The sequence below is a fragment of the Nocardia sp. JMUB6875 genome (genome assembly GCF_041154655.1).
Classification (GTDB): domain Bacteria; phylum Actinomycetota; class Actinomycetes; order Mycobacteriales; family Mycobacteriaceae; genus Nocardia.
Genome location: NZ_BAAFGR010000062.1, coordinates 1 through 41,856, shown reverse-complemented (window position 1 = coordinate 41,856; position 41,856 = coordinate 1). Strand labels below are relative to the sequence as shown.

The 41,856-nt window shown below is 67.9% G+C and carries 46 protein-coding genes and 1 pseudogene; 22 read left to right on the top strand and 25 right to left on the bottom strand.

Features of this window, described 5'->3' with window-relative positions; translation table 11 throughout:
- Positions 1-138 precede the first annotated feature (138 nt).
- Positions 139-555, top strand: a complete 417-nt coding sequence (locus ACAM49_RS17990) for a DoxX family protein (RefSeq protein ID WP_369636677.1) — start codon at positions 139-141, stop codon at positions 553-555.
- 7 nt (positions 556-562) lie between these two features.
- On the opposite strand, the gene ACAM49_RS17985 is transcribed toward ACAM49_RS17990, so the two are convergent.
- From ACAM49_RS17985 to ACAM49_RS17970, 4 genes are read right to left on the bottom strand one after another with little or no spacing between them, the layout of a single operon-like run.
- Complete coding sequence (locus tag ACAM49_RS17985; protein ID WP_369636676.1) at positions 563-1,069, bottom strand: N-acetyltransferase family protein; 507 nt, start codon at positions 1,067-1,069, stop codon at positions 563-565.
- Positions 1,070-1,074: 5 nt separating this feature from the next.
- Positions 1,075-2,178 carry a methylmalonyl Co-A mutase-associated GTPase MeaB gene (meaB, locus tag ACAM49_RS17980; RefSeq protein WP_369636675.1) on the bottom strand — a complete coding sequence of 368 codons (1,104 nt, stop codon included), beginning with the start codon at positions 2,176-2,178 and terminating at the stop codon, positions 1,075-1,077.
- Positions 2,175-4,433 carry a methylmalonyl-CoA mutase gene (gene scpA / locus ACAM49_RS17975; protein WP_369636674.1) on the bottom strand — a complete coding sequence of 753 codons (2,259 nt, stop codon included), beginning with the start codon at positions 4,431-4,433 and terminating at the stop codon, positions 2,175-2,177. Before scpA ends, meaB begins: the two co-directional genes overlap by 4 nt.
- Positions 4,434-4,435: 2 nt before the next feature.
- On the bottom strand, positions 4,436-6,253 hold the full coding sequence (locus ACAM49_RS17970; protein WP_369636673.1) for a methylmalonyl-CoA mutase family protein: 1,818 nt from the start codon (positions 6,251-6,253) through the stop codon (positions 4,436-4,438).
- A gap of 168 nt (positions 6,254-6,421) precedes the next feature.
- On the opposite strand from ACAM49_RS17970, the gene ACAM49_RS17965 reads away from it, so the two are divergent.
- The 5 genes from ACAM49_RS17965 (at position 6,422) to ACAM49_RS17945 (ending at position 10,102) form a co-directional block, all read left to right on the top strand.
- A complete protein-coding gene (locus tag ACAM49_RS17965; protein ID WP_369636672.1) occupies positions 6,422-7,108 on the top strand; it encodes a TVP38/TMEM64 family protein in 687 nt (228 codons plus the stop codon).
- 105 nt (positions 7,109-7,213) lie between these two features.
- Positions 7,214-7,603, top strand: coding sequence for a hypothetical protein (locus ACAM49_RS17960; RefSeq protein WP_369636671.1), 390 nt, complete (start codon positions 7,214-7,216; stop codon positions 7,601-7,603).
- Between the two features lie 131 nt (positions 7,604-7,734).
- Positions 7,735-8,406 (top strand): response regulator, encoded by a 672-nt coding sequence (locus ACAM49_RS17955; RefSeq protein ID WP_369636670.1) that lies wholly within the window; start codon positions 7,735-7,737, stop codon positions 8,404-8,406.
- A 50-nt stretch (positions 8,407-8,456) separates the two neighbouring features.
- Positions 8,457-8,834 carry a response regulator transcription factor gene (locus ACAM49_RS17950; protein ID WP_369636669.1) on the top strand — a complete coding sequence of 126 codons (378 nt, stop codon included), beginning with the start codon at positions 8,457-8,459 and terminating at the stop codon, positions 8,832-8,834.
- Positions 8,831-10,102, top strand: a complete 1,272-nt coding sequence (locus ACAM49_RS17945; RefSeq protein WP_369636668.1) for a sensor histidine kinase — start codon at positions 8,831-8,833, stop codon at positions 10,100-10,102. Before ACAM49_RS17950 ends, ACAM49_RS17945 begins: the two co-directional genes overlap by 4 nt.
- On the opposite strand, the gene ACAM49_RS17940 is transcribed toward ACAM49_RS17945, so the two are convergent.
- Positions 10,066-10,884 carry an MBL fold metallo-hydrolase gene (locus ACAM49_RS17940; RefSeq protein WP_369636667.1) on the bottom strand — a complete coding sequence of 273 codons (819 nt, stop codon included), beginning with the start codon at positions 10,882-10,884 and terminating at the stop codon, positions 10,066-10,068. The genes ACAM49_RS17945 and ACAM49_RS17940 overlap by 37 nt on opposite strands.
- Before the next feature lie 82 nt (positions 10,885-10,966).
- Between ACAM49_RS17940 and ACAM49_RS17935 the strand changes: the two genes are divergently transcribed.
- The 4 genes from ACAM49_RS17935 to ACAM49_RS17920 all read left to right on the top strand — a co-directional run bounded on the left by ACAM49_RS17935 (position 10,967) and on the right by ACAM49_RS17920 (position 14,452).
- Positions 10,967-11,554: a helix-turn-helix domain-containing protein gene (locus tag ACAM49_RS17935; protein WP_369636666.1), complete on the top strand. Its 588-nt coding sequence runs from the start codon at positions 10,967-10,969 to the stop codon at positions 11,552-11,554.
- A gap of 176 nt (positions 11,555-11,730) precedes the next feature.
- A complete protein-coding gene (locus ACAM49_RS17930; protein WP_369636665.1) occupies positions 11,731-12,603 on the top strand; it encodes an ABC transporter permease in 873 nt (290 codons plus the stop codon).
- Positions 12,600-13,658: a glycine betaine ABC transporter substrate-binding protein gene (locus ACAM49_RS17925; protein WP_369636664.1), complete on the top strand. Its 1,059-nt coding sequence runs from the start codon at positions 12,600-12,602 to the stop codon at positions 13,656-13,658. Before ACAM49_RS17930 ends, ACAM49_RS17925 begins: the two co-directional genes overlap by 4 nt.
- On the top strand, positions 13,655-14,452 hold the full coding sequence (locus ACAM49_RS17920) for an ABC transporter ATP-binding protein (RefSeq protein WP_369636663.1): 798 nt from the start codon (positions 13,655-13,657) through the stop codon (positions 14,450-14,452). The genes ACAM49_RS17925 and ACAM49_RS17920 overlap by 4 nt, the downstream gene beginning before the upstream one ends.
- An 80-nt stretch (positions 14,453-14,532) precedes the next feature.
- Here ACAM49_RS17920 and ACAM49_RS17915 read toward each other — a convergent pair whose 3' ends face one another.
- On the bottom strand, positions 14,533-14,871 hold the full coding sequence (locus ACAM49_RS17915; RefSeq protein ID WP_369636662.1) for a transglycosylase family protein: 339 nt from the start codon (positions 14,869-14,871) through the stop codon (positions 14,533-14,535).
- Between the two features lie 434 nt (positions 14,872-15,305).
- On the opposite strand from ACAM49_RS17915, the gene ACAM49_RS17910 reads away from it, so the two are divergent.
- The 6 genes from ACAM49_RS17910 (at position 15,306) to ACAM49_RS17885 (ending at position 21,327) form a co-directional block, all read left to right on the top strand.
- Positions 15,306-16,046, top strand: a complete 741-nt coding sequence (locus ACAM49_RS17910; RefSeq protein ID WP_369636661.1) for an IclR family transcriptional regulator — start codon at positions 15,306-15,308, stop codon at positions 16,044-16,046.
- Positions 16,047-16,213: 167 nt separating this feature from the next.
- Complete coding sequence (locus tag ACAM49_RS17905; protein ID WP_369636660.1) at positions 16,214-17,293, top strand: ABC transporter substrate-binding protein; 1,080 nt, start codon at positions 16,214-16,216, stop codon at positions 17,291-17,293.
- Positions 17,290-18,126, top strand: coding sequence for an ABC transporter ATP-binding protein (locus ACAM49_RS17900; protein WP_369636659.1), 837 nt, complete (start codon positions 17,290-17,292; stop codon positions 18,124-18,126). The genes ACAM49_RS17905 and ACAM49_RS17900 overlap by 4 nt, the downstream gene beginning before the upstream one ends.
- Positions 18,119-19,006 (top strand): ABC transporter permease, encoded by an 888-nt coding sequence (locus tag ACAM49_RS17895; RefSeq protein WP_369636658.1) that lies wholly within the window; start codon positions 18,119-18,121, stop codon positions 19,004-19,006. Before ACAM49_RS17900 ends, ACAM49_RS17895 begins: the two co-directional genes overlap by 8 nt.
- A 26-nt stretch (positions 19,007-19,032) precedes the next feature.
- On the top strand, positions 19,033-20,373 hold the full coding sequence (locus ACAM49_RS17890; RefSeq protein ID WP_369636657.1) for an LLM class flavin-dependent oxidoreductase: 1,341 nt from the start codon (positions 19,033-19,035) through the stop codon (positions 20,371-20,373).
- A gap of 18 nt (positions 20,374-20,391) precedes the next feature.
- Positions 20,392-21,327, top strand: coding sequence for a TauD/TfdA dioxygenase family protein (locus ACAM49_RS17885; protein ID WP_369636656.1), 936 nt, complete (start codon positions 20,392-20,394; stop codon positions 21,325-21,327).
- A 77-nt stretch (positions 21,328-21,404) separates the two neighbouring features.
- Here ACAM49_RS17885 and ACAM49_RS17880 read toward each other — a convergent pair whose 3' ends face one another.
- Both ACAM49_RS17880 and ACAM49_RS17875 read right to left on the bottom strand, forming a co-directional pair.
- Positions 21,405-22,664 (bottom strand): SPFH domain-containing protein, encoded by a 1,260-nt coding sequence (locus tag ACAM49_RS17880; protein WP_369636655.1) that lies wholly within the window; start codon positions 22,662-22,664, stop codon positions 21,405-21,407.
- Positions 22,664-23,095, bottom strand: a complete 432-nt coding sequence (locus ACAM49_RS17875) for an NfeD family protein (protein WP_369636654.1) — start codon at positions 23,093-23,095, stop codon at positions 22,664-22,666. Before ACAM49_RS17875 ends, ACAM49_RS17880 begins: the two co-directional genes overlap by 1 nt.
- Before the next feature lie 192 nt (positions 23,096-23,287).
- Between ACAM49_RS17875 and ACAM49_RS17870 the strand changes: the two genes are divergently transcribed.
- The 3 genes from ACAM49_RS17870 to ACAM49_RS17860 are packed head-to-tail and all read left to right on the top strand — an operon-like array spanning position 23,288 to position 25,392.
- Entirely contained in the window at positions 23,288-24,112 is an 825-nt protein-coding gene (locus ACAM49_RS17870; protein WP_369636653.1) for a DUF3097 domain-containing protein, read from the top strand.
- Positions 24,113-24,134: 22 nt separating this feature from the next.
- Entirely contained in the window at positions 24,135-24,944 is an 810-nt protein-coding gene (locus ACAM49_RS17865) for a hypothetical protein (protein ID WP_369636652.1), read from the top strand.
- Positions 24,945-24,999: 55 nt separating this feature from the next.
- Positions 25,000-25,392 carry a VOC family protein gene (locus ACAM49_RS17860; protein WP_369636651.1) on the top strand — a complete coding sequence of 131 codons (393 nt, stop codon included), beginning with the start codon at positions 25,000-25,002 and terminating at the stop codon, positions 25,390-25,392.
- Positions 25,393-25,395: 3 nt separating this feature from the next.
- Here ACAM49_RS17860 and ACAM49_RS17855 read toward each other — a convergent pair whose 3' ends face one another.
- Both ACAM49_RS17855 and ACAM49_RS17850 read right to left on the bottom strand, forming a co-directional pair.
- Positions 25,396-26,115, bottom strand: a complete 720-nt coding sequence (locus ACAM49_RS17855; RefSeq protein ID WP_369636650.1) for a helix-turn-helix domain-containing protein — start codon at positions 26,113-26,115, stop codon at positions 25,396-25,398.
- Positions 26,116-26,239: 124 nt separating this feature from the next.
- Complete coding sequence (locus ACAM49_RS17850) at positions 26,240-26,734, bottom strand: pyridoxamine 5'-phosphate oxidase family protein (RefSeq protein WP_369636649.1); 495 nt, start codon at positions 26,732-26,734, stop codon at positions 26,240-26,242.
- Here ACAM49_RS17850 and ACAM49_RS17845 point away from each other — a divergent pair.
- Complete coding sequence (locus ACAM49_RS17845; RefSeq protein ID WP_369636648.1) at positions 26,709-27,551, top strand: trypsin-like serine protease; 843 nt, start codon at positions 26,709-26,711, stop codon at positions 27,549-27,551. The two genes, ACAM49_RS17850 and ACAM49_RS17845, sit on opposite strands and share 26 nt — an antisense overlap.
- Before the next feature lie 4 nt (positions 27,552-27,555).
- Here the strand turns inward: ACAM49_RS17845 and ACAM49_RS17840 are convergent, their stop codons facing one another.
- Together ACAM49_RS17840 and ACAM49_RS17835 are read right to left on the bottom strand one after the other, a co-directional pair.
- Positions 27,556-29,067, bottom strand: coding sequence for an FAD-binding oxidoreductase (locus tag ACAM49_RS17840; RefSeq protein WP_369636647.1), 1,512 nt, complete (start codon positions 29,065-29,067; stop codon positions 27,556-27,558).
- A 103-nt stretch (positions 29,068-29,170) separates the two neighbouring features.
- The gene (locus ACAM49_RS17835; RefSeq protein ID WP_369636646.1) at positions 29,171-29,770 is read right to left on the bottom strand and encodes a TetR/AcrR family transcriptional regulator; all 600 of its coding nucleotides are present in this window, start codon (positions 29,768-29,770) and stop codon (positions 29,171-29,173) included.
- Between the two features lie 75 nt (positions 29,771-29,845).
- Between ACAM49_RS17835 and ACAM49_RS17830 the strand changes: the two genes are divergently transcribed.
- Positions 29,846-30,988, top strand: coding sequence for an acyl-CoA dehydrogenase family protein (locus tag ACAM49_RS17830; protein WP_369636645.1), 1,143 nt, complete (start codon positions 29,846-29,848; stop codon positions 30,986-30,988).
- Here the strand turns inward: ACAM49_RS17830 and ACAM49_RS17825 are convergent, their stop codons facing one another.
- The 4 genes from ACAM49_RS17825 to msrB all read right to left on the bottom strand — a co-directional run bounded on the left by ACAM49_RS17825 (position 30,989) and on the right by msrB (position 33,249).
- Positions 30,989-31,618, bottom strand: a complete 630-nt coding sequence (locus ACAM49_RS17825) for a class I SAM-dependent methyltransferase (protein ID WP_369636644.1) — start codon at positions 31,616-31,618, stop codon at positions 30,989-30,991.
- 55 nt (positions 31,619-31,673) lie between these two features.
- Complete coding sequence (locus ACAM49_RS17820) at positions 31,674-32,195, bottom strand: hypothetical protein (RefSeq protein WP_369636643.1); 522 nt, start codon at positions 32,193-32,195, stop codon at positions 31,674-31,676.
- An 89-nt stretch (positions 32,196-32,284) separates the two neighbouring features.
- The gene (msrA, locus tag ACAM49_RS17815) at positions 32,285-32,797 is read right to left on the bottom strand and encodes a peptide-methionine (S)-S-oxide reductase MsrA (protein ID WP_369636642.1); all 513 of its coding nucleotides are present in this window, start codon (positions 32,795-32,797) and stop codon (positions 32,285-32,287) included.
- Entirely contained in the window at positions 32,794-33,249 is a 456-nt protein-coding gene (msrB, locus tag ACAM49_RS17810; RefSeq protein WP_369636641.1) for a peptide-methionine (R)-S-oxide reductase MsrB, read from the bottom strand. The genes msrA and msrB overlap by 4 nt, the downstream gene beginning before the upstream one ends.
- Before the next feature lie 145 nt (positions 33,250-33,394).
- Between msrB and ACAM49_RS17805 the strand changes: the two genes are divergently transcribed.
- Positions 33,395-34,105 carry a hypothetical protein gene (locus ACAM49_RS17805; protein ID WP_369636640.1) on the top strand — a complete coding sequence of 237 codons (711 nt, stop codon included), beginning with the start codon at positions 33,395-33,397 and terminating at the stop codon, positions 34,103-34,105.
- An 18-nt stretch (positions 34,106-34,123) separates the two neighbouring features.
- Here ACAM49_RS17805 and ACAM49_RS17800 read toward each other — a convergent pair whose 3' ends face one another.
- The 9 genes and pseudogenes from ACAM49_RS17800 to ACAM49_RS17760 form a co-directional block, all read right to left on the bottom strand.
- Complete coding sequence (locus tag ACAM49_RS17800) at positions 34,124-34,834, bottom strand: hypothetical protein (RefSeq protein WP_369636639.1); 711 nt, start codon at positions 34,832-34,834, stop codon at positions 34,124-34,126.
- Positions 34,835-34,919: 85 nt separating this feature from the next.
- Entirely contained in the window at positions 34,920-35,153 is a 234-nt protein-coding gene (locus tag ACAM49_RS17795) for a hypothetical protein (protein ID WP_369636638.1), read from the bottom strand.
- A 10-nt stretch (positions 35,154-35,163) separates the two neighbouring features.
- Positions 35,164-36,231, bottom strand: a complete 1,068-nt coding sequence (locus ACAM49_RS17790; RefSeq protein WP_369636637.1) for a ferrochelatase — start codon at positions 36,229-36,231, stop codon at positions 35,164-35,166.
- A gap of 29 nt (positions 36,232-36,260) precedes the next feature.
- Positions 36,261-37,100, bottom strand: a complete 840-nt coding sequence (inhA, locus tag ACAM49_RS17785) for an NADH-dependent enoyl-ACP reductase InhA (RefSeq protein ID WP_040807519.1) — start codon at positions 37,098-37,100, stop codon at positions 36,261-36,263.
- A gap of 70 nt (positions 37,101-37,170) precedes the next feature.
- A complete protein-coding gene (gene fabG1 / locus ACAM49_RS17780; protein WP_040807521.1) occupies positions 37,171-37,890 on the bottom strand; it encodes a 3-oxoacyl-ACP reductase FabG1 in 720 nt (239 codons plus the stop codon).
- A 49-nt stretch (positions 37,891-37,939) separates the two neighbouring features.
- Entirely contained in the window at positions 37,940-38,965 is a 1,026-nt protein-coding gene (locus ACAM49_RS17775) for a VWA domain-containing protein (RefSeq protein ID WP_369636636.1), read from the bottom strand.
- The gene (locus tag ACAM49_RS17770; protein WP_369636635.1) at positions 38,962-39,936 is read right to left on the bottom strand and encodes a DUF58 domain-containing protein; all 975 of its coding nucleotides are present in this window, start codon (positions 39,934-39,936) and stop codon (positions 38,962-38,964) included. The genes ACAM49_RS17775 and ACAM49_RS17770 overlap by 4 nt, the downstream gene beginning before the upstream one ends.
- 23 nt (positions 39,937-39,959) lie before the next feature.
- Complete coding sequence (locus tag ACAM49_RS17765) at positions 39,960-41,195, bottom strand: AAA family ATPase (protein WP_369636634.1); 1,236 nt, start codon at positions 41,193-41,195, stop codon at positions 39,960-39,962.
- Positions 41,196-41,312: 117 nt separating this feature from the next.
- Positions 41,313-41,856: pseudogene (locus tag ACAM49_RS17760) on the bottom strand (transcriptional regulator); the annotation flags it as partial.

The following is a 41,856-nucleotide window of genomic DNA, read 5'->3' as shown; positions in this document are numbered from 1 at the left end:
CGAGGAGGCTGGAACCGCCACCGAGGTCCCCAGCCCAGCCCCCTCCCCTCCCTTCTCCACGCGTCTTTAATCTTTTGCTCTTTGTCTTTTGTTCTCTTGTCTTTGTCACATCTCGCCCCCGAGCCCGGTCATGCAGGTATGACGATTGCCCACACCTGGCCCGGCTGGGTCGCCACCGCTCTCCTCTGGTTCCTCGCCTTCGAGTTCCTGATGGGCGCGATCACCAAGTTCTGGCCCGGCCCCACGTTCTTCGGGCCCGCCTACTCGGAGAAGTTCCCCGACTGGGGCTGGCCCGGCTGGTTCCGGTTCGTTGTCGGAGCTATCGAGGGTGTCTGCGCGATCCTGCTGGTCCTGCCGTATCACGAGTCCCGATTCCTCGCGGCCGCAACGCTGATCCTCGTCCTGACCGGAGCCGTGGTCACCCACATCATCAATCACCATGGCCCCAAGGAGAGCGTCGCCGCCCCGTTGCACTTGGTGATCATGGCGGTGGTCGCACTGGCGACCTGGCCGACCAATTGGACGGACGTAGTTCAGCCCGGCCATTGGTCGTAGGCGGAATTCACGCCAGGGGCCAGGTAATTTCCAGATCCATTACGTCGAAGCCCGCTGAGAAGTGAGCGAGTCGGGGTATGCCTGCGCGGCCGCCGTGGCGTTCATAGAACGCGATGGCGGGTGTGTTCGCTTCCAGCACTTCCAGGTACACCGGGCGGCCGGGGTATTTGCTGGCGGCCCAGTCGAATCCATGCCGCAGCAGTTTGCCGCCGATGCCGCCTCGTTTGAGGGTCGGGTCCACGTGGAGGTTGTCGATGAGGACTCGGCCGTCCGGCTGGAGGGAGAGGTAGATGAATCCGACCAGGTCCTGGTCGGATTCGGCGACGAACAGATCACCCTCGGCCTGGCCGACGGTCAGGCGGGTGAGCCAGAGGACCTGGTGGTCGTGCTCCAGTGGGCCGTTGAGAAACGACTCCGGCATGATCTCCGCGTAGGCGGTGCGCCAGCTGGCGGTGTGCAGTGCGGCGACCGCTTTCGCGTCGGAGTCGGTGCCGGGGCGGATCCGGATCTCCATGGGGCTCAGGGCCTCTCGTCGAAGGCTCGGAGGATTTCCTCGGCGGCCAGGGCGGGAGTCAGGGAGCCGTCTCGGATCTGTTTTTCGACCTGGCCGCGCAGGGCCTTGACGTTCGGGTTTTCGGTGAGGCGGCGCAGGAGGTTGTCGTGGACCATGGTCCAGGTCCAGTCGACCTGCTGGCGGCGGCGCTTCTCGGCGAATTCGCCCGCCTCGGTGAGAACTCGGCGGTGGGTGAGGACCGTGTCCCAGAACGCGTCGAGGCCGACTCCGTTCAGGCCGGACATGGTGAGGACCGGTGGGCGCCACAGGGATTCGCGAGGGTGGATAAGGCGCATCGCGCCCTGGAGTTCGCGGGCGGCGGCCTTGGCTTCCAACTCGTGGCGGCCGTCGGCCTTGTTCACGGCCACCAGGTCGGCCAGTTCGAGGACGCCCTTCTTGATGCCCTGCAGCTGGTCGCCGGTGCGGGCCAGGGTGAGGAAGCAGAAGACGTCGACCATATTGGCGACGGTGACCTCGGATTGGCCGACGCCGACGGTCTCCACCAGGATGACGTCGTACCCGGCCGCCTCCAGCAGGACGATGGTCTCGCGGGTCGCTTTCGCCACGCCGCCAAGGGTTCCCGCGGTCGGCGAGGGGCGGATGAAGGCGTTGCGTTCCACCGACAGCCGCGCCATGCGGGTCTTGTCGCCGAGGATGGAGCCGCCGGTGCGTGTGGAGGACGGGTCGACAGCCAGGACCGCCACCCGGTGGCCCTGGCCGATGAGGTACATGCCCAGCGCGTCGATGAAGGTCGACTTGCCGACACCCGGAACACCCGTGATTCCAACGCGATTCGAGAGCACCTTGCCGGATTCGGGGGTCAGCTTCAGCAGCAACTGCTGGGCCAGGTCCCGATGGTCGGCGCGGGTGGATTCGACGAGGGTGATGGCGCGGGCCAGCCCGGCCCGCTCCCCCGCCGACACCTGCGCGGCCAGCTGGTCGACGTCGATTACTCGGCGCGCCGCCGCAGTGGCGGCGGGAGCGCCGGGGCCGGAACGGCCGACCCCGGCGGTGGTGCCGAGCCGAGGGTGGTTCGCGCCACCCTCGGTTCCGCGTGCGGCGTCGCTCATTCCGTTGCGCCGGTGCCGATCTCGTGGCCCAGCTGTGCGGCCAGCTTCTGGATCAGGTCGATGGCGGCATCGGCGATGATGGTGCCGGGGCCGAAGATCCCGGCCGCACCCGCCGCGTACAGCTCGTCGTAGTCACCGGGCGGGATGACGCCGCCGACGGTGACCATGATGTCGGGGCGGCCGACATCGGCCAGTGCCTGCCGCAGGGCGGGCACCAGCGTGAGGTGGCCGGCTGCCAGCGAGGAGACGCCGACGACGTGCACGTCGTTGTCGGCCGCCTGCTGGGCCACCTCTTCGGGGGTCTGGAACAGCGGGCCCACATCGACGTCCATGCCGAGGTCGGCGAAGGCCGTGGCGATCACCTTCTGGCCGCGGTCGTGGCCGTCCTGGCCCATCTTGGCGATGAGGATGCGGGGGCGGCGGCCCTCGGCCTCACCGAACGCCTCGACCAGCTCGATGGCCTTGCTGATATTGGTCACCTTGCCTGCCTCCTCGCGGTAAACGCCGGACAGGGTGCGGATTTCCGCCTGGTGGCGGCCGTACACCTTCTCCAGCGCGTCGGAGATCTCACCGACGGTGGCCTTGGCGCGAGCCGCGTTGATGGCCAGGGCCATCAGGTTGTTGTCCATGCCGCCCTCGGACGAGGCCGCCGCACGGGTCAATTCGGCCAGGGCCTTCTCGACCTCGGCCGAATCACGTTCCGCCCGCAGCTTTTCCAGCTTGGCGTTCTGCTCGGCGCGCACGCGCGAGTTCTCGACCTTGAGCACCTCGATCGGGGTGTCTTCCTCGACCTGGTACTTGTTCACGCCGATCACCGGCTGCTGGCCGGTGTCGATGCGGGCCTGGGTGCGGGCCGCGGCCTCCTCGATGCGCAGCTTCGGGATGCCCTCCGAAATCGCCTGTGCCATACCGCCGTGCGCCTCGATCTCGGCGATGTGGGCGCGGGCGCGCTCGGCCAGCTGGTGGGTCAGCCATTCCACGTAGTACGAGCCGCCCCACGGGTCGGCCGGACGGGTGGTGTTGGACTCCTGCTGGATGAGCAGCTGGGTGTTGCGGGCGATGCGGGCGGAGAAGTCCGTCGGCAGCGCCAGCGCCTCGTCCAAAGCATTCGTGTGCAGCGACTGGGTGTGGCCCTGGGTCGCGGCCATGGCCTCGACGCAGGTGCGCGCGACGTTGTTGAACACGTCCTGCGCGGTCAGCGACCAGCCCGAGGTCTGCGAATGGGTGCGCAGCGCAAGGGACTTGGAGTTCTTCGGCTCGAACTTGGCGACCAGCTCGTTCCACAGCAGTCGCCCGGCGCGCAGCTTGGCGACCTCCATGAAGAAGTTCATGCCGATGGCCCAGAAGAACGACAGCCGCGGCGCGAACTTGTCGACCTCCATGCCCGCGTCCAGACCGGCCTTGATGTACTCCACGCCGTCGGCGAGGGTGTAGGCCAGCTCCAGGTCGGCGGTCGCTCCCGCTTCCTGAATGTGGTAGCCGGAGATGGAGATCGAGTTGAACTTCGGCATCTTCGCGGAGGTGTAGGCGAAGATGTCGGAGATGATCCGCATCGAGGGCTTGGGCGGGTAGATGTAGGTGTTGCGGACCATGAACTCCTTCAGAATGTCGTTCTGAATGGTTCCGGCCAGCTGTTCGGGCTTGACGCCCTGCTCCTCGGCGGCGACGACGTACAGCGCCAGGATCGGCAGCACCGCGCCGTTCATGGTCATCGACACCGAAACCTGATCCAGCGGAATCTGATCGAACAGTTCCCGCATGTCGAGAATGGAGTCGATGGCGACACCGGCCATGCCGACGTCACCGGTCACGCGCGGGTGATCGGAGTCGTAGCCGCGGTGGGTGGCCAGGTCGAAGGCGACCGACAGGCCCTTCTGACCCGACTGCAGGTTGCGGCGGTAGAAGGCGTTCGAGTCCGCTGCGGTGGAGAAGCCCGCGTACTGGCGGATCGTCCACGGCTGGTTCACGTACATGGTCGGGTACGGGCCGCGCACGAACGGAGCCACACCCGGCACGCTGTCGAGCGGGTAGCCCTCGGCGACGATGGCGTCCCGGTCGGCCTTGGTGAACACCGGCGGCACGTCGATGCCCTCCGGCGTCGACCAGGTGAGCTGTTCGGGCGCATAGTGATTGGCGCTCGCGGCCTCGGCGACGAACTCCTCGACCTGCGCGGCGCTGACCTGCGCGGGCGCGGTGTCGCCCTCGGTCAGCGGCACTTCGGCGAAATTGCCGATGCGATGCTTGATATCGCTCATCTCTACGCTCCCAGCTTTTCGAGCAGGCCGGTCAGAGCCGCCACGGCATCCATGCGCGCGGTCACGAAGCCATCCGGGCGATCCGCCCCGGAAAGCTCGGCGACCGCCTTCTCGGGCCCAGCCAGCAGCACGGTGGTCACACCCGCCGCACGCAGTTCCCGCACGGCCGCGGCGGCGTCGGTGCCATACCGGGTGTCGGAGCCACACAGCACGGCGATCGACGGACCGGCCTCGGTGACGGCCTCGATGCCGCCGGAGGCCAGCAGGTTGGTGGTGAAGGTGACACGAACATTGTTCTCCGCCACCGGTCCCAGCGGAACCAGGCGCACCCGCGGGCGCTGGCCCTGCGCGGCGAGGAAGGCGTCCGAGCGGTTGCGCAGCGCCTCGAAGGCGGCGCCGTAGCGGGCCGTGCCGTTCTTGGCGCGGGCCTGCTTCGACAGCGGCTTCTCGCTCAGGTTCGGGAACTCGTTGACGCCGGTGACGGCCGTCTTGCGGTGCGCCACATCGGAATCGCGCTTGGCCTTGGTCTCGCCGATACGCTCGGCGAGCAGACCCGCCTGCAGCGCGGCCAGATAACCGCCCGCCGCCTCGATCTCCTGCATGAACTCCCACGCCTTGGCGGCGAGTTCCTCGGTGAGCGACTCCACGTACCAGGAGCCCGCGGCCGGGTCGACCACGTGGCCGAGGTGGGATTCCTCGAGCAGCAGCAGCTGGGTGTTGCGGGCCATGCGCTCCGAGAACGCCTTGGAGACTTCGAGTTCCCCGGCGGGCAGCGCGTCGTCGAAGGGCAGCACAGTGACGATGTCCGCACCGCCGACGCCCGCGCCGAACGCGGCCAGGGTGGTGCGCAGCATGTTCACCCACGGGTCGCGCTGGCTCATCATGGCGGCCGAGGTGATGGCCTGCTGCGGTGCGTTGCCGAAGGCCGGGGCACCGCAGACGTGCGCCACGCGAGCCCAGAGCTTGCGGGCCGCACGGAATTTCGCGATGGTCTCGAACTGGTCGTCGGTGGCCGCGAAGCGGAACTCCAACTGGCCCAGCGCATCCGCGATATCGGCGCCGGCGTCGGTGAGCGAGCGCAGGTATTCGAGACCGGCGGCGACGGCCGCGCCCAGCTCCTGGGCATCGGAGGCGCCCTGGTTGTGGAAGGCCACGCCGCACACGGTGATGGCGCGGACGGTCTCGGTGCGGGCCACCGCCTGCTGGGCCAGCGCGACCGCGCCGTCCAGGTCGATGGCCTGCGTGCCCGCGAACAGGCTCGTCAAGGGGGTGGCACCGAGCGAGACGCGAATGTCCTTGCGGTTCGGGGCCGTATAGCCGTCGAGCACCGAGAACAGTGCGGCGGCAGCCTCATTGGCGGCCGGACCGGCATCCAGGGTCAGCGGCGCGAGCTCGAACAGGAAGCCATTCAAGGCGGTGGCGATTCCGTCGACGGGCACGCCGCGCTCGGCGACGCCCAGCCATACGGCGCTCACGCCATTGTCGAGCGCGAAGAGGATGTCCCCGTTGACGGCCTTGGCGTCCGCGCCCCCGAAGCGCTGGCTCACAAACCACCCGCGGTGCACGTCGCGGGTGGCGTCGCCACCGCGCACGTAGGGGAACTGCCCGGGCAGAGGCTGCTCGGGCAGTTCGTCGCGGCGCGTGTACAGCGGGTTGACCGTCAGACCGTCGTAGGTCGTGACCGCGAGCAGCTTCTCCGGCTCATCCGGCAATTCGCTCGCATCCACCCTGCGGGCCTTGGCCAGCACCCCGGCGACACCCTTGCGCCAGGCGGCAAACTCGGGCACCGGATCGGTGTCCGAGTCGGAAGCAATCGGCATAGCTGCTTGTCCTTCTTCCACTCCCTGACCGAGTGTCCGTTTTACTGAACTTCGCCCAGCTCAGCGGCCACTTTGGTTAACGAGCATTCATGGTCTTTCCCCTGATGCTAGCGGCACCCTCGGGATTACCGTCTCCGGAGTCTCACTACCAGCGGGTAACCTGGCGCGGTGCCAACAACCGTGCGCGGGCCGCTCGACCGGGTATCCGGGCTGCTCAACCGCCTCCGTCAACCGCGAACCCTGGCCTTGCTGATCGGCTGCGGGCTACTCTTCGCCGCGGCCGCCTTCGCGCCGCATCCGGCACCCCAGCAGATCCGGGAATGGGCCGACTCCGTCGGGCCCGCACTGCCATTGGTGTTCTTCGCGGTCCACACGCTGGTTTGTATCGTGCCCTTCCCGCGCACGATCTTCACGCTCAGCGCGGGCATGCTGTTCGGCTCCGCCGAGGGGCTGACACTGGCGATCACGGCCACGACTTTGAGTGCGGTTCTTGCCTTGTGGCTGGTCCGGGCCCTCGATCACGAGCGGGTGCGGGCGCGCCTGACGCATCCGACCGTCCAGGCCGTCGATGCCCGGCTCGCCCGGCGCGGCTGGCTGGCCGTCGGATCCCTGCGACTCATCGCCTTCGCGCCGTTCTCGATCGTGAACTATTGCGCGGCATTGTCTTCGATCCGTTTCACCCCCTATTTGGTCGCCACCTTCCTCGGGATCATTCCCGGCACGGTCGGCACCGTGCTGCTCGGCGACGCCCTCACCAACCGGACCTCCCCCGCCCAGTGGATCGTGACGGGGGCGTGTCTAGCGGTGGGTGTGATCGGCCTGGTCGTGGACGCGCGCATGGCCGTCGAGAACTAGCGAATCGCCGACCCGCGAACCTCCCCGATTTGAAATGTTCGATGTTCTAACCTGTCGTCAATTGAGCAGGCAGGAGCACTTATCGAATCCGGAGGTGTGAAAGGCGTGAGCGATTCAGCTTCTCGGGCAGGCGGCAATAGATTCCCCGACACGTGGCTGGCCTTGATCAGGCAGCCGCCGCCCACCCCCGCGCTCGTCGCCATCGGATTCATCGCACTGCTGCCCGCGCTGCTCACCGGCGGTCCGGTCGCGGCCGCCGTGGCCATCTGGTACCGCGGGAACGGCCCGGACGATAGAGGGTTTCCCCTGCTGCTCGCGGTTCTGGTGGTGATGGGCATGTTCGCCACCGCGGCGCTGGCCCTCGGCACGGCATGGCGACGCAGCCGCGAGACGCCGGACGGTGAAAACCCCTCCGTCCCACCGTCCGACGCCTCCGCACCCCCGGACCACGCTCCGGTGTGCGATTCGATGGTCGCGGAAGAACCCACCCGCTAGGCAGCCTGCGCATACCACTCCTGACCGTGGTGTGTGCACCCCGAACCCCCGAACAACGGGGGCTTCCGGATTCGATTCGGGTAGTTCGGTACCCATGCGAAGCCGCCGCGGCCGGAGGATCCTCTAGAACTGTGAGTACGACGGGGGTCACGGTCGTGGTGGCCGAGGACTCGATGCTGATCCGCGACAGCGTTTTACGGGTACTGGCGACCGATGACACGATCGAGGTGGTCGGCATCGCGACCGATTACGACGCCACGGTCGAGCTGGTGCGCACCACCGAACCGAATGTGCTGATCACCGATATCCGCATGCCGCCCACCGGAACCGACGAAGGGATCCGGCTGGCCCGGCAGTTGCGCATGACCCAGCCGGACACCGGCGTGATCGCCCTGTCCCACTACGCCGAACCCGAGTACGCCACCGGCCTGCTGGACGGCGGCTCGGCCGGGCGCGGGTATCTGCTCAAGGAGCACATCGCCCGCTTCGACCAGCTGCTCAGCGCGGTGCACGTGGTCGCGGGCGGTGGATCGGTGCTCGATCCGGTGATCGTCGAGACGCTGCTGGCGCGCCGCCGCGAAGACGCCATGGTCGATCGACTCACCGCCCGCGAACGGCAGGTGCTCGCGGAGATCGCCGGCGGCGGCAGCAACCGCGTGGTGGCGCAACGGCTCTCGCTGTCGCAGCGGGCGGTCGAGAAGCACATCAACTCGATCTTCGCCAAGTTCGGGCTCACCTCCGACCCGGCCCTGGATCAGCGGGTCACCGCCGTGCTGATGTTCCTGGCCGCGCACTCCGAGTAGGGGTGTGTGCACCCTTTCCGGATTCGCGCCCGAGTCGCACCATGACAGACATGACCGCGCAGGTACAGGTGTGGATCGTCGACGACCGCCCCGCCTTCAGGCGTGCCGCGGCCGCGATGGTCGCGGCGAGCGCCGGATTCGTCGTCGCGGGCGAGGCCGCCAGCGGTGAGGCGGCGGTCGAATTGACCCGTGACGCCGCCGTCGGACTGGTGCTGATGGACATCAATATGCCCGGCATGGGCGGTATCGAGGCGACGCGGCGCATTCGCTCCGGGCATCCCGGGGTGGCGGTGCTGCTCATGTCGACCTATGACACAGCCGATCTCCCCCACGAGGTATCACAGTGCGGCGCAGCAGGTTACGTGCACAAGGAGACACTGAGCCCGCAGCTGCTGCGGCGGATCTGGAGCGAGCTGACACCGTCGTGAACTCCGACGGCACGGGCTCATTGGCCCGCCGCCGGCTGCGCCAGCTGATCTACGCGCTGATCGTCACGACCGGAGTCCTGATCGCGCTCAATATCGCGGCGGCATGCTGGCGACCCACCGTCTGGGTCTTCGGCATGCTGGCCCTGCTGGTGGTGGAGGCGCTGGTCTTCGTCGTGGCGCTGCACACGGCGCGGCGCGGGCCGCTGGAACGATCGGTCGCCACCCTCTCGATCATGATCTGGGCGGGCGCGGTTCTCGCGTCCTGGATCTCACCGCTGACCCTGCCGATGCATTCGGTCGCGGCGCTGATCCCGGCCATCTCCGCGGTGCCGTACGTGCCGCGGCGGCATCTGCCGCACTATTTCGTCGGCACGCTGGCCAGTGCTTTCGCCTGTGCCGCGCTGGCGCTGCCGCTGGTCACCTCGGTGTCCGCGCCGGTCACCGTGAAATACATTGCCACGCTGGGCTTCCCGGCCGTCACCGCGCCGATCCTGCTGGTCGTGTGGCATACCGCGACCACCATGCGGGACATGGCGATCATCGCGCGCCGCAATGCCGACGCGCTGCGTTCCTCGCAACGCCTGCTCGCCGAACGCGCCGACCAGCTCACCGCCTCACGGGCGCGGCTGGTCGCGGTCACCGATGCCGAACGCCGTCGGCTGGAACAGGATCTGCACGACGGGGCGCAGCAACAGCTCGTTGCCGTCGCGGTCACGCTGCAGCTGGCCCGCCAGACCGCCGCCGACGACGCGGAGGCGTGTGCCGAATTGATCAGCGAGGCAGGCGAACTGCTGCAGACCGCCATCGCCGAGATCCGCCGCCTCGCCCAGGGCATCTACCCGCCGCTGCTGGCCCGCGACGGCCTCCGCGCCGCCCTGCCCGCCGCCGCGGCCCGCTCCCCCGTGCCGGTGCGGGTCCGCGTCGACCGGATCGGCCGCTACCGCCAGGACATCGAAACCGCGCTCTACTACTGCTGTCTCGAAGCGCTGCAGAACAGCGCCAAGCACGGCGGACCGAACACCACCGTCGTCATCACCGCCCACCAGACCAGCGGCACCCTGCTGCTCACCATCTCCGACACCGGCCGCGGCTTCGACCCCGCCCAGGACACCGAGGGTTCCGGGCTCACCAATATGAAGGACCGCCTGTCGGTGATCGGCGGCACCCTCACCATCGACACCGCACCCGGCCTGGGCACGCGCCTCACCGCCACCATTCCGACCCAGCCGATTCAGCCGATCGGCGGCGCCAGGTATTCGAGCGCGTAGCCGTCGCCCGAGGGGGTTACGCGGGCGATGCCGGGTGAGTCGAGGTGCGCACCGGCAACGAAATGGTCTGGGCGCGTCAGCTGTTCGAGGAGGGCCGCTCGCTGGGCGCGGGCCCGGGACTGATCGCTGTCGTACTCCCAGGCCACATTCGGTTGATCGAACTGGAGCGTCGGAACATGCACGGTGTCGCCCCAGACCAGCAAATGGCCTGCGCCGCTGCCGATGTCGAAGACCGTGTGACCGGGCGTGTGGCCCGGTGTCGGGACCGCGGTGGCCCAGTCGTTGATCGCCACCCGCTCCGACACGGGCACGACCCGGTCGCGGATCGGATCGAGCCGACCGGTGAACACCGAGGTGTCGCCCGCGCCGATCCACACCCGCTCGAGCTTCGCGAACGCCTCCGCGCCGCCGGGCATGATCAGGCCGCTCACATGGTCTTCGTGGTTGTGGGTGATGGCCACGTCGGTGATCTGCGCGCGGTCGACTCCGGCCTCGTCGAGCGCGTCGTAGATCAATCCCATGGTGGGGTCGTGCCAGTTGTCCGAGGCGCCGGTGTCGATGAGCAGCGATCGCGTGCCGTCGGTGACGTAGAAGGCATTCACGGCCAGCCGCAAGTTGTCATCGACCAGCGGCACGGCCTTCGGCACCTCGGGCAGTGGGCGGCCCTGCTCGTCGCGGAGGCGGGTCGGCGGCATGTCGATGTACCCGTCTCGCAACGAGATCACCTGTAGCTCACCGAATTCGAACGTGGCGTGGAGCAGGCCACTCGAGATCAAACGCATGGATCCTCCATCAGGTCGAGCACAGTGCGATTCTTCGATCGAAGACTGGAATCTTCTTTAGGAGAAATCTAGACTCTGGCTCGTGGATGAGCAAGAGCAGAGCGAGGAGCCGGCCGGCGCGTTCGGCGGGAACGTGCGGCGGCGGCGCGAGGAGGCGGGGATGACGCTGGATCAGCTGTCCACCCGGTCGTCGGTCAGCCGGGCCATGCTGTCGAAAGTCGAACGCGGAGAGAAGAGTCCGACGATCGGCGTCGCCTCCCGGATCGCGCACGCGCTCGACGCGTCACTCTCGGATCTGATCGGCGGGCCCGGTGCGGCCGCTCCCGGTGCGGCCGTCGTCATGCGCAAGAGCGAGCGACCCGTCTTCCGCGACCCGGAAACCGGTTTCGAACGGCACATGGTGTCGGCGGCCCCGGGCGCGAGCAGCGGCGAGATGATCGTCCACCACCTCCCCGCGCAGGTCTCGCTCGGACTGCTGCCCGCCTATCCGCCGGGTACGGAGAAACAACTCGTGGTTCTCCAAGGCACTCTCACGGTCCTGATCGGCGGCATCAGCGAAACCCTGCACACCGGTGACTCCATCTTCTTCCAGGCAGACACCGACCACGGCTTCGCCAACCGAACCGACGCCCCCTGCGAATACATCATGATCATCTCGCGCCGAACCTGATCTGCCCGGCAATCTCGGCCGCCTTCGAATCACGCTGATCGTGGCGCTGTTCGAGAGCGCCTGCCCGCGACAGGATCTGGCCGGACGGTTTCGGTCTCGAATCGACGCCGCCCGGTCCACCTGTTCGAGAGAGAGGCGCTTCGCGTGAGTCCCCATCGCGTGCTCGGAATCGGCACATGATCAGTATCGGTGCGGCCCGCCCGGCCACCGATGCGGCGAACCCGGCCCGGTTCGCCCTGCCCACCGGACCGCTGCGCGGCCTCGCGGCGCGCGTGCTGTCGCTGGCCGTGCTGCTCGCCGTGTGGTGGGCGGTGGCCGCCGCCAAACTGGTTGATCCGCAATTTCTCCCGGGTCCCCGGGCGGTGTGGGACGCGTTCGTGCGGGCCAACAGCTGGCACCCGCTCGCGCCCGGCGTGCCGCGCGAGGTGCCCGGCGAGCAGAACTATTTCCTCTGGGAGCATCTGCTCGCCAGCCTGCAGCGGATCGCGGTGGGCGCGGGCGCGGCCGTAATCCTCGGCCCCCTCGTGGGTTTCGTGCTCGGCACGTCCAAGGCCCTGGCCACGATCATCGGGCCGTATCTCAACTTCCTGCGCACCCTGCCGCCGCTGGGCTATATCGGCCTGCTCATCGTGTGGTTCGGCATCGGCGACACCTCGAAGATCTGGCTGCTGTTCCTGGCCGCCTTCCCGCCCGTGGTCGTCGCCACCATCGCCGGCGTGCAACAGGTTTCGGCCGACCGCATCAACGCCGCCCGATCCCTGGGCGCGAATCGGCTGCAGGTGATCAGCCGTGTCCTGTTACCCGCAACCCTCCCCGAGGTGATCGGCGGCATCCGGGTCGCGGTCGGCTTCGCCTGGACCACCGTGGTCGCGGCGGAACTCAACAATGGCATCCCCGGCATCGGCGGGCTCGCCTTCCTGGCCGGTCAGCAGCTCAATACGCCGCTGACCATGGCCTGCATCATCGTCATCGGTCTCACCGCGCTCGCTCTCGACGCGGTCATCAGCTGGATCGGCGCGCTGGTCGTGCCGTGGAAGGGCAAGGCATGAAGCGCGTTTTCGCGGCAGTGGCATTGGCTGGTCTGCTCACCGGATCACTGACCGCATGCGTCTCGTCCGGGCGCACCGATCAGTCGCGGGCGACCGGGGACAAGGTGGCGTGCCCGGTGGCGGTGGACGAAAGCTTCACCGGGACAGTGCGACTCGGGTACCAGGAGATCCCGAACGGGGATCTGGTGGTCAAGGACGCGGGCGTGCTGGAGACCTGCCTGCCCAAGGCCAAGATCACCTGGAGCAAGTTCGCGTCGGGTGCCACGGTGATCCAGGCGTTCGGATCGAATTCCCTCGATCTCGGATTGCTCGGCAGCGCGGCGGCCGCGCGGGCGCTGTCCGCACCGCTGAACATCGGGATGAAGGCGGTCTGGGTCCACGATGTGATCGGGGCGGCCGAATCGCTGGCGGTGAAGGATCCGGCGATCACCACGGTGGCGGGCCTGCGCGGCAAGCGAATCGCGGTCCCGTTCGCCAGCACCTCGCACTACAGTCTGCTCGCCGCGCTCACCGCGGCCGGGATCGAGCGCGATGTGCAGTTGATCAATATGCAGCCCGACGCCATCGCCGCGGCCTGGCGCGGCGGGGATATCGACGCCGCGTTCATCTGGGAGCCGACGCTGTCGGAGCTGCTGAAGAACGGGCACGTGGTGACCACCGCCGCGCAGACCGCCAAGGCGGGCAAGCCGACCTATGACCTAGAAGGCGCACGCGCCGAGTTCGTTTCGGCCAATCCGCGTTTCCTGGAGGTGTGGACGGCGGCGCAGAACTGGGCCGTCACCCAGATCAACACCGCCCCCGACGCCGCGGCCACCCGGATCTCGGCGCAGCTGGGCGTGCCGGTGGCCGATATCCGCAAGCAGCTCGGCGAGTACGGCTACCTCGACGCCGCCACCCAGGCCGGACCGGCCTACCTGGGCAAGCAGCTGGGCGCGGATCTGAAGTCGTCGGCCGATTTCCTGTTGAGCCAGGGCGAGATTCAAGGAGTCGCGAGCCCGGAGGCGTACGCGGCGGCGGTGTACGCCGACGCCGCCAACAAGGTGAGCGCGAGGTGACCGCGGCGCTGGAGCTGCGCGATCGGGTTGTTCTGACGGAGGTGTCGAAGACCTACGACACCGCTACCGGCAGCACGATCGCGCTCTCCCCCACCGATCTGGTCATCGAACCCGGCGAGTTCGTGAGCATCGTCGGCCCGTCGGGCTGCGGTAAGACGACGCTGCTGCAACTGCTCGGCGGCTTCCTCGAACCCAGCACCGGCGGCCTGCTGGTCGGCCAGGACCCCGTCGACGGACCCAGCCCCGAGCGCGGCGTGGTCTTCCAGGCCCCCACGTTGTACCCGTGGCTATCGGTGCGCGGCAATATCGAGTTCGGTCCGAAATGTCGTGGTGTGGACCGGAAGACGCGGCGCGCGGCGGCCGAGCGCATGCTCGAGCTGGTCGGACTGGCCGACTTCGGCGATAAGCGGCCCTACGAACTCTCCGGCGGCATGCAGCAGCGGGCGCAGATCGCGCGCGTGCTGGTCAACGATCCGCGCATCATCCTCATGGACGAGCCGTTCGGCGCGCTGGACCAGCTCACCCGGGAACGACTCCAGGTCGAGCTGCTGCGGCTGTGGCGAGAAGCGGGCAAAACCATTGTGTTCGTGACCCATTCGGTGGAGGAAGCGGTATTCCTGTCCACGCGGGTTCTGGTCATGAGCGCCCGCCCGGGGCGAATCATCGTGGATCGACGGATCGAATTACCGGGTGATGACGATGCCGGGGTGCGGGCCATCGCCGTCACGGCCGCACCCGAATTCCAGGCACTGAAAACCGAATTGGCTAAAGCGATCTACGACGCCCACGCATAACCCTGGAAATACACCGATGGCCCCTTGCCGCTATTAGCGACAAGGGGCCATCGTCATGTTCTGACGAACGCGAAACCTGATTACAGGTAGGCGCCGCACACGGGCCACGCGCCCGCGCCCTGGCCGGCGAGCACGTTCTCCGCGACGCGGATCTGCTCCTCACGGCTGGCGTTGGCGGCATTGCCCTCGCCGCCGTAGGCGTTCCAGGTGCTCTGGGTGAACTGCAGGCCGCCGTAGAAGCCGTTGCCGGTGTTGGCGGCCCAGTTGCCGCTGGCCTCGCAGTTGGCGACGGCGTCCCAGTTGTGCCCGGACTCGGCGGAGGCGGTCGCGGTGGACAGCGCGAACGGGACGGACACGAGCGCGCCGACGGCCGCGGTGGCGGCGAGCATGCGGGTGGTGAGCTTCCGGTTGCGATGCATAAAGTATTTCCCTCGCCTGCGCCCACCGTCCCGCGCTCTCGGCTGCGGTTCCCCGTCCCCAGGGTTATCGGTTGCTCTCGAATCGCGGGACGGGTTCCGGTGTTCGGCGATTCGAGCGGGGGTCCGGATGATTCCGGGCCGAGAGCAACGGTAACGGATCAATCACGGCGAATCACGTACCGATTACGGACGGTTGACAAAACGGTCTCGACAACACTCGTTCCGTTTTCGCTGATCGCATCGGAGTGTCGCCGAATAACATTTCTGGAATTTACGGCCGAATTTGTGACGGACGTCACGGAGAAATGGTGACTCCAATCGCGTAATACAAACCCGATACAAAACGATCCCCACCGAAAATCGCCCTCCGACCGGCTGGGATCGCGGTGCGCGCAACCGTTGCCGCAGGTCAAAGGCCTAGGAATAGTGCCTCCATGGCCGAAGAACCCCGTTCCGGAGCACGCGCCGTCGACCGCGCGGTAGAGGTGCTCAACTGCTTCCAGGGCGACGATCCCGAACTCTCGCTCAGCGAGCTCGCCCAGCTGGCCGGATTGCCCGTCAGCACCACGCACCGGCTCGCCCAGGCCCTGGTCCGCGGCGGCCTGCTCGAGCAGGATCCGGGAACCGACCGCTACCGGGTCGGCCACGGACTGGCTACGCTGGCGCGGCCCGCGCTGTCCCGGCTGGGCCTGGACGCCATCGCACCGCATCTGTACGCGCTGGCCGCGGGCATCAGGATCACGGTGAGCGTGAGCGTGGCCGACGACAGCGACGCCGTGACCGTGTTCCAGGCCCGCCCGCCCATCTACTTCTGCCACCACCAGGTCCCGCGCCCCCGGCAGTCGCTGCACACCAGCGCGACCGGGCACGCGCTGCTGGCCTACTCCCCGGCCCGCGCGGCCGCCGACCTCGACCTGGATCGCGTCCGCCATACCGGCTTCGCCTCGGAGCTGATCGAGACCGAGGACCCCATTCGCGCGTTGGCGGTGCCGATCGTCGGGCCCGGCAAACAGGTGCAGGGCGCGCTGGCGGTGCAGGCGCGTTCGGCTCGGCTCAACAGTGAGCTGATCCGCGCCGTCGTCCCGGCCATGCGGATCGCGGCGGGCCGGATCGGGCCGATGCTCCAAACCGCCGGCGGCCCAGCGCTTTCCGTCGCCGAATTTCGCTCACGCTGATTTCCACATCGTGAAATGGCGGTTGCCGGGCCGATCCGGCGATCGCAGCATATGAGCACTTCCCCATCGATCGAGGCCCGTCCGGAAAGGGATTCCCATGACGCTCTGTTGTCGCCCCAGTCTCCAATCAGCCCGTGCGACAGACACATTCACCGAAAGAATCCCCCATGGCATCCCCTCTCCGCCGTCCGCGGCTGCGCCGCGCCCTCGCGGCCGCCTTCGCCGTCTCCACCGCGGTGGTCCTGCTGACCGGTTGCGCCAAGACCGACGCGGGCACCACCGCCGACGGTAAGACCGTCGTCCGCTACCAGGGCTCCAACGGCCAGGTCACCGCCTTCGAACTCGCCGCCGACCTCGGCTACTTCAACAAGATCGACCTGCACTGGGAAGGCGACACCACCAGCGGCCCGGCCAATATCCAGGCCGCGGCCACCAAGCAGATCGAATTCGGCAGCGCCTTCAACGGCGCGGTCATCAAACTCATCGCCGGCGGCGCGCCGGTCACCTCGGTGCTCAGCTCCTACGGGGCCGACGAGCTGAACTTCACCGGCTACTTCGTACGCGACGACTCGGGCCTCAAATCGGCCCGCGACCTCATCGGCAAGAAGGTCGGCGTCAACACACTCGGCGCACACCATGAATTCATCACCCGGCAGTGGCTGCACGATCAAGGCCTGAGCGACGCCGAGATCAAGCAGGTACAGCTCGTGGTGCTGCCGCCCGCCAATACCGAGGACGCGCTGCGCAACGGGCAGATCGATGTGGCCGCGCTCGGCGGCGTCTTCCGGGATACCGCGATCGGGCGGGGTGGACTGCACCCGCTCTACACCGACAAGGATCTGTTCGGCCAGTTCGATTACGGCACTTACGTTTTCCGCAACGACTACATCAAGTCGCACGGCGACGCGGTGGCCGACTTCGTACAGGGCACCGCGCGCGCCACCCGCTGGCTGCAGGTGACGCCGCGCGATGAGGCGGTGGCCCGGTTCGCCGACATCATCCGCAAGCGCGGGCGCAACGAGAACACCAACCTGCTGCAGTACTACAAGAGCTCGGGAATTCCGGTCGCGGGCGGCGTGATCGCCGAGCGGGAACTGCAGATCTGGATCGATTGGCTGGTGCGCAACGGGGAGCTGCCGGCGGGCAAGCTCGCCGCCAAGGACCTCTACACCAACAAGGACAACCCCTACGCCAACGGCAAGTACGCGCCCACCGGCGGCCCCAGCGGCGAGGTGGTGGCGAAATGAGCTCCACCGCGGTCAAACTCGCCCTGGCGGGAGTGCGCAAGGAATTCCCGGTGCGCGGGGAGAAGGAGAACTTCACCGCCATCGCCGATATCAGCGTCGAGGTGCGCGACGGCGAATTCCTGGTCCTCGTCGGTCCCAGCGGGTCGGGCAAGTCCACCCTGCTGGATCTGCTGGGCGGGCTCGACCAGCCCACCGCCGGTCAGATCCTGCTGGACGGCGCGCCGATCACCGGTCCGGGCCTGGATCGCGGGATCGTGTTCCAGCAGTACGCGCTGCTGCCGTGGCGCACGGCCCGCACCAATATCGAATTCGGGTTGGAGGCCAAGGGCATTCGCCGCCGGGAACGCCGCGGCATCGCCGAGCACTACCTGGAGCTGGTCGGGCTGGCCGGATTCGGGGACCGCTATCCGCACGAATTGTCCGGCGGCATGAAGCAGCGGGTGGCCATCGCCCGCAGTCTCGCCTTCGATCCACAGGTACTGCTGATGGACGAGCCGTTCGCGGCGCTCGATGCGCAGACGCGGGAGTCGTTGCAGGACGAGCTGTTGCGCATCTGGCGGGCCACCGGCAAGACGGTGCTGTTCATCACCCACAGCATCGACGAGGCGGTCTACCTGGGTCAGCGGGTGGCGGTGCTGACCTCCCGGCCGGGCCGGGTCAAGGCGGTCGTCGACATCGACCTCGACCGCGTCGGCGATCCGGATATCCGGTCCAGCGAACGATTCCGCGAACTGCGCCACCACGTCTGGTCGCTGCTGCACGACGAGGTGGCAAGGGCACAGGACCTCGAACAAGCCGCGCTCACCGGTGACAGGAGCACATCCCATGTCTAGCGCAATACAACTCGTCGAAGTGTCCCTCGATCTGCGCGGCGAGACGGCCGTGACCGAGCGGCCCCGCACCGAAACGACGGGCAGGCGGGCGGGAACGCGCCCGGCGGACGCCCTCGCGGCGCTCGCCCACCTCGGCTGGCGAATCGGCAAGCCCACCATCGTGATCGGGATTTTCCTCGCGGTCTGGGAGGCGGCGCCGCGGCTCGGGCTGGTCGATGAGATATTCCTGCCGCCGTTCTCGACCGTGGTGCAGGCCGAAATCGAGCTCATCCGCAACGGCCAGCTGTGGGAGCACGCGTCGACCAGCATCACGCGCTCGCTGATCGGCTTCGGCATCGCGCTCAGCATCGCCATACCGGTCGGCGTGGCCATCGCCTGGTATCGGCCGATCGCGGACTTCCTGAGCCCGGTGCTCGAGCTGTTCCGCAATACCGCGGCGCTGGCGCTGCTGCCGGTGTTCATCCTGGTGCTGGGGATCGGCGAGACCTCCAAGATCGCGCTGGTGGTCTATACGGCCTTCTTCCCGATCCTGCTCAATACGATCACCGGGGTCCGGACGGTCGATCCCCTGCTCATCAAATCGGCCGCATCACTGGGCTTCTCGTCGCTGCGACTGTTCCAGAAGGTAATCCTGCCCGCCGCGGTGCCCTCGATCTTCACCGGCGTGCGGATGGCGGCGGCGAGTTCGCTCCTGGTGCTCATCGCCGCCGAGATGTTCGGGGCGCGGGCGGGGCTCGGCTATCTGATCACCGCCGCCCAGCAGAACTTCCAGATTCCGGACATGTACGCCGGGATCGTCGCCATCGCGCTGGTCGGGCTCGTCTACAACGGCGTGCTCGTGACCATCGAGCGGCGGCTGTCCCGCTGGCGCGCCCACTGACCTCATTCCCAAGGAGAAACTTCTTCATGTCCCGCAAGACCTTCCATCTCAACGCCTTCCTCATGGGCGTGGGCCATCACGAGGCGGCCTGGCGGCACCCGCGCACCCAGGAACGCCGGGTGCTCGATGTCGCGCACTTCCAGGAGCTCGGGCAGATCGCCGAACGCGGCAAGCTGGACTCGGTGTTCTTCGCCGATGGGCTCGCGGTGGGGCCGCGGATCAAGCGCAACGCGCTGGCGGTGTTCGAGCCGGTGACGCTGCTGGCGGCCATCGCCGCGGTCACCGAGCATGTCGGGCTGATCGCGACCGCCTCCACCAGCTACAACGAACCCTTCAATCTGGCACGCAAATTCGCGTCCCTGGACCACATCAGCGGCGGCCGGGCGGGCTGGAACATCGTCACCTCCGGCAGCGAGGACGAGGCGTTCAACTTCGGCTTCGACGCCATTCCCGAGCACGCGCGCCGCTATGAGCGAGCCGAGGAATTCGTCGATCTGGCCGTGAAGCTGTGGGACAGCTGGGAATCCGACGCCATCGTGCTCGATCCGGAGACCGGCGTATTCGCCGACCCGGACAAGGTGCACACCCTCGACTACCGCGGCGAGCGATTCCGGGTGCGCGGGCCGCTGAACTCGCCGCGTGGTCCGCAGGGCCGGCCGCTGCTGGTGCAGGCCGGATCCTCGGAGAGCGGTAAGGAATTCGCGGCCCGGTACGCCGAAGCGGTGTTCACCGCCCAGCGCACGCTCGAGGAGGGGCAGCAGTTCTACCGGGATCTCAAGTCGCGGCTGCCGAAGTACGGCCGCTCCGCCGACGAGCTCAAGGTGCTGCCCGGTCTGGTGCCCTTCATCGCCGACACCGAGGAAGAAGCCCGCGCCCTCGAGCAGGAATTCACCGACCTCATCTCCCCCGATTACGCACTGCGGCAACTGTCTTCGCTGCTCGGTGTGGATCTCACCGAGCACGCCCTGGACGCGCCGCTGCCGCCGCTGCCGGCCGAGAGCGAGATCGAGGGCGGCAAGAGCCGATTCACCCTCGTCAAGGAGCTGGCCGAGAAGGAGGAGCTGACCGTGCGCCAGCTCATCGGCAAGCTGGGCGGCGGCCGCGGCCACCGCACGCTCGCGGGCACTCCCGAGCAGATCGCCGATGACCTGCAGACCTGGTTCGAGCAGGGCGCCGCCGACGGCTTCAACATCATGCCGCCCTATCTGCCCGGCGGGCTCGAGGACTTCGTCGACCGAGTGGTCCCGATCCTGCAGCAGCGCGGCCTGTTCCGCACCGATTACACCGCCACCACCCTGCGCGGCCACTACGGACTCGCGCCCATCGAAAGCCAGTTCACCCCCGTCCGCACCCAGGTAAGTGCCTGACCCGAGAAAGGGATTCCCATGACCACCACCGAGCACCAGGTCAGCACGTTCCGCATCGCACCCGTCGCCGGGCACATCGGCGCGGAGATCAGCGATATCGACCTGCGCGACGACTTCACCGACGAGCAGATCGCGGTCCTCACCGCGGCCCTGCACGAATACAAGGTGCTGTTCTTCCGCGACCAGCGGATCGGCCACACCGAACAGATCGCCTTCTCCCGCCGCTTCGGCGCGGTGACGCCCTCGCATCCCTACGACGATGACGCGCCCACCGAGCATCCCGAGATCCTCGCCGTCGACAGCCGCCTCTACGAAAAGCGTTTCGGCAAGCGGAAGTTCAGCTACACCAATCATTGGCACACCGATGTCTCGCCGCTGATCAACCCGCCCGCCGCCTCGCTGCTGCGCGCCGAGATCGCCCCGGACCGCGGCGGCGATACGCAGTGGACCAACCTGGCCGCCGCCTATGCGGGGCTGCCGGATTCGCTGAAGTCGTTCCTCGACGGTCTGCGCGCCGAGCACCGGTTCGGCGGCAAGAACCCCTTCTGGGATCCCACCAGCGACTACGCCAAGCGGGTCGCGGCCGCGCCGCTGATCACCGAGCATCCGGTGGTCCGGGTCCATCCGGTCACCGGGGAACGCGTGCTGTTCGTCAATCCGGGCTTCACCACCCGCATCGTCGGCCTGAGCCCCCGCCAGAGCGACGCGCTGCTGGAGCTGCTCTACGCCGAGCTGTCCGATCCGGCCTACACCGTCCGATTCCGTTGGGAGAAGGGCAGTGTCGCGTTCTGGGACAACCGCGCCACCGCGCACCTGGCGCCGAGTGATCTGAACCATCTCGACGTCACGCGCGTCCTGTACCGGACCACCCTGGAAGGTGACATCCCCGTCGGTGTCGATGGTGAGCCGTCCCGCTCCATCGCCGGTGACCACTTCGGCGGTAGCGCCAACTGAGCGCGAGCCGCACGGGTGAGGCCCTCTCGACAGTGTCGAGAGGGCCTCACGCCGTTCATGATTCGCGAAGTGCGCGCTTATTGTCCGAGCGGCCGCGGGGGCGGCGGGTTCTGCCAGCGCTGGTCGGGCGGTTCCTGCCGATACTGCGGCTGGGCGGGCGGTTGTTGTTGCTGCTGCGGCGGATTCGGGCGCTGCTCGAGATACGGCTGCCGCCCGGCGGTCGTGGGCGGGATGCCCACGGGTTCGACCGGGTTGCGGGCGTCGGCCTCGGCGGCGCGGACCGCGCGCTGGGTGTTCGGGTCGGTGGCGGTGTCGAACCAGTCGGCGACCTCGTCGGCATCGTCCTCGGGGCGTTCGGGGGCCGCGCCGTCCTCGGACGGCTCGTAGCGGAAGACGCCGTCCTCGCCCTTGGTGGCGAAACCGCGGGCGAAGCCTTCCAGGGCCTTGCCGAAATCACTGGGGACCAGCCACACCTTGTTGGCGTCGCCCTTGGCGACCTGCGGCAGGGTCTGCATGTACTGGTAGGCCAGGAGTTCGGGGGTGGGCTTGCCGTTCTTGATGGCGGCGAAGACCTTTTCGATCGCCTTGGCCTGGCCCTGTGCCTGGAGATAGGCGGCGGCGCGCTCACCCTGGGCGCGCAGGATCCTGGACTGGCGCTCACCCTCGGCGGAGAGGATCGCGGACTGCTTCAAGCCTTCCGCGGAGAGGATCTGCGCCTGCTTCTGGCCCTCGGCGGTCTTGATGGAGGCCTCGCGCTGGCCCTCGGCGGTGAGGATCATGGCGCGCTTCTCACGATCCGCCTTCATCTGCTTCTCCATCGACTCCTGGATCGACGGGGGCGGATCGATGGCCTTCAGCTCGACCCGCGAGACGCGCAGGCCCCAGCGGCCGGTGGCCTCGTCGAGGACGCCGCGCAGCTGGCTGTTGATCTGGTCACGGGAGGTCAGGGTCTCCTCGAGGGTCATGCCGCCGACCACGTTGCGCAGCGTGGTGATCGTCAACTGTTCAACGGCGGCAATGTAATTGGAGATCTCGTAGACCGCGGCCTGCGGACTGGTGACCTGGAAGTAGACCACCGAGTCGATCTGCACGGTCAGGTTGTCCTGGGTGATGACCGGCTGCGGCGGGAACGACACCACCCGCTCGCGCAGATCCACCTTGGCGCGCACCCGATCGGCGAACGGCACCAGGAAGGTCAACTGTCCCGACACGGTGCGGGAGTACCGGCCTAATCGCTCGATGACGGCGGCCTCCGCCTGCGGCACCAGGGCCACCGACTTGAAGGTCACCACCACGGCCAGCAGGACGAGTACGACGGCGACGATGATTACAGCCATTACGGCCCTTTCATGACGACGGCGTGGGCGCCATCGATCCTCATGATGTACACGGTCGAACCGACGGGGTAGGTCTCCGACGCGTCATAGGGACGCGCACTCCACACCTCACCACCCAGCTTCACCCGACCACCGTGCTCGTCGACCGTTTCGAGCACCTTGGCGGTCTTGCCGGGCAGCGCGTCGACCCCGGTCTGATGCGGGGGCGGAGTCGCGTAGCGCCGCAACAGGAATGGGCGCACCAGCGCCAGCAGCGCGACGGAGGTGGCGCCGAAGACCACGGCATCGACGATCACCGGGGAACCGGTCAGCGCGCTCACGCCCGCGGTGACGATCGCGGCGACACCCAGCATGATCAGCACCAGACTGCCGGTGATCATCTCGGCCGCCGCGAGCAGGATCCCCGCGACCAGCCAAACTATTGCGGCCACGCCACCAACACTAGCCGTTGTCGCGGGCGGGGGCCGTTATTCGTGATCACTCTGCCGCCGACAACCGGGCATATCTGACACTCGATGCGCCCGGCACGAGGTGACCGACATCCTCGGAACGAGGTGGCCGACACAGCCGGAATGGGCGCGGCGGGAGGGGGTTTGCCGTCGGCCGCCGGTAACCTCGACGCGGTGAGTGGGCACCAACGGTACGGCGACATCTTCTCCGGGCACGCGCGCAAGCAGAAGCGGGAGGTGCCCCGCGTGGTCGCCGAACGCGACCTCGTCGCCGAGGACGCGGCCACCGGATTCTGCGGCGCCGTAGTCGGATTCGACCGCAGCTACGACGGCGAGTTCGTCAAACTCGAGGACGGGCGCGGGCGGGTTCGCCTGTTCGCGTTGCGGGAAGCGGCGTTTCTGATCGACGGCCAGCCGGTGACACTGGTGAAGCCGACCGCCTCCACCCCAGCGCAGCCGACCCGATCCGCTTCCGGTTCCACGCGAGTCGAAGGATTGAAGGCACGCGTCGCGCGCGCCAGCCGCATCTGGGTGGAGGGTGTGCACGACGCCGCCTTGGTCGAGCGGGTGTGGGGCCACGACCTCCGGGTCGAGGGCGTGGTGGTCGAACAACTCGAGGGCCTCGACCACCTCGGCGCCAAACTCGCGGAATTCCAACCCGGCCCGACCCGCCGCGTCGGCGTCCTGGTCGACCACCTGGTCACCGGATCCAAGGAAACCGGCCTCACCCAGGGCCTCGGCCCCAACGTGCTGGTCACCGGCCACCCCTACATCGACGTCTGGCAGGCCGTCCGTCCCAAGGCCGTCGGCATCCCCGCATGGCCCGACGTCCCGCGCGGCGAGGACTGGAAAACCGGCATCTGCCAGCGCCTACGCTGGGGCACCCCGCAGGACGGCTGGCGCCGCGTCTACAACTCCGTCAACTCCTACCGCGATCTGGAAACACCCCTGATCGGCGCCGTCGAACGACTGATCGACTTCGTCACCGAGCAGGAGTAGCCCGCCAGTTATCCTCGAATGCATGAGCTCCCCGAGTGCATCTCTCACGGTCTGGGCCGGGTCCTGGCTGGCCGGGCAGAGCGCCCCTGACGACGTGTTGGACGCGTTGCGCGCCTGGGCTCCCCGGCAGACGGTGGCCGCGGGGGATCCGGTGACGGGTGGGCATACGGGGTTGCCGTGGGCGTCGGATGATGAGCCCGAGGCGGTCGCGGGGGCCGGAATCATGGTGCTGCTCAAGCTCATCCGGGAAGCGATGAACGGGGCCGAGGCGCAAGTGCGGCTGGTGCTGCCGATTCCGGGGGATGTGCGCGGGATGCCGGTCGGGACCGAATTCGCCGCCGCGGCAACGGAAGCCGGCGAAGGGCTGCTGATCGGGGCACCCGGCACGAACGGGACCGGGCTGGTTCCGGTGTGGACCGATGAGGACGCGCTGCAGTGGCGGGTGTACTCCACCCCGATCCCCCTGACGCTGGCGCCCGAAATGCCCTTGGGCGAGGCCGAATACAGCATGCGGGAGGCCGTGCGCGACGCCGCCGACGCCTTGCAGCAGCTGCAGACCACCCGGCTCGGGTCCGGGGGCGTGGGGCCGCGCGAACTCGTCGAGGCCGAACTCGCCGGACATACGAGACATCAGTATCCCGACTCCATGCCGCTACGGGCCCGCCGCATTCTCGACACCGCCGATCAGGTCGCGGCGATTCTCACAGTCGCCGAACGCGAACCGGCGTCCGCACCGACCTCGGCCACGGCCGTCGCCGCACAGGAAGCCTTGCTGAGGCCGCTGTGGAACGCGATTCGCGCGGCGCGATTGGCGGCCGTGCACGCTCGCTGAGCGGTGTCCGTTTTGTTCAAGACTTCGGACTCGGGGCGCACCTAGGGTTCGGTTCATGGGTATTCGACTGAACGCAATCGAGATCGTGGTTTCCGATATGGCCGCGTCGGTGGCCTTCTACCGGCGGCTCGGCGTGGAGTTCGCGGAGGGAGCCGAGGGCGCGCCGCATGCGGACGCGGAACTCGGCGGCGGCATCAAACTCATGCTCGACACCGAGGAGACAATCCGCTCCTTCCGCCCCGAATGGGCAGCCCCGCAGGCTCCCGGCCGACTCGGCCTCGCCTGCGAATGCGGTTCCCCCGCAGGCGTGGACGAGAAATTCGAGGAACTCCTGGCCGCCGGATACCGCGGCGAACTGAAGCCGTTCGACGCGTTCTGGGGACAGCGCTACGCCACGGTGCTGGACCCGGACGGCAACAGCGTCGACCTGTACGCGGCGTCGGCCTGACGGTCAGCCGCCGGGCGTCCCGAGCAGACGACTCGGCGGCATTCCCGCCAGCTGCCGGATTTCGCGCGTCAGATGCGCCTGATCCGCGTAGCCGCAGGCCGCCGCGACATCCGCTAGCCCCATGCCTTTTCGGGCCGCGGCCAGCGCGCGCTGCATTCGCAGTACGCGGGCCAAGGTTTTCGGGCCGTAGCCGAAGGCGGTCAGTGACATTCGATGCAGTCGACGTGGACCGGCTCCCACTTCGCCCGCGGTCGCCGACACCGACAGTCCGGATTGGAGTGACGTCACGATGTAGCGGAGTAGCGGGTCGGCCGGATCGGTTTCGCTCGCGCGCCACGCGGCGATCTGTTCGAGACCGGCCGCGGGATTGGCGGCCCGCTCTATAAGGTCCGACGCGCGACGCACGTCGGCTGCGGACCACAGGTCCGTCAAATCGACCCTGGCGTCGCGTAGTTCGCAGGCCGGGACACCGAGGAGACCGGGAGCGGTTCCCGGATAGAAGCGGATTCCGGTGATCGGGCCGGTGAACCCTGAGGGCGGGCGGTAGGCGCGGGTGTCGGGGCCCGCGACCGAGAGGCGGCCGTTCATCCAGAGCAGGTCCATGCTGCCGTCGGGCAGGACCGGCAGATCGGTGTCGGAGACGCCGCCGCGCGTCCACAGCGTTGCGCCGGCGACGGACGAGGGTCGCTCCCGATAGCCTTGGGGCGGGTGGATATTCGTCAATGCACCCTCCGATCACCGTGAAAAGCGCTGAAAAGCACCGTTGTTCGGCATTCCATGCGAACATGCATCGTTTGCGCGTTTGCACTCGATGCAAGATTGCACGTTATGCCGTCGCGGGCTCGGCTCAATCCTTGACTTCGACCACGCGTTCGGCCTGGCCGGGCTTCCAGATCGTCACCTCCAGTCGACCGTCCACGATCTCGACCGAGGATGCGCCGGTGATGTCGGCGACGTAGAAGGGCTCGAACTTGCGGCCGCGCAGGTCGAAGCCGGATTCCTCGAACAGGGCCTCGGCGAAGCGCTGGTGCAGCGCCTGATCCTGCAGATCGTGCACGGTGCCGAACAGTTTGACGTCGCCGTCGCTGACCTGCGTGTCAACCGTGGCCGTGTGCAAGCAGAAGCGCGGATCACGCGCTAGATCGGCGAACTTCGTGGTGTTGGGCATCCCGGCCAGAATCAGATGCTCCTCGAACATGCGCGGCTCGAGCGGACTGATGCGCGGGAAGCCGTCCTTGCGCAGGGTCGCGAGCATGCAGAGGTTGCCGGTGGCGGCGTGACGACGGGTGAAGATGGTCGAGATACGGGGTGCTGCCGTGACGAACTCGTTCCATGACGTCATGGTCGCGACCGTACTCGCGGGGTACGACAACATCGACCCCTCATGGATCGTCGATCTCTGTTTGAATGGCCCGATGTCGTTCTCCCGTCGCGTCGCGGTGCTCGCCGCGGCGCTCCTCGGTTGTGCCGTTCCCGCTGTCCCCGCGAATGCCGTGATCGGCGGCGCCGAAACCACGACCGGTGACTATCCGTGGCTCGCCGCGGTCGGCACCCCGCTGTTTCTCACCCGGGCTTCCGGCCAGTTCTGCGGTGGCGAGCTGATCGCGCCCGACCGGGTGCTCACGGCCGCGCACTGCGTGGAGCTCGCGCGACTGCTGCCGCAGACCCTGACCGTCACCTTCGATCGCAGCGATCTGAATTCGCGCGAGGGAACGACCGTGGCCGTCACGGCGGTTCGCCTGCATCCGGGTTTCCGCACCGACACCGTCGACGGGGTCGACGTCTATCACCACGACATCGCCGTCCTGACCCTCGCGCACCCGCAGAATCGACCGATCGTGCCGATCGCGTCCCCGTCGGGCGGCACCGCCACCGTGCTCGGCTGGGGCGGCACCTCCGACGGCGACGAGTCCAATACCGTCCTGCGGCGCGCGACCGTGCCGATGGTCTCGGATGCCGACTGCACGGCCGCCTACCCGGGCGCGTTCGATGCCGCCGAGATGGTGTGCGCCGGTTCGACCGAGGCCGATACCGGTGAATTCGACAGCGGCGGGCCGCTACTCGTCGACGGGAAGCTGGTCGGCATCACCTCGTGGGCGCGCGGCGCGGCCCTGGCCGGATACCCGGGTGTCTACGCGCGCCTGCCCGCCGACTTCTGAGCGCTCACGCCCGCGACGCCGACTGGTCGAAGGCGAACACTCCCTTCGGGTCGTAATGCTTGGCGATGCCGCGCAGCCGGGAGGCGTTATCGCCGTAATAGGCACTCGCCCAGTTGGATAGGCCGGGGTCGATGTAGTTGACGAAGGCCGTGTTTCCCGTCAGGTCGCCGAGTCCGTCCCGCACCTCGTTCACCGCGGCGCGGGCTTCCGGCGTGGTGGCGCCGACGTAGATCTGGGCGGTCGCCAGAGCGCCACGATACGGAAAAGCGGTGTCCTTCGCGCCGATTCGCGCGGGCGCTCCGGACAGACTGTCCAGCAGGATATCCATGCCCTGGCGGCCCGTAAGCAGGGCGGTCAGGCGGCTCGGATCGGCGAGCGGCTTGGTCAGCACCCGCGAGGACGCGGTGAACGACTCACGGCCGAGCACTCCCCCGCCGTTCCAGTTCGGGCGGCACTGCGCCACCGAATAGTTCGCGCAGCCACCGAAATACATCATGGCCGAGAGGTAGTCCTTCGATAGCGAATACCTGTTGGTCGGTTGAGTCTTGGTGGCGGCGACCAGCTTGTCGACGAGCGCGTTCAGATTGCTCTCGGAGCCGACGTAGCAGCCGTTGATCCGGCAGGTCGGCGGGCTGCCCGCGGAAATGCCGAGGGTGGACCAGAATTCGTCGGGGGCCGAGGCCGTGAAGGTCTGCCAGGCGGCCAGCACGTCGGTCAGCGATCCGGCCGGGAAGCGGACCTGGAAGACCGCCAGTTGCGGTGCGGCGACGGTACGGAAGGTGAACGAGGTGACAATGCCGAAGTTGCCGCCACCGCCGCCGCGCAGCGCCCAGAACAGGTCGGGCTCGGAGGTCGCCGAGGCGGTCCGCAGCGTCCCGTCGGCGGTGACCACCTGCGCCGAAACCAGGTTGTCACAGGTCAATCCGTACTTTCCGGTCAGCACGCCGATACCGCCGCCGAGGGTCAGGCCGGAAATGCCGACGGTCGGACACGAACCGGCCGGTAGGCATCGGCCCGCCTGCGCCAGACCCGAGTACACGTCCATCAGCCGGGTACCGGCGCCGATCACCGCGGTCCCGTCCGGCTTCACCTCCACCCCGCTCATGCCACCCAGATCCACGACCAGTCCGTTATCGGGTGTCGAGTATCCGCCGTAGCTGTGCCCGCCGCTGCGCGCCGCCACCGGAATCCGCGCGCTCGCAGCGGCATTCACGCACGCCTGCACATCGGAGGCATTGGCGACCTGCGCTACCGCCGCGGGCTGTCTGGTGTCGAACGCCGGATTGAAGGCCAACTTGGCCGTCGAATAGCCCGAATCGGACGGCAAATTCAGCGTCCCCGCGAGGCGCTGCCGCAATCCTCCCCAATCCACCTGCCCCGCAGGCGGTTCCGATGTCGGTGCCGCTGTCGGCTCCGCGGCCGGAGCCTCCGGTTCACACCCGGTCGCCGACCCGAGCGCCGCCAAGCCGACGCCGACTCCGGCCGCCCGCAGCAGATTTCGCCGATTGAACGCCATACTGGCGCACCTCCCCCGAGGTAATTGCCCGGCCACCTCCCAGTCTGCCGGGCACACACGAACCACTCAACGGTCCGTTATCGCGACCTTGAAAGGTCGCGTTTCACTCGGCCAGCAGACCGTCCGCCAGATGCGCCCAATCAGCGAGAACCTGCTTGCGCCGCAATCGATCCCGGCCCACCATCTCGTCGAGCGTCGCCCCGCGCACCAGGTTGATGGTCAGCCAGAACGCGGACTCCAGTCGGTCCCGCGACACCTCGATGAAGCGGCCGCACGCGTCGAGCAGCTCGACGGTCAGATCGTGTTGCACGCGCAGCATCTCCCGGCGCAATTCGCGGTCGTTGGCGATGCCGACGTACAACTCGACCGCGGCCTTGCCCAGCTTCCCCGAGAAGGGCGCCGTCACCAGTTCGACGAGCACCTCACCCGCCGACGACTCCCCCGGCAGCGTCCGCTCGCGCCGCTGCAGCGCCTCCCGCTGCCGCAGCGTCAGATGCTCGATGGTCTGGGCGAACAATTCCTGCCGGGTATGGAAGTGGTGCAGCTGCGCGCCGCGCGTGACCCCGGCCCGCGCGGTGATGTCCGCGATGGAGGCGCTCGCGTACCCCACCTCGGCCAGGCTGTCGATCGCCGCGTCCAGCAGCAGCGCACGGGTGCGGAGGCTCTTCTCCTGATGCTTGTTCGGGGGCAGACCGGATACCACCTGGTCAGTCTAGCGGCCTGTCGAAATTGCGTGCACCCTTGCATGTAATTGGGTGTCGGTCGTAATGTGACGGCCATGCCCGTCGATCGCCTGCTGCCCACCACCGAAGCCCGCGACCTCATCGAACTCACCCGCGATATCGCGGACAAGGTGCTCGAGCCGAATGTCGTCGAGTACGAGAAGCAGGCGCGGTATCCCGCCGAGGCGTTCCGGGCGCTCGGGGCCGCGGGGCTGCTGAGCCTGCCGTACCCGGAGGAGTTCGGCGGGGGCGGGCAGCCCTACGAGGTGTATCTGCAGGTGCTCGAGGAGCTGGGCGCGCGGTGGGCGGCGGTCGCGGTGGCCGTCAGCGTGCACAGCCTGTCGTGCCATCCGCTGTTCGCCTACGGCACCGACGAGCAGAAGCAGCGCTGGCTGCCGGAGATGTTGTCGGGCAATCTGATCGGCGCGTACAGCCTCTCGGAGGCGCATGCCGGATCGGATGCGGCCGCGCTGCGCTGCCGGGCGGTCGAGACCGACGGCGGGTATCGCATCACCGGCACCAAGGCGTGGATCACCAACGGCGGCAAGGCCGATTACTACACCCTGTTCGCCCGCACCGGCGAGGGCTCGCGCGGCATCTCCTGCTTCCTGGTCCCCGCCGACATCGAGGGACTCTCGTTCGGTAAGCCCGAGGAGAAGATGGGCCTGCGCGCGGTCCCCACCACCAGCGCCGCTTACGACGACGCCTTCCTCCCCGCCGACCGCCTCGTCGGCGCGCCCGGCCAGGGCCTGCCGATCGCCTTCAGCGCCCTGGACTCCGGCCGCCTCGGCATCGCCGCGGTCGCCACCGGCATCGCCCAGCGCGCCCTCGACGACGCCGTCACCTACGCCAAGGACCGGGAGGCCTTCGGCCGCCCCATCATCGACCACCAGGGCCTCGGCTTCCTCCTCGCCGATATGGCCGCCGCCGTCGGCGCCGCCCGCGCCACCTACCTCGACGCCGCCCGCCGCCGCGACGCCGGCCTCCCCTACTCCCGCCAGGCCAGCATCGCCAAACTCACCGCCACCGACGCCGCCATGAAGGTCACCACCGATGCCGTCCAGGTCTTCGGCGGCTACGGCTACACCCAGGACTTCCCCGTAGAGCGCTACATGCGCGAAGCCAAGATCACCCAGATCTTCGAGGGCACCAACCAGATTCAGCGGCTCGTCATCGCGCGGTCGCTGGCCAGCGACTGATCACGGGGTCGCCGGGCGGCGGGCGGCCAGGAAGAGGTCGTGTTCCGGGATGGCCGCGGGGTGGTCGGGGAGGAATTCGACTACTCGTTCGCGGACGATCTCGAGGCCCGCGTCGGTCAGGAGGCGGTGGAAGTGTTCGGGTGGGTAGCTGCTGACCGTGACCGGCTGGCCCATGAATTCGATGTCGAGGGATTCGACGTCGGCGGGGACGGTGGCGAAGAGGAAGATGCCGCCGGGTGCCAGCCAGTCGGCGAATTTCAGTAGGGCCGTGTCGATTTCGGTGCGCGTCAGCTGGAGCAGTGGGAAGAAGGCGATGACCGCGTCCCACGTTCCGGGTGGATACGAGAGCGTGCGCAGGTCGGCGATTTCGAAGTGGGCGGCGGGGACCTGGGTGCGGGCGATCTCGATCATTTTCGGGGAGACGTCGCAGCCGGTGACGTCGTGCCCGGCCGCGGCCAGGAGTTCGGCGGTGGGGCGGCCGGTGCCGCAGCCGATATCGAGGATCTTCGCGGTGGCGGGGAGTTCGGCGAGCAGCCATTCGAGTTCCTCGCGCTGGGCGGTGAGGCCGGCGAAGGCCTGTTCGTAGTCCTTGCCCAGCTCGTCGAACACTTCGGCTGCCGAAAGTCCCATGCGGACAACGGTAATCGACCCGGTGGTCGCGGGCGATGCGAAAGCGGCGGATCGGCTAGTTGCGGCCGAACCAGCGCCGCCAGCCGGTCGGGCGCGGGGGCTCGCCGTCGGGGTCCTGGAACGAGACGTTGATCGGCGCACCGGCCGGGATGAAACGGACCTGGTCGTGGATCTGGCCCGCCATGCCGACGGCGGTGACGAAATCCATCACCCGGACGTTGGCGGCATCCTCCGCACCGCCGAGGACGACCGGGTGGCCGAGGTCGTAGATCTCGGAGTCGTTCGGGTGCAGGCCCTGTTTGGCGGCCGTGACGGCGAGCATGGCGCGCAGGTAGTCGTCCTGACCCGCAGCGGTCTGGAGTTCCGCGTTGCATTCGTCGAGGGATTCCCACTCGCGAGTGATCTTCCCCCAGAACACATCCAGGTACCAGACGCCATCCTTGGCGATGAAGAAGACATCGCCGAACGGCGAGGTGAACACCGGAGCGAGGCCCTCCACACCAATCCATACCCAGCTCTGCAACGCGTACTGATACTGCTCGGGCGTGAACCGGCGCAACAACTCAACTTCCACCACAAATCGGACAGTACCCGAGAGCTCCTGCGCCCCAGCGAATATCGAAAAAGGGCCTCACCGGGATGTTCCCCGATGAGGCCCTTCCGGTATTACGCCGTGGCCTGGCGCTTGGGCAGCTTCCAGCCCGGGCGCGGGAAGTGGCAGGTGTAGCCGTCCGGGTAGCGCAACAGGTAATCCTGATGCTCCGGCTCGGCATCCCAGAACGCGCTGGCCGGGGTCACCTCGGTGACCACCTTGCCGGGCCACAGGCCCGAGGCGTCGACGTCGGCGATGGTGTCCTCGGCGACCCGCTTCTGCTCGTCATCGAGATAGAAGATGGCCGAGCGGTAGCTGGTCCCGATGTCGTTGCCCTGGCGGTCCTTGGTGCTCGGATCGTGGATCTGGAAGAAGAACTCCAGCAGCGCACGGTAATCCGTCTGCGCCGGGTCGTATTCGATCTCCACGGCCTCGGCGTGCCCGGGGTGATTGCGGTAGGTCGGGTGATCGTTGCGCCCGCCCGTGTAGCCGACCCGGGTCGAGACCACACCCGGCTGCCGCCGGATCAGATCCTGCATGCCCCAGAAACATCCACCGGCCAGAATCGCCTTGCGCGTGTCGGTCACGCTTCCTCCTTCGTGAACAGGGACTTGTACTGTCCGTAACCCTCGGCCTCGAGATCGTCGAGGTGAATGAATCGCAGCGCCGCGGAATTGATGCAATAGCGCAGCCCGCCGGCCTCGCGCGGCCCGTCGGGGAAGACGTGCCCGAGATGGCTGTTCCCGTTGAACGAGCGCACCTCGGTCCGCACCATGAAATGGCTCGTGTCCCGCTTCTCCACCACGTTCTCGGACTCGATCGGCTTGGTGAAACTCGGCCACCCCGATCCGCTCTCGAACTTGTCCGTCGACGCGAACAACGGCTCACCCGAAACGACGTCCACATAGATCCCGGGCTCATGGTTGTCCCAGTACTCCCCCGTGAACGCCCGCTCGGTCCCATTCTCCTGCGTGACGTGGTCCTGCTCAGGCGACAGCGCGGCCACGGCCGCCGGATTCCGGTTGTACTCCCGTGTCACTTGACCTCCTTTATCGGCCTCAGCTACAACCAACCCTGCCTGCTGGAAAGTCCGGCCTCAACCCCGCGTCATACTTCCGTCACCATTGGGTGGCCGGGGGCGTCGTTCACCGGCGGAAACGGCCCGGACAGGCATACTCACCTGCGTGAGCGCGGCCGACAATGCCACCGATGATGGCAACGACACCGATGACAGTCAGGTACCGGCGTGGGCGCGGCGGACCGCTGGGGAGTCGCGGTGGGCCGCGACGGCGGCCATGGTCGGGATTCTGGTGGTGCAGTTCTATCTGCCGAACCAGTTCGTCGCCGGGCCGCGATGGCTGGTGCCGGGGATCGGACTGACCCTCATGCTCATCCTGATGGTCGCCAGCCCGTTCCGATTGGATCGCGAAGAGTTCTGGCTGCGCCGCTTCAGCCTGGCCCTGATGGCGGTGCTCGGGTTCGCCCTGGTCTGGTCGGTGTACCACCTGGTGCTGGGACTGGTGAACGGGAAGGTCAGCGACAACCCGGCCGGACTGCTGAGCTCGGGCGGCGGGATCTGGCTGAGCAATGTACTCGTATTCGCGCTCTGGTACTGGGATCTGGACCGCGGCGGCCCCGCCGCCCGAGCCCACGCCCGCAAGCCCTACCCCGACTTCCTCTGGGTCCAAATGCAGAATCCGGAACTCGCCGACCCCGACTGGGAACCCCAATTCCCCGACTACCTCTACCTCTCCTTCACCAACGCAACGGCTTTCAGCCCCACCGACGTCATGCCCATGTCCCGCTGGGCGAAAACCCTGATGATGATCCAATCGGCGATCTCCCTGATCACCGTCAGCCTGGTCATCGCCCGCGCGGTGAGCGTCCTGAAGTGAAATCCGCGAGACCCTCGCTTATTTCAGCGTCGACATCTGGCTGGCCAGCCAGCGCCCGTCGGGCTGTTCGTCGACCGTCATGGTCATCGGAACCGTCTGCTCCGTCGGCGTCGGTGCGGAGAGGTTGGTGGTCGCCTGCTTCACGACGACGATCACCTCGGCCTTGCGATTGCCGAGAGATGCCAGACCGCAGTGTATTTCGGACAACTTATTGTGGACCTGCTGCGACACCATTCTGTCCTTCAGCGCCGCACGCGTAGTCACGAAGTCCTTCCTCAGGTCTCCGGTGGAGGCGGCCAGCAACGCATCGAAGGTCTGATCGACATTCGTGTAGTCGTAGGTGCCGATCAGCCTCGCCACGTCACATGCGGCCTGCTGGGCCGCCGTCGCCTCGCTGCTCAGCTGAGATGCGGAGAGTTGCGCGCGCAGATCGTCGGAGGTGTTCTTCTCTCCGGAGTAGAGGACCGAACTGGTCACCGTTCCGGCGATACCCAGCACCGCCACCGCAGCGGCGATCACCCACGGGATGATCGCCCGCCCGGGCGAACTCGGCTGGGGCGGGTGGTATTGCGGCGGAAGGCCGGTGGACGCGTAGTACGGCAGCGGGGCCTGCACCGGCGGTGCGGCGACCGGAACCGGGGACGCCTGCGGCGGGATCGGCGTGGACTCCGGTGAAGTCGGCTGCGAATCAGCGGAATTCGGCTGTGCATCGGGTGTGGGCGCGGTCATGGGTACTCCCCCTTTTTCGAACGTGCCCCGCGATGCTATCCGCTGATTCGAACCGGTCGGATTGTGACCTGTCCTGGCGAACTGGTCAGCGGTTGAAGAACATGTCCGCGACGACCATGAGGACGGCGACCCCGACGAAGGCGGCGGCGAAGCCGATGGATTGGCCGATGGTGCCGACGATTCCGGCGGTGAGGAACAACGTGAGGACGGGGGCCCAGACGAACATGTCGGGCGGGCCGAAGGTGCGCTTCTTGCGGGTGGCCGTGGCGCTGGGGGCGGGCTGGCGACGTTGCTGGGTGGCGCGTCCGGGTGTAGTCACCTGGGCGAGACTACAATTCGCCGGCTGTTCGCGCGACCTCGGGGCGGCGTGGCGGGAGAGCGCAGCAGCCGACGGCGCAGGGGGTGCCGTTGAGAGTGCAGCCGAGAGCGGTCATATCGCTCAGACGCGCCGGGGTCGCGCCGGAAATGTGCTCCTCCACCAGGTCCGCGACCATCTGCGCGAAGCGGGCGTCGGGGCCGGGGGTGGCGGCGCGGGCGAAGGCCATACCCAGTTCGGCGGCACGGTCTTTCGCCTCGTTGTCGAGATCCCAGATGACCTCGAGGTGGTCGGAGACGAAGCCGACAGGGCACACCACGACCGCGTCCACGCCCTGTTCGGAGAGCGCGTCGAGGTGGTCGACGATGTCGGGGTCCAGCCACGGGACCTGCGGCGGCCCGGAGCGGGACTGCCAGACCAGGTCGTAGGCGTCGAATCCGGTTGCCGCGGCGCACAATCGGGCCGCCTCGGCGACCTGACGGCTGTAGAGGCGCTGCTCGGTGGTCGGCCCGGAGGCGATATCGGCGGAGACCGGCACCGAGTGCGCGGTGAACACCAGGCGCGCCGAATCCCGCTTGTCCTGCGGCAGTTCCGCGACAGCCGCGCGAATCGCGTCCGCGAAGGCCGCGATGAACAGCGGATGGTCGAAATACTGTCGCAGCTTGGTCAATTCGGGCGCGTCGGCCACGGCGGCCCGGGCACGCACGATGTCCTCGTGATACTGCAGGCACCCGGAGTACCCGCCCCACGCCGAGGTCGGGAACACCAGCGCCGACCGGATCCCGTCGGCGTGCATGCGCTCCACGGTGTCCTCGACCATCGGATGCCAGTTCCGATTGCCGAAATACACCGGCAGATCGATTCCGCGCGCGGCGAATTCGGCCTCGACGGCCTTGATGATGTCCAGATTCAAAGCATTGATCGGCGACACCCCGCCGAAGTGCAGATAGTGCTGCGCGACTTCGGCGAGACGCTCGGGCGGGATGCCCCGGCCCCGAGTGACGTTCTCCAGGAACGGCATCACGTCTTCGGGGCGTTCCGGGCCGCCGAAGGACAGGAACAGCAGCGCTTCGGCGGCCACGGAAAACTCCCTTCAGACTTGCGGGCAGATCAGTTCGCGCCGAAACCGTCGGCCGGGAACCAGGTGTTGTGCGAGGCGCCGCCGTCGACGTAGATGATCGAACCGGTGGTGCCCGGCAGCCAATCCGACAGCAGGGTCACCACGGACTTGGCGACCACGGTCGGGTCGTCGACATCCCAGCCGATCGGGGACGCGCCGTCCCAGTAGGTGTTGAGCATGTTCAGCTGCTTGGCGTCATCGGTGGCGGTGCCCGCGATGGCCTTGGCGGCGAGGGTCTTGATCGGGCCCGCGGCGATCAGGTTGGAGCGAACCTTCTTGGCCTCGCCCACCTCTCGCGCCACGTACCGGTTCACCGACTCGAGCGCGGCCTTGGCCACACCCATCCAGTTGTAGTACGGCATCGCGGTGCGCGGATCGAAGTCCATGCCCACGATGGAGCCGCCCTCGTTCATGACCGGCAGCACGGCGCGGGCCAGCGAGGCGTAGGACCACGCCGAGATCTCGAACGCCTTGGCGGCGTCGGCGCCCGGGCCGTCCAGGAACGGCAGTGCCTCCGGACCCATCAGGGTGCGCGGCGCGAACGCGATCGAGTGCAGCACACCGTCGATGCCCTCGGGCGCCAGTTCGCGAACCTTGTCGGCGAGCTCGGCGAGGTTCTCCTCATTGGTCACGTCCAGGCCGATGGCCGGGGGGACCTCCTGCGGCAGGCGCTTGGCGATGCGGTCGATGAGCCGCAGGCGCTCCGGAATACCGGTGATGATCACCTTCGCGCCCTGCTCCTGCGCCTTGGCCGCGGCGTGGAAAGCGATGGACGAGTCGGTGATGATGCCGGTGATGAGGACGGTTTTGCCGTCGAGCAATCCAGCCATGGGGTGGTCGGTTCTCCTCGTTATCAGAATGCTGGGGACGTGGCGATCGGGTCGAGCCTGAGCGAGAAGCTCAGTGGCCCATGCCCATACCGCCGTCGACGGGGATGATGGCGCCGGAGATGTAGGACGCGTCGTCGGAGACCAGGAAGCTGATCGCGGCCGCGACATCCTCGGCCTCGCCGATGCGGCCGGCGGGGATGAACTCGAGGACGTTCTTGCGCATCTCCTCGGTCATGTCCTCACGGGTCATGTCGGTGTCGATCAGGCCGGGCGCCACCACGTTGGCGGTGATGTTGCGCTTACCGACCTCACGGGTGATGGCACGGGCCATACCGATCAGGCCCGACTTGGAGGCCGCGTAGCTGACCTGCGCGGGCGAACCCATCTGGCCGACGACCGAGCCGAGGAAGACGATGCGGCCGAAGCGGTTCTTGAGCATATTGCGGTTGGCCCGCTGGGCGACTCGCCACGCACCGGTGAGGTTGGCGTCGATGACCTTCGAGAACGAATCCTCGGTCATGCGCATCAGCAGCGTGTTGTCCACGATGCCCGCGTTGGCGACGACGACCTCGACCGGACCCTGGTGCGCCTCCACCTCGGTGAACGCGCGATCGACCGATTCGCTATCGGTCACATCGCATTTCACGCCGAAGAGACCCTCCGGCACACCCGAACCGCGATGCGTGACGGCGACCTTGTGGCCGTCGGCGAGCAGGCGCTGGGCGACCGCGAGACCGATGCCGCGGTTGCCTCCGGTCACCAGTACCGACCGGGATGTGATGTTCGACATAGACGCAAACCTATCTGTTCGTATTCGGGAGTCGGCGCGCGGTACCGAGTTACGGCAGTCGCTGACGATAGAGCAGCGCGGCGATCAGACCGAGGGCGGTCACCACCAACCCGGCCAGCACCCACGCGCGGCTCGCATCCGCGATGGTCTTCTCATAGCCGATCTGCTCTTCCAGATGGGCGTAGACATTCTTCAATTCTTCGAGCGTGGAGGCGGTGAAGAACTCGCCGCCGGACAGCTTCGCGATCTCGCGCAGCGAGTCGTCGTCGACGGGGACGCGCACGCGCTGCGAGCCCTTGCCGTCCTGATCCGGGATCTCGACGGTGCCCCACGTGGTGCCGAACGAAATCGTCGACACCGGAATGCCTTTCTCCTTCGCCAGACGCGCGGCGGTGAAGCCGTGGCGGGGATTCTCGACATCCTTGTCGTCCGGCACGGTCTGCTTACCGTCGGACATGAGCACGACCTGGGCCGGCGGCGGCTTCTCCGCGCCACCCAGCACCGAGGCCAGGGTGTCGATGGATTGCAGGGCGGTCAGAATGCCCTCACCGGTGGCGGTCCGCTCGGCCAGCTTCATATTGTCGATGGCCGCCTTGACCGCTTCGCGGTTGGTGGTCGGCGACACCTGCACCGAGGCGGTGCCGGCGAAGGTGACCAGACCCAGGTTGATACCGGGGGTCAGATTGTCCGCGAACTCCTTGGCGGCCTTCTTGGCCACCTGAATTCGGCTCGGCGGCACGTCGGTCGCCTCCATGGACAGCGACACGTCGATCACCAAGATCACCGTGGCGCGATTGCGCGGCACCTTCTTGGCCGCGGTCGGACCGGCCGCCGCGAAGGTCAGGAAGATCAGGCCGACCAGCGTGATCGCCACGGGCACATGCCGCCACGCGCGCGGCTGCCGGGGCGCCACCTTCTCCAGCAACTCCATATTGGAGAAGCGCAGCACATGCTTGCGCCGCCGCTGCTGCATCAGGATGTAGATCAGCGCCGCCAGCCCGATCACGACCAGGAACGCCAGCCACGCCTCGTGCGCGAAATTCGAAAGGCTGAAGGTCAAATCGCCAATAGTCACTGCCGCGGCACCCGTCCGGCATTCGGGGCGCCGAAGGTGTGGCGCCGGGTGGACACGAATCGGACCACGTCCGCGATCCAGTCGCGATCGGTGCGCAGCGTCATCACCGGCGCGCCGCAGCCGCGCAGCGCCTGCTCCACCTGATTGCGATGCTGCTGCGCCGCACGCGCGAAATCGGCGCGGAGCGTGGGGGTCACACTGAATTCCCGGGTCCGGCCCGTCTCCGGGTCGTGCAGGACGACGTCGCCGATGTCCGGGAGTTCCAGATCGCGGGGATCGAGCACCTCGACGCCGAGCAGATCGTGGCGGCCGGAGATGGCGCGCAGCGAACGCTGCCAGTCGATCTCGCCGAGGAAGTCCGAGATCACCACGGCCAGACCGCGTTTGCGCTGCGGCCGGCGCAGGGCCTCGATGGCCTCGCGCAGATCACCGCGCACCCCGTCGGGGGCGTGCGGGGCGGTGGCGATCCGGCGCAGCAAGGCCTGCTCGTGCACGCGGCCGCTGCGGGCCGGAATGCGGATCAGTTGCTGGCCATTGGCCACCACCGCGCCGATCCGGTTGCCGCCGCCGCTGGTCAGATGCGTGACCGCGGCCGCCGCGGCGACCACCAGATCCCGCTTCTCGCACAGCGCGGTACCGAAATCGAGGCTGGCCGACAGGTCGATCACCAGCCAGGTCTCGAGTTCCCGGTCGGCGATCATCTGCCGCACGTGCGGGTGGGTGGTGCGGGCGGTCACCGACCAATCCATCTGCCGCACATCATCGCCCGGCTGATACATGCGGGCATCGCCGGGCTCGGAGCCGGGACCCGGGATCAGGCCCAGGTGGTCACCGTGCAGCACGCCGTCCAGGCGCCGGCGCACGGTGAGTTCGAGCGTCTTCAACGCCGCGGTCAACCGGGGATCGGTCAACTGCCCCTGCCGGAACGAGGGCGGGGCGTGCGTGGAGTCGCTGGGAGGTGAGATCGTCACGGGCGCAATCGATTCCGACGGCCTCACTTGGGCTGGGGCTGACCGGGGACTCCGGGCGCGTGACCATTGGGCGGCTGCGGAATGCCCTGCGGCGGCTGCGGAATACCGCCGGCCGGGGCCATACCCGGCTGGCCGCCGTGCGGGCCCATCACCGGCGGCTGGGCCGGGGCGGGCATCGGAGCGACAGGGGCACCCGAGGCGCCGGCCGGGGCATTGGCCTGGGCGGCGACCTGCGGCAGGCCGACCGTCTGCAGCACGCGCTTGATCACGTCGTCGGGGCTGACCTCGTCGGCCAGGGCGTCGTAGGACAGCACCAGGCGGTGGCGCAGCACGTCCGGGATCACCTCGACGACATCCTGCGGGACCACGTAGTCGCGGCCGCGGATCAGGGCGACGGCGCGCGCGGCGGCGATGATGCCCAGCGAGGCGCGCGGCGAGGCGCCGTAGGAGATCCACCCGGCGACATCCTGCATGCCGAAGTCGGCGGGCTTGCGGGTCGCGGCGATGACGCGGACCACGTAGTCGACCAGCGCATGGTGGACGAAGGTATTGGCGGCCACGCCCTGCAGGCGGACCAGCGCCTCCGGATCGAGAATGCGCTTGGCCTCCGGCGGGGTGACACCCATCCGGTAGATGATCTCGCGCTCCTCCTCGACCGAGGGGTAGTCGACGACGACCTTGAACAGGAAGCGGTCGCGCTGCGCCTCGGGCAGCGGGTACACGCCCTCGGACTCGATCGGGTTCTGGGTCGCCATGACCAGGAACGGATTCGGCATCGGGTAGGTCTTGCCGCCGATGGACACGTGCCGCTCGGCCATCACCTCGAGCAGTGCGGACTGCACCTTGGCCGGCGCGCGGTTGATCTCGTCGGCGAGCACGAAGTTCGCGACCACCGGGCCCAGCTCGGTATCGAACTCCTCGCGGCCCTGGCGGTAGATGCGGGTACCGACGAGGTCGGTGGGCACCAGGTCCGGGGTGAACTGGACGCGGGAGAAGCTGCCCCCCACCACCTTCGCGAAGGTCTCGACCGCGAGGGTCTTGGCGATGCCCGGCACACCCTCCAGCAGGACGTGACCCTTGGCGAGTACACCGACCAACAGCCGCTCGACCAGCCGATCCTGGCCGACGATCACGCGTTTGACTTCGTAGATCGCCTTCTCCAGAGTCTGGACATCGCGCTCGAGGGTGTTCGAAGCCGAGGGCGGCGCATCCTTCACCGTGCTTACCCCGCTCACACCGTCAGTCGAAGTCACCAACATCCCCGCTTTCGCCTTGGTCTCTGTGCGTTCCGCCCCAACTATTCCAGGTATCTCGCGTGATTGCCGCACCCGGCTGCGATCGGCGCGCGAATTTCGGCGCTGAAATGTGTGTTTCAGCTATTTCGCGGCCGGATCGCCGTCACGGCGAGTCAGTTCACGCAATGCCTTCTCCGACGGGGTGCCGGGCTCGGCGCTGTAGAGGACCAGGGCGCGGACGCCCGGGTCGGCGGGCAGATTCAGGAATTCGAAGTCCAGGTGCAGAGCGCCGACGCGCGGATGGTCGAGGTGGTAGCGGCCGTGGGCGATATCGCTGACGTCGTGGGTCTCCCACATGTACCGGAATTGATCGCTGGCGGCGGTCATGGTGGCGACCAGGTTCCGCAGTGCCGTGTCGTCGGGGCGGGCGCTGGCGCGCAGGCGCAGGTAGGTGACGACGCGGCGGGCCACCTCGGGCCAGGTGGGGGCGGAGATCCGACGGATGTTCTCGTTCAGGAAGACCAGGTGCGCCCAGGTTCGTTCGGTGTCGGGGATGGTGGCGAAGTCGATGTCGAAAACCAAGGTGGCGGCGCGGTTCCAGGCCAGGATGTCGGTGTGGTGGCCGACCGCGTAGGCGGGGGTCGGGTCGAGGGCGTCGACGAGCTGGCGTAGGCGGGGGCGGACC

Excerpts from the sequence above, each read along its gene's own strand:
- ACAM49_RS17950 (WP_369636669.1), top strand. The coding sequence starts at position 8,457 with ATGACCGCGCAGGTACAGGTGTGGATCGTCGACGACCGCCCCGCCTTC.
- ACAM49_RS17900 (WP_369636659.1), top strand. The coding sequence starts at position 17,290 with ATGAGCTCCACCGCGGTCAAACTCGCCCTGGCGGGAGTGCGCAAGGAA.
- ACAM49_RS17880 (WP_369636655.1), bottom strand. The coding sequence starts at position 22,664 with ATGGCTGTAATCATCGTCGCCGTCGTACTCGTCCTGCTGGCCGTGGTG.
- ACAM49_RS17885 (WP_369636656.1), top strand. The coding sequence starts at position 20,392 with ATGACCACCACCGAGCACCAGGTCAGCACGTTCCGCATCGCACCCGTC.
- ACAM49_RS17910 (WP_369636661.1), top strand. The coding sequence starts at position 15,306 with ATGGCCGAAGAACCCCGTTCCGGAGCACGCGCCGTCGACCGCGCGGTA.
- inhA (WP_040807519.1), bottom strand. The coding sequence starts at position 37,100 with ATGGCTGGATTGCTCGACGGCAAAACCGTCCTCATCACCGGCATCATC.
- ACAM49_RS17970 (WP_369636673.1), bottom strand. The coding sequence starts at position 6,253 with ATGCCGATTGCTTCCGACTCGGACACCGATCCGGTGCCCGAGTTTGCC.
- scpA (WP_369636674.1), bottom strand. The coding sequence starts at position 4,433 with ATGAGCGATATCAAGCATCGCATCGGCAATTTCGCCGAAGTGCCGCTG.
- meaB (WP_369636675.1), bottom strand. The coding sequence starts at position 2,178 with ATGAGCGACGCCGCACGCGGAACCGAGGGTGGCGCGAACCACCCTCGG.
- ACAM49_RS17925 (WP_369636664.1), top strand. The coding sequence starts at position 12,600 with ATGAAGCGCGTTTTCGCGGCAGTGGCATTGGCTGGTCTGCTCACCGGA.
- ACAM49_RS17860 (WP_369636651.1), top strand. The coding sequence starts at position 25,000 with ATGGGTATTCGACTGAACGCAATCGAGATCGTGGTTTCCGATATGGCC.
- ACAM49_RS17865 (WP_369636652.1), top strand. The coding sequence starts at position 24,135 with ATGAGCTCCCCGAGTGCATCTCTCACGGTCTGGGCCGGGTCCTGGCTG.
- ACAM49_RS17915 (WP_369636662.1), bottom strand. The coding sequence starts at position 14,871 with ATGCATCGCAACCGGAAGCTCACCACCCGCATGCTCGCCGCCACCGCG.
- ACAM49_RS17890 (WP_369636657.1), top strand. The coding sequence starts at position 19,033 with ATGTCCCGCAAGACCTTCCATCTCAACGCCTTCCTCATGGGCGTGGGC.
- ACAM49_RS17895 (WP_369636658.1), top strand. The coding sequence starts at position 18,119 with ATGTCTAGCGCAATACAACTCGTCGAAGTGTCCCTCGATCTGCGCGGC.
- ACAM49_RS17830 (WP_369636645.1), top strand. The coding sequence starts at position 29,846 with ATGCCCGTCGATCGCCTGCTGCCCACCACCGAAGCCCGCGACCTCATC.
- ACAM49_RS17825 (WP_369636644.1), bottom strand. The coding sequence starts at position 31,618 with ATGGGACTTTCGGCAGCCGAAGTGTTCGACGAGCTGGGCAAGGACTAC.
- ACAM49_RS17985 (WP_369636676.1), bottom strand. The coding sequence starts at position 1,069 with ATGGAGATCCGGATCCGCCCCGGCACCGACTCCGACGCGAAAGCGGTC.
- ACAM49_RS17930 (WP_369636665.1), top strand. The coding sequence starts at position 11,731 with ATGATCAGTATCGGTGCGGCCCGCCCGGCCACCGATGCGGCGAACCCG.
- ACAM49_RS17905 (WP_369636660.1), top strand. The coding sequence starts at position 16,214 with ATGGCATCCCCTCTCCGCCGTCCGCGGCTGCGCCGCGCCCTCGCGGCC.
- ACAM49_RS17850 (WP_369636649.1), bottom strand. The coding sequence starts at position 26,734 with ATGACGTCATGGAACGAGTTCGTCACGGCAGCACCCCGTATCTCGACC.
- ACAM49_RS17765 (WP_369636634.1), bottom strand. The coding sequence starts at position 41,195 with ATGTTGGTGACTTCGACTGACGGTGTGAGCGGGGTAAGCACGGTGAAG.
- fabG1 (WP_040807521.1), bottom strand. The coding sequence starts at position 37,890 with ATGTCGAACATCACATCCCGGTCGGTACTGGTGACCGGAGGCAACCGC.
- ACAM49_RS17990 (WP_369636677.1), top strand. The coding sequence starts at position 139 with ATGACGATTGCCCACACCTGGCCCGGCTGGGTCGCCACCGCTCTCCTC.
- ACAM49_RS17840 (WP_369636647.1), bottom strand. The coding sequence starts at position 29,067 with ATGGCGTTCAATCGGCGAAATCTGCTGCGGGCGGCCGGAGTCGGCGTC.
- ACAM49_RS17800 (WP_369636639.1), bottom strand. The coding sequence starts at position 34,834 with ATGACCGCGCCCACACCCGATGCACAGCCGAATTCCGCTGATTCGCAG.
- ACAM49_RS17940 (WP_369636667.1), bottom strand. The coding sequence starts at position 10,884 with ATGCGTTTGATCTCGAGTGGCCTGCTCCACGCCACGTTCGAATTCGGT.